The sequence below is a fragment of the Dactylosporangium sp. CA-139066 genome (genome assembly GCF_050936175.1).
GTDB lineage: Bacteria > Actinomycetota > Actinomycetes > Mycobacteriales > Micromonosporaceae > Dactylosporangium.
In genome coordinates this window covers 7430575-7488245 of record NZ_JBNJNH010000001.1, presented here as the reverse complement: position 1 = coordinate 7488245, position 57671 = coordinate 7430575, and the positions used below count along the sequence as shown (strand labels likewise).

The following is a 57671-nucleotide window of genomic DNA, read 5'->3' as shown; positions in this document are numbered from 1 at the left end:
CCACCGGGTTGACCACGCCGTACCGCACCGCAGCCCACTCGTAGAAACACGAGACCGCCATCAGGTTGTCCAACACGCTCGCACCGGCGACCCGCTGTGGATTGGCCGCATCGGTCATCCGCCAGAACTTGAACCCGTCAACCTCGTGCTGTGTCGCCGCCGACCACGAACAACCCACCGCGTCGAGAAAGCCCAACCAGACCCCGAGCCCACGCCCGTACTTGTCCCGCGTCCCGGCAGCGCGGTTGCGCATCCGAGGCGAGCACAGAAACGCGTTCACCGCGGACACCACGACCCCATCGGAGCGGATCAGAAACTCCTGCCCCGGCTCGATCGACACAGGCGTCGCAAGCGCTCGCGCCGCCATCAGCACCGGATCGGCCACCATCGGCGCCGGGACCTCCGCTGCCCACCTGTGCAGCCGCCACACCGGCCGAGCCTGGGTCACCGTCACGGGTCATAGCAGAACACAGGACAAGCCAGTTAGACTGGTACAACACTCGGAAATCGGTACAGAACGGAGCCGATCTCAAGTACCCGGGAACCGGGCCGGATCCGGGCGGTCTCCAGCATGTACGCCTGCAGCCACGGCGCCGAGATCGAGCTGGTGGCTCTGCCGTCGGGGCCGCGTTTGGTGACCACGATGTTGTTGGCGTACGCGGTGGCCAGCTCCGTGCCGACTGGGGCAAACGCCTCTCGCGGGACGGCGCGGAAGGCGCACTCGACCGTGGGGGTGGTGATCGTGCCGTCGGCGAGCAGTATCTCGACGAGGCGGGCGCGTAGATCATCGGCGGCCGTTACAGGCCTCGTCAGCTCGGTCAACAGTGGACTCCTTCTCGATGGGGGCGGACGCCGCGGATTCTCCGCTGCTGTAGGGCTCGGTGTGCCAAGGCGGTGAAGGGGTGCGGCTTGTTCAGCCTGATTTCGCGGGTTGACGGACGGTTGCTGCGGCCGGTGGGTTGCCCCGGCGGGAGCGAGCGTCGAGGTTGTCGCCCGGCAACAAGGGACGATGCCATCGGCGTGTGGGGTATTCCGGAGCGCCGTGATGCGTGGGGCTGCGTTGCCGCCAGCTCGCCCACGGTCGCTCGGGTTCACGAGGTCGCCGGCTGTTGGAGCAGCTTGTCTCGGGCTCGCCCGATGAGCGCTTTTGCGTTCCGACCGAAGACCGCTGTCCGTCGCATTCTCTCGAAGGCGGCGGCGTAGAGCTCGATCTCCTCCGGGCGGGTGATGTCCAAGCCGGTGGTCAGCGTCTCGACTTGAACGAGGGAGTCGTCGAAGATCCAGAATGAGGTCTGGCTGTGCCCGTCGAGGCCGGTTGCTGCCGGGATCAGGCCGAGTGACACTCGCGGGAGGTTGATGACCTCCGCGAGGCGGTCCAGCTGGTCGAGCATGGCCGGCGCAGAAGGGACCCTGCTATAGAGGACCTGCTCCGCGAGCAGGAAGATAAACCGTCGTTGGCCGAGGCGAAGGATGCGTTGGCGGTCCATGCGGATCGCGTTGGCGGCCTCGGTGTCGTCCTCGGGCAGTGACATCACGTTTCGCCAGTGCGCCATCACGGCCATCGAGTACGCTTCGGTCTGGATGAGGCCCGGGACGATCCAGTGCTCGTGTACCCGGAAGAGGATGGTGCGCTCGTAGAGCGCCACCCACGGTTCCTGGAGTTGGCGCAACCCGCGGCGTGCTGCGTGGCGGTAGTCGCGGTACAGCGTGTCCACGGCGCGCATCTGCGCAATGAGGTCCGTGACTTGGGCGTCCGCGTCGCACGCGGCGCACCATGTTCGGATGTCCGCGTCGGACAAGCTCTGCCCGCCGTGCTCGACGCGGGAGATCTTGGTGTAGTGGAAGCCGGTGGCGGCGGCGAGCTGCCGTCCCGAGAGGCCCGCGTCGAGGCGGATCTCCCGGAGACGGTTGCCGAACGCTTCGCGGGCTCGCTGCTGTGTGCTGGACACGAACGTGGGTCAGTTGGGCTTGTACTCGTGATGCGGAATGCCGATGCGCCACACAGCTTCGAAGGCGGCAGTGCACAGTTCGATGTCGTGTGGGTCCGTGCTGGTCGTGAAGTCGATGTTGCGGCCGTTGCCTGCGTAGTGGTGGAAGATGACGAGCCGGTGGTCGAGCATCCAGAAGTCGTTGCCCGGAAACGCGATCGACGACACCAGCCGGCGAGGCACCCAACGATGCTGCTCGCCAGCGTCCTCGCTGGCCCCGAAGACGGTGTATGCCCAGCGCTGGTAATCCGACAGCGGTTCCGAAACCACGTGCACCCGGCGCAGCGACTTGCCGTCGTCGACAAAGCCGCGCACGTCATCACACCAGGGCTGCATAAAGGCAAGATCCGTCGGCTCACCTGCGGCCCAAGCAGCCAGATGCGGCAGCTCGACCTCAGTGCCGTACGCGTCGCGCATCTCCAGATGCACTGACTCCCTGTCGAAGTGTCTGATCGCCTCCTCGAACTCGGCAACGGTTAGACGGGCCATCAGTCTCCTTCCGCAAAGAACGGAACCATCCTGTCTGGGATCTCGACGCAGCTCTCACCTGCGGGGATGCCCATCTCCGCAAGCACCGCGGGGTCGGTGACAACCCATCCCTGCACGATCCAGCTGCCCCTGTCTGTCTTGTACAGGGTCGGCGAGTTGGTCGGCGCAGACTCCGGGTCGGCTGCAATCAACCTAATCCGCACGGCTCCTCCTGTCCCGATGAGTGCGCGATGTTGCGCACAAAGGCCAGTCTCGCGACGGTACGCCACGTGCGTCAATGCTGCGTACTGCCAGCCAGAGCCGATGTGCAGAGTGGGCCGGCCAACGCGCGACGCCGGGCTGCCAGCATCCGAGGACGACGCCAGGGCATGCCCGCGGTGTTCCCATTTCGACGTCGGCTCGGGCGCTACGTTGTCGCGAGGACGGTGGGGTGCGCGGGCCACCTCGCACGAGGGCTGGTCCCTACGGATGATGTTCGAGGGCCTGCATTCGGCTGCCGCCTGCGGTGGCCCCAGCGCGCACGGTTCCCGGCGCGGTGCTGGCCGAGGTTAGCGAGTTGCTGCAACTCTCCGCAACAACGTGGCCCCGGGCCCGCGACTGCTCCTAGCGTTGGCTCAGGCACGCGCGCCTGATCAATGCCAGCCCGCTCACCGAAGTCAATCCGCGTTTCGTGAGGAGGAGGTTCGTGGCATCCGACGTTGTCGCTGGCAACCCGCGTCACACGGCTGACGTCTGCTCCTTCGGAGGCCAGTTGCGCCAGTGGCGGCACCGGCACAATTGGAGCCAACGCGAACTCGGTGCCGCCACGTTCTTCAGCCGTGAGTACGTCGCTCGGATCGAGCGCGGCGAACGCAGACCAACCGCAGACTTCGTCGCCCGCGCCGAGGCCGCGCTGGCGGCCGGTGGACAGCTCCAGCACACCTTCACCCAGGAAGAACAACGCCGGCACGGCGAGACTCGGCCGTGGGCCGCGCCCCGCCCAGTGCCGCGCCGCCGAGGCAAGATCACGATTTCGGCCGGTCGGCTGCGGTCCGCGGCGGGCGACGTTTCCACCGGTGAGCGGTCGTCGAGTTGGTGGACGGCGTTCGACGAGCTGCACCGCGTGCTTCAGGACGAGCTTGAGCCGGTTGATGCCGATGCGGACGTCATGGATCTGGAGCAGCAGTGCGCCGACCTTGCCGCCGGCGCCGGTGACGAGAGCAGTTGGGCCGAGGTGCTCGCTGCGGCCGCGCTTGGAATGGCTGACGCCGGCGCGCTGCTGCAGCGACCGCTGCCCAGCGATCACGCCGCGCGGCTCGTCGCTGTCGTGGCACAGTTCGCGATGCTGACCGGTGACGCGCTGGTGATGCTTGGCCGACATACGCGGGCCGATGAGTGGTACAGCCTGGCGGGCACAGTCCAGCGCCGGGCGGTGATGCCACCGCCCGGCGGGGAGCTGGACGAACCGTCCGTGGGGGAGACCGCTGGGACACCCGACGAAGATGGATCAATCCGGCTGGTATCGCGTGCATCCGCACTAGCGTCGTGGCGTGCGAGTGGGATTGTCCGCCGCCCGTCCGGGGGCGGCGGACATCCGGCGGGCCGGAGAGTGGCCCCGCGGTGGGCCTGTCGTATGGGACGGTGTGGCTGTTGTGGGCGTTCGCCGCCGGTTCAGGGTTGGGGAATGGAGGCGACTTCGAAGCGGGATCCGTCCGGGTCTTCGACGAACGTGGCGTAGTACCCGTCGGCGTATTCGGGGTAGTCGTGTGGTGGGTGCACGATCGTGCCGCCGGCGGCGGCTGCCGCGTGGTGGGCGGCGTCGACGGTGGTGCGGTCGTCGACCTGGAAGGCGAGGTGCTGCAGCCCGGGGGTGCCGTGCCGGTGCCGGGCGGTGTCGTCGCCTTCGACGGCGTAGATGAGGATTTCCGGGCCGTCGCCGAGGTAGATGAGTGGGCTTTCGAGGCCGCCTTCGCGGTGGTAGCCGAGTTCGGCGAGGAACCGGTCGTGGAAGGCGGCGCTGGTGCCGAGGTCGGCGGCGGTGAGTGCGAGGTGATGCAGCTGTGTCATGTGCTGTGCTCCAGGCTGGTGTGGATGTTGGTTGGGTCAGGATGTGGTGTAGCCGTACGGGGCAACGATCGACTGCAGACGGGTGTGAGCGTCGGTGGCGGTGGCTGCGCCGACGCCGATGGACAGCCCGGCGTCCGGGCGGTAGATCTGGTCGTGGAGGTCGGCGGCGTTGAGGTGCCAGCCCAGGACGTCCGGGTGCTGGCGGAGGCGGCGGGCGAGGCCGGCTTGGCTGGCGAGGTCCACGGCGTCTCGGCGGTCGTTGCTGAGGTAGCAGCAGGCGATCGCGGCGGCCGGATGGGTGCCTGTCCGGGCGCGCATGACGGCGGCGGTGAGCGGCTGGCCGATTGATGCGGCGAGGTGGGCGGCGCGTGGGTCGGTGCCGGTGACGGCTTGGACGGCGTGGGCGACGAGTCCGGCGCCGGGGCGGACGCCGACGTCGAGGACGTACCAGGTCTTGTGGTGCAGGCGCAGTTCGGCGTGCAGGGCGCCGTCGCGCAGGTGCAGTGTGGCGGCGATGCCGGCGATGATGGCCGGTATCGGCGGCAGTGCGGCAGCGATTTGCGGCTGGACGGGTGGGGTGCGCATGACCTGGTCGACGAACGGCTCGACCCGGGTGGCGGTGCATTTCTCGTGGACGACGGTGTGGACGATGGTGCCGGCGCAGACGATGGCGTCGACGCTGATCTCGAGCGCATCGGGGCCGCCGAGGTATGGACAGGCGATGGTCGCCACGCTGGTGTCGATGTGGCCGAGCTCGCGCAGCCGCTGGTAGATGGCCAGGTTCTCGGCGATGGTGAGGTGGGGCCGGTAGCGGTAGACGCCGCGGGAGCCGGCGCCGGTAGCGGGTTTGAGGATCGGTGCGGGTCCGAACTGGTCCAGGGCGGTGACGAGCAGGTCGGCGTCGAGGATCCCAGTGATGTGCGGTGGTGCGGGGACGCCGTTGGTGGTGAGGGCGGTGTAGAGGGCGGCTTTGTCGGTGACGAGCCGCCGCGCGGGTTCGAGCGGGAAGCCGGGGTTGAGCAGGGCGAGGGCGGTGGTCCACCAGTCGTCGAACCCGACGGCGCCGGCGAGGGGACGGCCGTTGTGCCGGCCGAGCATGTCGAGGATGGGCTGGGCGAGGTCGGGCAGGCCGGTGTCGAGCGGGATGAGGTGGTCGGGGCCGAGCTGGCGGAGGTGGACGCCACGGGTGAGGAGTTCGGCCATGGTGGCGGCGGCCGGGTCGGGGGTGCCGTAGACGGCGTAGACGGGGATGCCGGCCCCGGGCCGGGGTCCGGTCATGTCGAGGGCGGTTCCGGCCACGTCATAGCTCCAAGAAGAGGTGAGTGCGCTGATGGGCGATAGGTTCGACGGCATGGTGGTCAGCGCAGGGCCCGGGAACGCCACGCCGGCCGGTGCAGGTGAGCCGGGTCTGGCCGCCGCTGCCGCGACGCTGGCGGCGGCGGTACGGGCCGGGGTGCGGCAGCATGCCGATCCGGAGTATGTGGCGGGTACGGTGGCCGCACGGCGGCCGGGTAAGCCGGTGCTCGGGGTGCGGATTCCGCTGCTGCGCGGGGTGGTGCGGGCGGCGCTGCGCGTGGTGACACCCCGGCGCGGCTGCGCGGAGCCGGGGCTGGTGCGGGCGGCGGCGACGCTGCTGTGGCATGGCGACGTCCACGAGGACGAGCTGGCCGCCTGCATGCTGCTGCGCTTGGCTGGGGTCGCGCCGACGCCGGCGATGCTGGCTGGATGGGTGCCTCTGCTGGACAACTGGCTGTCGGTCGACGAGCTCGGCGGCGTGCTCGGCGCCGCTGTGCAATCTGGCCAGCTGGTGGTCGACGACGTGACTGGCCTTGCTGGCGGGTCGGTGTGGCAGCGGCGGCTGTTCCTGGTCGCGTTGATCACGCCGGTGCGGGCCGGGCTCGATCCGCAGGCGGTGCCGCGGCTCGCCGACGTGTTGCCCGATCCGGCGCAGCCGGTCCGCAAGGCCGCGCTGTGGCTGATCACGGCCGTGCTGAAGACACGGCCGGCGGCGGCCGAGCAGTTCGGACGGCTGCTGGCGGGTGAGGATGTGCCGTGCCCGCTGCTGCGGCTGCTCGGCCCGGCCGCGCCTGGGAAGCAGGTCATGCCGGCTCCGCCGTGACGGTGCTCGCCAGTCCGGTCTGCGCGCCAGCCGTTTCGTCGAACGGATGCGGCATGGTGGGTGTGCGGCGGGGCAGGCGGAGCAGGTCGAGCAGCGGCCCGGTGGCCGCGGTGGTCACCACGGCCATCACGACGAACACCGCGAAGGTGCGCGCGTCGATGAGGCCGGCGCTGGAGCCGATGCCCAGCAGCACCAGTTCGGTCACGCCGCGGCAGTTGAGCAGCACGCCCAGGGTGGTGGCGTCGCGCCACGGCAATCCGACGGATCGCCCGGCCAGCAGCCCGGAGGCGAGTTTGCTGGTGATGGCGACGGCGAGGACGAGTCCGGCCAGGGCGATGGCCGGGCCGGTGGTGAGCAGGTCGAGCCGGGTCCGGGCGCCGATCGCGGTGAAGAACAGCGGCAGCAGCAGCCATTCGGTGACGCCTTCGGCCATCGCCATCACCCGGCGGACCGTCAGCGTCTGGGCGGGCAGCGCCAGCCCGGCGAGGAAGGCGCCGAAGATGGCGTGCAGGCCGAGCCGTTCGGTAGCGACCGCGCAGGCCAGTACCGTGCACACCAGCAGCGCCGGCCGCAGCGGGGAGCCCTCGTCGCGGTCCGCGAGGAGCCGGCGCGCGGCGGGTCGCAGCACCCACCACACCGCGGCGGCGAACAGCAGCGCACCGGCGAGCCGCAACCCGGTCGCGGTGAGCGATCCGCGGTGCAGCAGGGACATGGTGACCGCGAGCAGGCACCAGATGGTGGCGTCGGCGACGGCCGCCGCGGCGGTCGCCAGCCCGCCGATCGGGCTGGTCAGCTGTCCCCGCTCGGCGAGGATGTGTGCCAGGACGGGCAGCGCGGTCGCACTCATGGCCAGCCCGACGAACAGCGCGTGCGGCAGCGCATCGATCCCCGCGGGCGGGGCGAGCGCGGTGACCGCGACGGCGACCCCGCCGAGCAGCGGCACGACGACGGTGGTGTGCCCGACCAGCAGCGCCACGCCGCGGGCCGGCTGCGTGCGTGCGGCGGCGAGTTCCTGGCCGATGCGCAGCACGAACAGGATCACGCCGAGCTGGCCGAGCACGTCGACGGTCGCGGCGGCACCGCCGCTGTGCAGCCATTGCAGGCCGTTTGGGGCGAGCTGGCCGAGGACGGACGGGCCGAGCAGCAGCCCGGCGGTGGCCTGGCCGATAACCCGTGGCTGGCGAAGCCGAGCGGCGGCGGCGCCGCCGAGGTGCGCTGCGGCGACGAGCACGGCCACCGTGAGCAGGATGTGCGGAACGTCGAACCCAGCTGCGCCGGTCGGCGACGCCGGGTCCGGGCCGGCCGGTCGTTGATCGTGGTGGGTGTACATGGCGAGGCCGGCCAGGGCTGCGGCGATGATGGCGCCCAGCCCGAGGTAGGTCGTGGTCAGGCGGCGAGTGCTGAGCAGGGTCACAGTTCCGCCACGCGTTTCGTGATGCGGTCGATGACGTCGGGCGGCTGGGCGATGCAGATCCGTACCGTGTCGGCGATGCCGCCGAACACCGTCCCGGGCAGCCCTACCAGACCGGCGCGGCGCAGCCGCTGTGCGGCGTCGCCGCCGGTGTGGGTGTGCAGCAGCAGATGCGTGCCGCCGGTGCCGGCCACGACATCGAGCGCTGGCGTGGTGCGGGCGGCGTCGATGATGCGGTTGCGGTCCTCGGCGAGGCGGTGGCGGCGCTCGGCGAGCTCGGCCGCGGTGTCCGGGTCGGTGAGGACCTTCGCGGCGAGGTGCTGGCCGAGCCGGCTCGTCGACATCGACAGGTGCGTCTTGACCCGCACGGCGGCATCGACGAGGGCAGGGTTGCGGGCGATCAGGCAGCCGATCCGGGCGCCGGGCAGCCGCAGCAGCTTCGACAGCGAGAAGACCACCACGACGCCGGCGCCCTGCAGCGCGCGGTGGACGCTGGCCAGGTCGTCGCCGGACAGGCCGGTGTGTGAGACGTCGCAGATCGTCCACGCCTCGGTGGTGGCCGGTACGCGCGGGGTGACGACCCCGGTCGGGTTGTGCGGCGAGCACAGCAGCATCGTCACGCCGGCCTCGCGTTGCGGCAGCACGCCCGGCACGGCGTACCAGGCCGGGGCCAAGTCAAGGAGGCGGGCCAGCTGCGCGAAGCCGGGGAATCCGGGGGCGGGCAGCAGGATCGGCTCGCCCGGTTCGGTGGTGCAGGCCATCGCCAGGTGCAGCGCTTCGCTGCCGCCGGCGGTGATAACTACTTCGCCCGGTGCGGCGCCGAACAGCTCGGCGATCGCGTGGCGCAGCGCCCAGTCCCCGGCGACGTCGCCGTACCCGGCGGTGAGCGCCGGGTGCAGTGCCAGCCGCTGGAGCGCGGCGACGGTGCTGCGCAGCGGTGGTGACCCGTCCCCACGCAGGTCCAGTTCCCCGGCGCCGACCGGGAAATCGTCGTAGCGGTGCGCGACGATCGCCTCGGCGCGGCGACTGACCCGCGCCCGCATCATGCGGTCACCGCTGCGGTCGCGGCCCGCCAGCCGGCTCTCAGCCCGTCGACGTGCACTGACGGCAGGCGGGCGTGTGCAGTGGCCAGCCACAACGCGGCCAGTTGCACGTCGATGCCGTCTTGGGCGGCGAACCCGCGCAGGGCGTGTTCTTCGACCGGGGTCAGGTTGAGCAGGCCGCACACCATCGGCACCACATCCGGCAGCGGTCGTCCGGCCAGCTGGGCGAGTTGCCTGCGGTGGTGCAGGAACAGCGCCAGCCGGTCGGCGCGCGGCTGGCCGGGGAGGCGGTGGCGGGCGAGGACCAGTTCAGCGATCAGGTTCCCGCCTCCGCGGCCCAGCCCGAGGACGGATACGTCCAGCCAGCGGGCCCCGGCCGCCGCGGCGGCCAGAGCGTTGGCGTAGCCGAAGGTGAGGAAGTCGTGGGCGTGGAACCCGACCGGCGTGTCGGTGACCTCGCGGACGGCGGCGATCAGGGCGGTGGTTCCGGCCGGGTCGAGCGCGCCGCAGGTGTCGGCCACATAGAGCACGTCCGGGTCGGTCACCGCGTCGATGTGGGCGGCGTGCTCGGCGAGCTCCCGGGGCTGGTACCGCGACGCGAGGGCGATGTTGACCGACACCCGCAGCCCGGCCTCGTGTGCCCGCCCGGCCAGCCGGGCGATGGGGTCCAGCCAGTCCGGGTGGTACACGAGCCGGAGCAGGTCCAGGCCCGCGTCGGCGTAGGCGTTGACGGCCAGCGGGGTGCCGTTCAGGGCGGTGGGGTGCACCATCGCGGCGAGCCGGGCCTCGTCGGCGGCGGCCGCGGCCAGATGCTCCGGCCGCAGGTGCGCCCCGACGCCGGCCTCGGCCACGCCGTGCTCGAGCGGCACCCCGCCGAGATAGCCCAGCTCGACCACGTCGACCCCCATCGGGCCGACGGCCACCGGATGGGTCGCGAGGACCTCGACCGGCCAGCGGAAATCGGTCTCGAACCCGCCGTCGCGTAGCGTCACGTCCAGCAGATGCACGCCGGCCAGCCGGTCCGCGCCCGCATCGTCCGCGGCCGGTGGGGGTGCGAAGTGGTCACGCATCGGCGCCTCGCAACGCGGCACGGACCGCGGCGGCCGCGGCGGCCGGGTCGAGGCCGGCTCGGGCGGTGCACAGCCGCACCCGCCCCGCCGCGCCGAACCCGCCACCTGGGGTGAGCCGCGCCGGGACCGTGGTCGGTGCGTCGCGGGGTTGGGTGTCCGGGTCGAGGGCGCTGGCGCACCAGATGTAGAGCGCGCCGTGTGACACCACTGTGACGCCGAGGTCGACCAGCAGCTTGACCGTCTCGTCGCGGGTCTGGTCGACGTCGGCGCGGACCTGGCCCAGCCAGGCTGTCGTGGCCGGAGCGGACAGCAGCTGCACGGCCAGACGCTGATCCACCACGCTGGTGCACGAGGCGTACGTGGCGCGGAACGCGGTCAACCGGCCGGTGATCGACGCATCGGCGAGCAGGAACCCGACCCGCAGCCCGGCCGTGGTCAACCATTTCGACGTCGAGTCGACCACGAGGTGGCGGGCCGGATCGTAGTCTGGGGCGAACATCGCCGAGACCGGCTCGGCCGCGAACCACCGGTACACCTCGTCCGACACCACCGCCAGGTCCAGGTCGGCTGCCACGGCCAGCAGGTCGTCCATGGTCGGCTGGTCGATGCTCACCCCGGTCGGGTTGTGCGGATAGTTCAGCACCAGCACGCTCGGGCGGACCCGGGCGGCAGCCACGACGTCCCGCAGCCGTTGCGGGTCCGCGGCGACCACGGCTGGGTGGTAGCCGAGGACCGGCACGTCGAGGCCGTGCGCCCAGATCTGGTATGGCTCCCACCCGGGCTGGGGCGCGAGGACTCCTTGGCGTCCGAAGCGGTGTAGCAGGTAGCGCATGGCGAGCCAGGCCGCCTCCTTCCCGCCGGCGGTCACCAGCACCCGGTCCGCCAGCTCCGCGGCGTCAGTGCTGTCAGCTGGCGCGCCGTTGGGGCGGATGGGCGCGGCAGCATGCACGTGCCGCAGGTAGGCCGTGCGCAACGCCAGCTCGCCAGCGGGATCGGCGTACCAGATCCGGTCCAGCCGTGCGACCGTGTCCGTGAGCTCGGCCCGTACCGGCGCCGGCAGCGGATACCGCGCCTCACCGACCGCCAGGTCCAGCCCGCCCGCGGTGTCCGTGGCGGGTCGGCGGCGGGCGTAACCGGTGGCGTTGACCCGCTGCAATGTGCGCAACAACTGCAGGTCGCTCATTGCGGCACCACCGCGAGCTGGCGGCGGGTGGCGGCGCCGGGCAGCGCGTTGAACGCGCCGAGGCGCTGCCGGCCGGCCCCATCGGCGATCCAGTCGAGGTTGTCGACATCACCGACCTCTGCGCTCATCCGCGCCACGATCTTGTGGTAGAGCCGCTGCTGGCTGTCGGAGAAGAAATGCGCCATCAGCTCGCTGTAGGTCAGCGTCCCCGGTTTGGTCAGCCGTAGCAGGTGCCCGTCGACGACCGCGAGGCCCTGCTCGACCAGGGTGTCGATCCGCGGCCGGTACACCTCCTCCAGCGATAGGACCGTCAGGTCGCGCAGGTCGAAGGTGAGCCGTTTCGGGAAGAACACCAGGCCCTTCTCGTAGGCGTGGTACGGCATCGCCGCCACCACCGGCAGTCCGCCTGCCTGGGCTCGGCGCACGTACTCGGACTCGGTGGCCTCGTTGTAGTAGGCCAGGCCCCGCAGCACCGAATAGGCGCCCGAGCCGACCCCGACTGCCTCGTCGCGGTACCCGCCGTACAGGGTGCTGAACATGTACCGGGTCGGCGGCGCCGCCGGGTCGCCGAAGCAGTACATGTTCTGCTCACCCATGTGCTCCAGCAGTTCGGCGCGGGCGGCGTGGAACATCGCCGACCGCTCCGCAAGCCCGGCCGGGCGGGGCAGCGCACCGCTGCGGATGCGGTCCATCCAGCCGGGCAGCGTCATCACGTAGTCCACTGGGTAGATCGACACGCTGCCGATCCCCGACGTGCCGGCCAGCCGCGCATCCGCCAGCGCGGCGTCGCGGTCCTGGCCGGGGAACCCGACCATCATGTCCAAGTTCGTGTTCGCGAAGTACCGCGTGGCCCAGCCGATCGCGGCGTGTACCTGCTCCAGGCTGGCGGTGATGTTGACCATGTCCCTGGTGGTCGGGTCGAACGACTGCACGCCGAAGCTGACCCGCGTGATCCCGAGCTCGGCCAGGGCCTGGAACTTGGCCTCGTCCACGCTCTTGGCCTCGAACTCGAACGAGATCTCCGCATCCGCCTTGACGTCGAATACGTCGCGGATCACCGCCAGCAGCGCGGCGATCTGCTCGACGGTCAGTACCGACGGGGTACCGCCACCGAGGTAGACCGCGTCGAGCGCCCACCGGCTGATCCGTTCGGTCGCGGCGAGCGTGCGCAGCTCGGTGTGCAGCGCCGCGAGATACGCGGTGACCCGTTGCGGGCTGGCGTGGCCGCTCTTGACGAACGGGCAGAACGTGCACAGCGTGTCGCAGAACGGGATGTGGACGTACAACGCCTTCATCCCGGCGACCCGGTCATCCGGAAACGCCGAATCCTCGCGGCCGAGGAACGCGTGCACCAGCGCTGCAGGATCGGCGAGGAAACGCTGGTCGAAGAACGGATAGGTGAACGATTCGAACGGCAACATCAGCAACCTCGATCAGGTACGGCGGCGCCAGCCGCACGGCAACCACGGGAACGGGCAGGAGCGGCCCGCCGGTCAGATACGGCTGAGACCGGCAGGCCGCGTACTGGCTAGCACCGTTGGCTAGCCGGCGCTCACGCGCCGCCGACGACCCACTTCTGCATGAAACCCACCTCCCTCGAAACCGTGTGTTCTCCCAACGCGGCGAACGCGTACGGGCGCCGGGACCACTCGCCGAACTCGCCGCGCAGCGATCTGCCCGATGACCGCCGGCCGGCCAGCCGACGTCGTCGGCGGTGGTCTTGGCTCGGCCGGGCCACGAGATGGTGACTCCCCGCGGCGCCCGCAGCGGCCCGTACGTTCGCCGCTGGTTCAGAACCGTAGGCATGCGAGCGCGCTTGGCGCAGGATCCCGCCTGGTACAGGTGGGCCAGCCGGCGCCTGTACCAAATCCGCCTGCGTTCGGCTGGGAGCGCTACCAGAGCCGGTCCGACCCCCGCACCTCACGGTGGAGCAGGTGGCTGGTACCGATCGGGCTCGCGGGTTTGTACCAGCGCTGCGGGTTCCAACGGCCGGGTGACAGAGGTTTGCTGGAACTACGTCGGATGCGTCGATCGCCGCGGACAGCGGCTCGGCGTTTCGTACCCGCGGGGCATGCCGAGAGGAGGACCGAGCGCGATGTACGCCGCGATCGTGAGCCCGCAGGAAGACCTCTTCATGGCCGTCCGGCCCGGACAACGCCGAGGCATGAGCCTGCCAGCGCCGTTCTATACCGAACTGCTCGACGCCAGCGAGGCGGGCTCCCCTGTCCCCGAGTGGTTCGCCCAGGGCGCACTGCGCCAGTGGGGCATCGACCTGACCGGTCGGCGCGTGGATGAGGCGCTCGTCGTGCGCAGACCCGCCGTCGGGCCGGTGACGTACAGCCGGGCCACGTACGAGATCAACAAGGGCTGCAACTTTTCCTGCGAACACTGCTACCTGGAACAACGGCCGTTCGCCGGCCTCCCGCTCGCCGGCAAGCTGCAGATGATCGACCTGCTCGCCGAGATGGGCGTGTTCTGGTTCCAGATCACCGGCGGCGAGCCGCTCATCGATCCGGACTTCCCCGCCACCTACACCCACGCGCACCGGGCCGGGATGATGATCGAAGTCCTCACCAACGGCTCCCGGCTGGCCCGGCCGCAGCTCATCGAGCTGTTCCGCGGCCGGCCACCGCACAAGGTCACGGTGTCGCTGTACGGGGCCAGCCCCGCCACCGCCGACCGGCTGACCCGCACCAAGGGCGCGTTCAAGACCATGCACGCTGGCGTCGTCGCCGCCCGCGCAGCCGGTGTGCCGGTAGAACTGACGATCATCATCACGCGGCACAACGCCGAGGACGTCGACGCGATGCGTGCGCTCGCTGACGACCTCGGTGTGCCCCGCAAGGAATACGCGATGATGTCGCCCACCTACACCGGCACAGCGGGGCCGCTCGACGCCCAGGCGCCCGGCTTCCTCGACGGCGGCTTTCTCGAGTCAGAAGCTCCCGGCGCGCTCGACCGGGGCGGGTCCTTCGACGCGTGCCCCGCCGGGCACACGTTCTTCCACATCGACCCGCACGGCCTCGCCACCATGTGCAAGATCGGCCGGGACAACCCGATCAACCTGCTGACCGAAGGACCGCACGGTCTCCTACGTCTGCCCGCCATCGCAGACGCCCAGATGCTTCGCACCGGTGGATGCACAGGCTGCACACTGGCGAGCACATGCCGGGTGTGCCGGCCGCTGGCCCGCATCTACCAGGAGGCGAAGGCGCCACTGCACACCTACTGCCAGCACGGCGAAAGGACACCGGCATGACCGCCGTACCCGTCACCATCAGCCGCCGGCCCCGAACCTCGGGCCGGCCCATCGCCAGCCGCACCCCCGCCCCGACCACCCTCGTCTTCCTCGACGACGTCGAGGCCGCGGCATCCGCCAACAGCGGCAGGTGCAACGACAGCAACCCGTACAACTAACACCGACACAACCCACCACATGGGGCCTCGGACGGCCGCCGACCCGGCCGGCCGAGGCGCCACACCGACCAGGATTGAGCGCCGCGTGCCGACCACCCGGATCACCTACACCGAATTGCCCGCAGTAGTCTGCGCGGCGATCGAACAGCGGATCGGCCCGCTCATCTCCTCCGAGTCCGCCAGCGCCGGCCGGAACAGCGCAGTCGCGGCCCGGCTGCGCACCGCGGCCGGGACCGTGTTCTGCAAGGCCCTGCCCGCCGACCACCGGTGGGTCTGGACCCAAGCCCGGGAAGCCGCCATCGCACCCCACCTGCACTCCGTCGCGCCGCGCCTCATCGGCAGGATCGAGACCGGCGGCTGGGACGTGCTGCTGTTCGAGGCGATCGAGGGCCGCCACGCCGACTACCGGCCCGGCTCACCCGACCTGCCTGCCGTCGCCACGCTGCTCGACGCCATCGCGGCAACCCCATGCCCGGCCATCCCGCTCCGTGACGCGGCCGAACGGCTCCAAGACTACGTGCGCGACCAGGCCGAGCTACGCTTCTTCACCGGCACGACACTGCTACACACAGACCTCAACAACGCCAACATCATCATCAACGCCGGCCAAGCCCGCATCGTCGACTGGGGCTGGGCCACCCGCGGCGCGGCATGGCTCGACGCCGCCTACTGGACGGTGTGGCTGACCGCCGCTGGCCACACCCCGGCGGATGCAGAGTCCTGGACATCGGTGATCTCGACCTGGTCAGCGGCACCCTCAGAAGGGCTCGATGCCTTCGCCGACGCCCAGGCCCGGCTGTGGTCGCAGATCGCCGGCAACACCGCCGATGACCCTTGGACCACGCAGCTTGCGGCAGGGGCCTGCCGCTGGGCTGAGTACCGCCGCAGCGCCGTGTGACCTCATGCGCCGATTTGTGCCGTCGGCAGCTGGTCTGCCGACTGCAGGTTCGGCGGCTCGCGCAGACCGCGATATTGCTGTCAACGCCGAGCCGCCCGCGACGCCCTCGTCACCGGCGCCGTGCCGTTCGGCCTCGCCGCCGTCGGCTTCGCGCTGCACTTCCTGGAGCGCATGGCCGCTGAACCTGGCCGCCGTCCCGGGCCAGGACGTGGACGGCCGCGGACTGGCGTTGCGGACGTGCTGCTGGTTTGCCCGAGGTGGTAGGCATTGATGTCCCACGCGGGTGTCCGGGGGGTCAACGACGATGGCGAATGGGGCGTGACCCTCGTCGGCGACATCAATGCCGTACGCCGGGGAACCAGGCGTCCGGGAATTCGCGCCGGCCGGCGCAGCGCCATCCCCGATGTCAGGCGGCGTGGATCGGGTCCGGCTCATCTTTGAGGCGGAGGCCGGTGCCCGCACTGCCCCTGCCCCGATCTACCAGCTCAGCCTGTACCTTAAGCCGCCATCAACCTGGAGCCCAGCGCAGCTGGAATAGGGCCGGTGGCGAGTCTGCGTCGTTGTAGCAGCATCGGCCCCGTAGCTTTCCCGATCCCGGCAGTACGGGATGGCACCAGGCGGCCGTCCGCCTCCGAGGCGTTCCCGGCCACGACGGGCAGCCGCCTACGCGCCTTCTGCTCGATCTACGCTCGCACTGGCTACGCCGACCCCGGGTGACTTAGCGGACGCGGGCTAGGCCGACGCTGACCAGGAGCTCGTCCGTGATGCCGAGCGCGTCCAGGCAGGCGCGGATGCCACGGTGGACTGCCAGCCGGCGGCACCAGCGTCGGAACGGTCACGTGCAGCACTGTTCCCGCCCGACCGATGGCCCCCGAACGCACCAATCCACATCTGCGGAGCGGACCCGTAGAGATAGATGCCTACGCGTGGCGGCCCAGGCCGCGGCGCACCGCCTCGACAAGATCTCCGTTGGTGTGGATCGCTCTTGTCGGACTGTTCCGCAGTGCTCAGCTGTATGTGGTCCATTTAGCTGACGTGTCGCCATTTCTAATGCTGTCGAATCGGAAACGCCATTGGTTGCGGATTCTTGGATTGGTGTTCAGGATCGGCAAGACGCTCGTGATGAGTTTCAGTTCCCGTATGCGCCGAAGAACATCGAAACCACTCCACTTCGTGACGTCGAAGCCGTAGTCGGACGCGAGAGTGTCGTGAGTGTCGCCGGGATAGTCAAACCGCAGCTTGCCGACGGCGGCCGGTGTGAGGTCCCACTCGCGGGGGCCGAGGCTCGTGGAGTCGAAGTCGCAGATGACCGGTCCGTCCGGACCCATGAGGACGTTGCCGGTGAATACATCGCCGTGGATCACGCCCGGCGGCAGAGTGAACTGGACAACCTTGAGGTCTTGCTCGAGTGAGGCGGTAATCCGTTCCAGGAAGGCCAGCTCGTCGTGTGACAGGCCGTCAGCGTCGTGGATTCGTTGCCGAATCTCGATGAATGGATTCCACGGCGGCAGGTCGAACGGTGGAACGGGGAGTGACTCGAACATGCGGATGATCGCGGCGAGGTCATGGCCAGTGGGTCTCGCCCCGGTCTCAGGCACCATCTGCCAGGCGGTAACCAGGTGGCCGTGAGCCACGATCGGCTGGTTGGCGGTGGAAATGAGCCTGACTGCCGCTTGATTCTGCTTGGCAAGCCAGTGTGCAACTCGGACGACTTTGGGGACGCGTTGCCGCATCGCTTCCGAACCCGCAATGCGAATCACGATCGACGCGTCGGCGAGCCGGAAGACCGCGTTGTTGGTGAACTTGATCAATGTTGCGTCGCGTACATCTACTTCAAGCTGTTCCCCCACAGCATGGAGGACCACGTCGAGGGTGGCGGGCGTCAGTCGATCGCGCTGCTGAGCGTTCAGGCCGTCAGGTGTCACACCCACGGAGCGTAGCAATCCGTGCTGCGAGGTCCCGCACGTCTGGTGTGCTGGCACGCGCATCAGCCTCGGCCTGCAACGGCGCCAGCCGATCGATGGTCCGCACTGAGCGAACGCGCTCGGCGAGATCGACTGCCTGATGGCCGGCGGCGACGCCTTCCGCGAGATTGCCCAACTGTAGGTGCACGGTGGCAACGGCAGTCAGTTCGAAAGTCTGACTTCGAGTGTCGGCATCGTCACGGAGCTCCAGGCAAGCCGTGAGGCTTGCCGCCGCCGCGTTGAGATGGGCGTCGTCGGCGTCATGCGGGAGTGCCGCATGGACCATGCCGGTCATGGCGGTCAGGTCAGCTTCGCCGAAGAACCGCACCCAGATCGGTGCGGAACTGAGCTGTGCGCGGCCGAACTCATCGCAGGCCCGGCCGATCGACTTCATAGCTTGAGCGGTGTCACCCAGCAGTCCGTACGCCCATGCCTCGTTCGCGCACAAGAGCGCAACGGTTAGTTCGCTGCCGGAGTCCTGCGCAGCTATCTGGCCAAGCTGGAAGAAGCGCAGCGCTTGCGTCAGGAGGCCGCGGTGCAGGTGAAGCCGGCCCATCCGGTAGAGGACGTTTGCGACGAGGGAGGCGTCTTCTGCATAGCGGGCCTGCTCGAGCGCGCGAGCGAAGTGACTGCGTGCAGCCGAGAAGAGCCCGACATCGAACGATGTCCAGCCGGCGAGGTTATGCAGGTCGGCGAGCGCCTGGTGAAGCCGGCGCTCGACCTCGGCACTGCGGTCGGCTGTCAGCAATCGTTGAGCCCAGCGGACCTGGGCGACCACCGCGTCACGACATGCCCCGCCCCCGTATCGGTAGTCGAGCACCCGCATTGTCGCAGTGACCTGCTCAATGTTCTCCACGTCGGCGGCTCCGACGTGGTCGGGCACGGGACTGCGGGCCGACTCAACTGGTTGCCACCATCTGGAGACATCCTGGACCGCAGCACCCATAGTGACGTTCGCGGCATGCGCGAGCAGCTGCCGGACCTCCTCGCGTTCGTCGGCGTCGATCGAGCAGGTCGCGGCGACCGTGTCGAGCACGTCCTCGGCGGTCGTGTCATAGGCCAGCCCCATGTAGCCGCGAGGCACGCCGAGGCCGTCCGCGATACGAACCAGCAACTCGTAAGACGTAATCCGCCGCCCGGTGTGCAGCACCGAGTAGATCTCAGACGGCGCTTGGCTGGTCAGCGAACCGATCGCCCGGTAGGACAGACCTGCATGGTTCAGTCGCTCGTAGACCGTCTTGAGGTCGTGACGTGCTAGCGCTGTGCGCATCGCTGGGTGCTCCAGCACCGCCGGCGGGACATCCGTCCGGGCAACCCAATCAACGGGCATGACTGTTCCCCCAGTGCGATCAAGTGTGTTCGTACGGTAGCGGCTTCTGCTGGGAAATTGAAGCGACTGAGCGCCTCGAATCTCGTTGTCGCAGTCACACAGCTCCTCGCTCCGGCGCTCGTCGCGGTTTCGCAAGCACGGGAGCCGCTGACTAGTTCGACTAGTCAGTCGAGGTAGCTGATTGTGCGACTGGGGCCTCGAACTATCGCCCCAGCTTGTCCGCGTTGCTCGTCCTATCGCAGGCTGTCGATGACTCAGGTTTGCGCTCGGGAATGGCGCGCCGTTGCGAAACCCGCACGCTCGCGTCCCTCAACGCGGTCGGCGCGTGGCGGCCTGAGTGCCGTCAATGCGGGAGGCGAATCGGTGGAGACCGCAACTGGTCCCATCACTGGACACATGCCGAGGCGTGGATCCGAGTGCGAGCGGACGCGGCGGAGCCTCACCGAAGCCGTCGACTCCGCAGTATCCGTTGGCATCGACTCCGCAGTCGAAGCGCCAACATCGGCTGGTCGAGTGGCCTCTGCGCAGGCCCACTTCGTTGGCGAACTGCGGCGTTCCCGACGAGCGGCCGGCGTCCCGCAGCGCGCCTTAGCTGAGACAGCGTTCGTGAGCCGCGAATGGGTAGCAAAGATCGAAACGGCTCATCGGTGGCCCAACCGTCAGTTCGTTCAGGCTGCAGGCCGACTGCTGGGCCGGGAAACCGAGCTGCTTGGGCTCTGGGAAATGGGCGAGGCAGAGCGGATCGCCACGAAGCGCCAACGAGCGATCGCCGACGACATCCGCCGCGTGGGGGATTCGATCACGACACATGGCGACCAGTATCTGCGGCAGGTGCTTAACAGCGCGCTCGACGATGCGTCAGCACCCGCGCCCGAAGTGATCGTCGCCGCAGCCGCGGCGTTGGCACACGTCGTCTCGGCTCGAGTCGATGGCAACGAAACGATGCGTCGAGTTGACGATCTTGAGCAGCGTCTACGCCGGCACGAGCACACTGGCGCCGCCGCCCTGCAAGATGTCGCACTCCTCGCACTTGACGTGGCTGACGCCTCGCAGCTCCTGGAACAGGTGCGCGGAGAGCATCTACAGGCGCAGCTCTCGCGGCTACTTAGCCGATTGATGCGGACGTTGGCGTCACGGATTGCCGCAGTTGACCCACAGTCTGTCGCGTCGACGTGGGCGTTGCTGGTGTCCCGGTTCGGCGAACCCACCGGACCTCATGCACCGATCGCGACCGTCGCCGACGGGGAGGGGCAAAACGCACTTGGCATCGGGACGAGAAGCTCGCAGCGAACGGCTGGGCGCGCGGCAGCCGAGGACCGTCAAGCCCAACACCGATCCACGGTCTGTCAGGGCGGGCGTCGGTCCCAAACTGTGACACTCATCCGTGCGCGCCCTGTGCAATCACGGACAGCCCGAGGCCGTCGACACGACTACTGTCGATGGCGAATCGGGCCTCCAATGCGAGGTCCCTAGCCCTACCTGGTCGCCGTCCTGGCGAGGCACGAATTCGCCACAGCGGCTGCGAGAGTTCGCCACCGCCCGCGCCTACGACCTGCCGATAGACAGCGCTAGGCAATGAGGAACGCGACAATTGTGTCGGTGTCGGTCAGGTCGCTCCACGCTGCGTCCGCTCCGGCTTTACGCAGCTGCTCGATACTTTCGTTTCCGGAGGCGACGCCAACCGCTTTCGCGCCGCCGCATAGACCTGTTCGGACGTCGTGCCGGCTGTCGCCGATCACGACCGTGCTGTTGCTGTTGAAGGGGGTGCCGTACTTGGCGGTGGCGCGCCGTTGGGCGACGGCGACGAGGTTGGGTCGATTGCTGTCGTCATCGCCGTAGGCGCTGACCTCGAGGTCGATGTAGCGGTCCAGGCCGAATACCTCGAGCTTGATTCGAGCGACGTCGCGGAGGTTGCCGGTCAGCACTGCCTGCACGATCTCCGGTCGTTCGGCGAGTGCGGCGAGCGTGGTGGTGGCCCCGGGCAGTATCCGGCCACGCCGAGCCAGGTCATCGCGGCGCCGGTCGTACTCTGCGGGAAGCTCGACCTGGTAGCGGGCAAGGTATGGCTCGTCTTCGTCGATGCCGTGCAACCGCAGCGTCGCGGTCAGTATCGACGGCTCCGTCTGCCCGGTCACCTCGGCCTTCTCGACCATCGCCAGGCCGGTGGCGGCCTGAAACGCGCTCGCATAGAGCTCGCCGCCCACGCCCCGCGTCTCGATGAGGGTGTGGTCGACGTCCCAGAGCACCAGGCGACGGGGCGATCGATGCGGGGTCATACCTCCAGTCTGCCAGGAAACGCGTAGCCTCTCAGATACCAGCGGGGCCGGCGCGGATGGGGGGCGACCGCGTGGAGATTGACCAGTGGGCGATCGGGCAACGCATTGCACAGCACCGGCTGCGCCGCGCGCTCACGCAGGACGAGTTGGCCGGCCTGGTCGGTATCTCGTTGTCGATGATGAAGAAGATCGAGTCCGGCACCCGGACGGTGACCCGGTTGGCGCAGCTGGTGCAGTTCGCGCAGGTGTTGCGAGTGTCCGACTTGCGGGATTTGACCGGTGTGCCGATGACGTTGCTGCCGGACGGCCGGCGCGGGCATCCGTCCGCCGAAGCCGTCCGTACCGCGTTGGTGGAGCGTGGCCATGGCGTCGAACCTGTCGGCCTAAAGGAGCTGCGCAGACTCGTGGCCCGGGCGTGGAACGCGTGGCAGGAACCTTCCATCTTCCGATACGACGCGGTTGGCCAGTACGTGGCCGACTTGGTGCGGCTCGTCCAGGCGGAAGTCAACACATCGGCTGGTCTGCCGCGGAGGCAGGGTCTGGCGTTAGCCAGCGCGGTCTACCAGCTCGCGCGGACTTGGACCAAACGAGTTGGTGAATATGACCTGTCGTGGGTGGTAGCCGATCGAGCGGTCACCTGCGCGCTCGAAGCCGACAATCCTGACCTTGCTGGCGCTGCCTCCTGGAACCTCGCCATGATCCTTTCGGCGCAGGGCAAGACGGAGCAGTCGCGGGCCGTCGTAGCAACTGCGATCGAGCAGCTCGGCTCTCTTGCCGGATCGGCACCCACACCTGCCCGGTTCGCCGTCGTCGGCGGGCTGCACCTGCTTGGCGCCACGGAGGCCGCTCGGGAAGACGATGCCAGCACTGCCCGCGATTTGCTCGACCGGGCCGCGACCATCGCCGGCCGGGTTGGAGAGACCAACCATCACTGGATGGTCTTCGGCCCGACGAACGTTGCCTTGCACCGGATCTCGACCGCGATCGAACTCGGTCGCACCCGCGACGCGCTCGAGCTCGTCGAACGGACTGATGTCCGCGAGGCCGCGTCGGTCGAGCGGCGGTTGACCTTCCACATCGACGCGGCCCGCTGCTACGCCCGCCGCGACAACCCGATCGCAGCGGTCCACATGATGGGCCGTGCGTCGCGCGAATCGTCGGACGAGCTGCGCTACAACCCGATGGCCAGGGAGACGTTGCGGCAGCTCGCTGCCACTGCCACAGCGGCGATCCGCCCGGATCTGGACCCGCTGTTGGAAGCGGCCGGCCTGACACCCTAGACCAATTTGCGGCATTGAGGGACACCCTAGGTGTCCCTCACCGCCAGTGCCTCACAGCATCCATCGCGATACGTACCGTCTCGACGTTCCACTCGCTCCCTTCCACCGGTGGGCGGGCATGCCGAGATCGTGAGGAGGCGCTGTCGTTGGACGCAGCCCACGCCCTCGGTCGGTCGCCCCACCACGGCCGCGAGCGACCGCGAGAAGGCATTCGCCGGTGCACTGCTGCGCTGCCCGCGTGGCAAAGCCGGAGGCAGACACTGGGCGTGCCACAGGCTGGAATTCCGGCCCCGCACCGTGTCTTCGTCGCGGGGTTGACGGGCACGTCCTCTGCGTGGTGGTCCGGCGCACGCATGATGCCGTGGTTCCGAACGTTGGTACACCCTCGCGGCATGACACCTGTACCGGCCGGCGCACTTCACGCCGCGGGCAAGTTCTGCGGGAATGAATAGGCCCCGGCCGGTACGCAGCGGGCACAAGGAGTTCGTCCGGCCACCGTGCGCTCCGGCCGCGTTGGTCGTCAGCTTCAGCCGGGGCCCTTGACGGGTGCGGGGCATGCGGAACGTTTGGCCGGGCAACGCCAACTGCGCGCGACAGGGCAAGCACGCAAGTCCAGGGAAATGGGGAGGCGTAGGGGTGGCTACCACCACCGCGGCAGTCGACGCCGACACGGCGTTGTTGGCGATGGGTGCCGTTCTGCATCGCGTGCATCGGACACTTGAAAGTGGCGGCTGCGCTGCTGGCTGCGAAGGGCCGTCAGCGTTGTGCGCCGGCCGGAGGCTCGGCACACACGCATTGCGGGCGGTCCATCGCCCATGGCACCAGCGGTTCACGGCCAGGGTAGATGTGCTCACCAGCGGACTGCAGCATGCCAACTAAGCGCCGCTCGGCGCCAAACGCCAGTCGATTGAACATGGACTCTGGCCAGGTTCGCACGGGTCGCGTTGTTGCCGCCGATCATCGGGATGGCTGTGCGCGGCCGTTGATTCCGGCCATAGCGGCGTTGCATCGGGTGTCAGCTGTTGAGGTGAACCGTTGATGTCGGCGACACGTGCACGGCCAACTGCGACTTCGGCATCCGGGCAGCTGCGTCGCCGGTGGTGGAGGCCCAGTGACGTCCCCATCCGGGTACAAGCGCTGTGGATTCTTACGGTGCCTGCGCTGGCACTGATGGCGGTCGCCGGGCTCGGGATGTACACGACGGCGAACGCGGCGGTACGTGCGGGCGAGACCCGTAGGATGGCGGAGGTTGGCGCCGGCGCGGCTGAGTTGACCGATGCGTTGCAGGCTGAGCGAGTCGCAGTGGCGACGGTGCTGTCTCCGACTGGCGGCGCGGCGGCGCGGATGGCGTACGAGGAGCAGATAACGCGGACGGCTGCGGCGGCCGACCGATTCGCGCAAGTGCGGGCGCAGCTGCCGCCACTGAAGGGCCGCATCCGCGAGGTCCTGGACCGCGTCGATGGTGGGCTGCGTGACGTGGCCGGGCAGCGGGTGCGGGTGCGGTCTGGGGCACCGGTGGCGCTGTCGACGTCGACCTTCTCCTACCGGATCGCGATCGCGGCGCTGATCGATTACCGGGAGGCGGTGGCGCAGGGTGCGGTGGCGCCGGATCTGGCGGGGCTGATCAGTGCTGGGGCGGCGTTGTCGCGGGCGAAGGAAGCGGTGGGTCTGGAGCAGGTCGCGGTGTTGCAGGCGTTGGCGTCCGGGGTGATGTCGCCGGCGTTGGCGCAGAACGTGGTGGCGGCTCGGGCGTCGTTCACCGGTGAGGTGGAGACGTTCCAGCAGTTGGCCGATCCGGCGTGGGTGCCGCTGCTACAGCGCAGTCTCAGCGGTGGCGAGGTCCTCGACGCGACGGTGCTGGCGGGCGGGGTCGCGCGGACGGGGGCGTCGGCTGCGGTGGTGCTGCCAGGTGGGGCGGCGGCATGGAACCGGGTGATGGGTGGCCGGGTGTCGCGGCTGCGGACGGTGGAGCAGCGCGTCGACGCCGACGTGGTGACCGCGGCTGCGGCGGCGCGTACTGGTCAGCTGCGGCAGGCGGCGGTGCAGGCGGGTCTGGTGCTGGGGGCGTTGCTGCTGGCGCTGGGGGTAACGGCGGTGGTGACCCGGTCGCTTGTGCGGCGGGTCCGGGCCTTGCAGGCCGGGGCGTTGCGGATCGGTCAGCAGCACCTGCCGGCGGTCACGTCGAAGCTGCGGACCGTAACGACCCTTGATGAGGCGCAGGAGGTTGCTGCGCAGGCTGCAGCGACGGCGGTGGTCGGGGTGACCGGCAGGGACGAGATCGGGGAGTTTGCTGCCGCGTTCGACACGCTCGTCGGTGAGGTGCTGCGGCGCAGTTCGGATCTGGCGGTCGAGCGGATCACCGCCGCGGGCCGGGTGCTGTCGTTGTCCCGGCGGGTGCAGGGCCTTATCGAGCGGCTGCTCGGTCATGTCGACGAGCTCGAACGCAAGACCGTCGACGCGGACGAGCTGGCGCGGATCTTCCAGATCGACAACAAGGCGGCGCAGCTACGGCGGCTGGTCGGCAATCTGCTGGTGTTGTCCGGCGGTGGTCACGGCACCGCGCATCGGCGCGCCGAGCCGCTTTTGGATCTCGTCCGGGGCGCCCAGTCGCAGATCGAGGACTACCAGCGCGTCCAGATCGGTGACCTGCCTGACGTGCTGGTAGATCCCCGGGCGGCGCTGGCGGTGGTACACATCCTGGCGGAGCTGATGGACAACGCGGCCCTGTACTCGATGCCCGAGCATGACGTGTTCGTGACCGGGTCCCGGCAGGCGGGGATGCTGTTCGTACAGGTCCAGGACCGGGGTGTGGGGATGTCGCAGGATGCCCTCGCCCGGACGAATGCGCTGCTGGATGAGCCGGCCGGTGACCTCGGCATCCTGCACAAGATGGGTCTTGCTGTAGTCGCACGTCTGGCCGGCCAGCTGGGCATCGAGGTCCGGCTTGAGCCGGCGCCAGCACGGTCGGGGCTGATCGGCTTGGTCCGGGTCCCGGCCATGCTGGTCCGTGACCCGTCGGCGTCCCCGACGGACCGCAGGGCCGCGTCCACGACTCCGCCGGCTCAGCCCGCGCTCCCGGCTGGTCCGGGGACGACGGTTGCGAGTACGTCCGCGTCGACCTGGACACCGGTGCCGACCTCTCGGTCTGGAGGCGGGCGGCACGCGAGGCCGGACAACGATGACGACCTCGTCCGGGCGGGTGCGCTGAGACGAGCGTCCCCGGTCCAGTCTCGCGGCGATGAGACGCCGACTGCGGTCCTGCCGGCGCTGACCGGCGTGCGTGAGCAGGCATCCCCGTGGATGTCCGGTCAGCCGTTGGGCGGCATGGCCGAGCCAGGCCAGGAGCTCGTCTCGATGACGGCGGAGTCCGCCCCCGTGCAATACACCGCGACGGGGTTACCGCGCCGCCCTCGCGACGCCGAGAATCGCGGCCCGGTCGCCGCGGCGGTCCCAGCTCCACGGACCCCCGAACCGCCGTTGCGGCGTGATCCCGCGGTGATCGGGGCGCAGGTCACCGCCACCGTCCGGGCACTGCACGCGCAACGCGTGCTGACGACCATCAACGGAAGATCCGGAGGAACCGCATGAACGTACTGCACGGCTACGACGGTGAGAACCTGCGGGCCGGTATCGACGAGAGCCAGGTCTCGATCCTACTCAACGATCTGCCCCGGCGGATGCCCGGCGTTGTGCACGCGATCGCCATGGCCGCCGACGGGATGAAGGTGGCCTGGACCGACCTGCTCGACGCCACCCACGCCGACAAACTGTCCGCGGCCGTATCGAGCCTGAGCACCCTCGCCACGACCGTGAGCTTCGAACTGGGCACCGGATCACCGTCCTACACCATGATCGTCATGGAGGGCGGGACCCTGCTGATCATGCCGGTCGGGAACCGGCTGTGCCTGGCCGCGCTAGCGCGACCCGATGCCGACATCGGCGGCGTTGCCGGTGAACTCGCCGCCACGGTCCAGCGCGTCGGCGAGCTCATCACCCCCGCCCAGCGCCAACCGGCGGCCGCTAGCCGCTAACACACCCCGGTCCTCTTGGCTGCCGGCTGCTACCGCCGCGCGGCCAGTCCTCCATGCCCATGTCCGGGCGCCGGCGGCAACCCACCGGCACCCCCATGGCAGCACCATGCGCCCCGGTTCGACCCGAAACCCCTCAACCAAAGGACAGACCGATGACTCGACATTCCCTGCGCGGCCTGGCCGCCTCGCTCACCGTGGCGGCCATGCTCGCGGTGGGCGGGTGCAGCAACTCCAGCATGGACTCGCAACCGGCCACCGGCGGTAGCGGCGGTGAGGTGAAGATCGGGCTGATCATCCCAAAGACCGGCGACTACAAGACGGTCGGCGACGACCTGCACGACGGGTGGCAGCTCTACCTCGACCAGCACGGCGGCATGCTCGGCGGGCGGAAGGTCACCATCGTGGAGGCCGACGAAGGTGACGGGGGGGAGACTGCCCGGACCGCGGCGAAGAAGATGCTCGAGCAGGACCGGGTCGTGGCGATCGTCGGCGGCGCGACCGCCCCGACGACGGCGACGCTGCAGCCCCTCGTCACCGCCGCGGGGGTGCCGTTCATCGGCACCGGTGGCCGGCCGTCGACGGTCAGCGACGTCTCGCACGTGTGGCACACGTCGTGGCTGTCGGAGGAGACCGGCGCCGCGGCCGCGGACTACGTCCGCACGACGGTGAACGGGCCGGTGTTCGCGATCGGCCCGAACTACATCGGCGGCAAGGACAACATCAACGGCTTCGTGAAGCCGTTCACCGCCGCGGGAGGGAAGCTCGCCAACGCCGGCGGTGAGCCGGAGTGGACGCCGTGGACCCCGCCGACGACCGAGTTCGCCCCCTACCTGACGAAGATCAAGAACAGCGGCGCGAAAGCGGTCTACGCCTTCTACGGCGGCAAGAGCGCCGCGGAGTTCATCAAGCAGTACAAGGAGTTCGGGCTCACGATCCCGCTGTACGGGCCGGGGTTCCTGACCGAGGGGCTGCTGCCGGTGCTGGGTGATGCCGGGGTCGGGGTGTGGACCTGCCTGAACTACGCCTCCACCTTGGACAACACGGCGAACCGGCAGTTCGTGGCCGCGTTCCAATCGAAGTATCAAGGCAAGGCCCCGAACCTGTACGACGTCACGGCCTGGGACGCCGCGCTCATCCTCGACCGGGCCATCACCGCCGCCACCCAGACCAGCACCGTCAGCCCTTCCGCGACCGCGTCCACCGCGGCGTCGCCGACCGGCACGGCGAGCGCGCCGCCGGCCACGGGTTCACCGGCGGCCGGTACCGCGACGCCGACCGGGTCGCCCCGCACCGCCAGTACGGGCGGGGTGGGCGTGGACCCGGCAGCGCTGAACGCGGCGATCGGCACGCTCGGGCAGATCGACAGCCCGCGCGGGCCGTGGCAGTTCGGGCAGCGCAACCACACGCCGGTGCAGAAGTGGTACCTGCGGCGCGTCCAGGCCGACGGCACCACCTTCAGCAACGTCGTCGTGCAGGAGCTCGCCACCCTCGGCGCCTGAACCTCTCACCCGTCAGCCCGCGGCGGCGGGGTACGCCTCCCTGCCCCGCCGCCGTGCCCCCACCCCTTGAACGGAGACCTGCGATGCCGAAACCGGCGTACATGTTCGACAACACCACCGCCCAGGCCCAGGTGCAGGTGCCGCTGCTGGCCGAGCTCCTCGACGAGCACACGTTCGGCATCCTGGCCGGCGTGGCCAAGCCGGGTGACACCTGGCTGGACCTCGGCGCGGGCGCGTGCACCGTCAGCACTGGGCTCGCCGAATGGGTCGACCCTGACGGGACGGTGACGGCGGTCGACCTCAACCCGATGCCGCCCAGCCCGGTGCGCAACAACCTCACCATCCACGCCGGTGACCTGCACGAGCTGCAGCTGCCGCCGGGCAGTCTGCAAGGCGTTCACGCCCGGCTGGTGTTCATGCATCTGCCGGACCGTCTCGAGCTGCTGCAGCAATTCGTCGAGGCGCTCGCGCCGGGCGGCTGGCTCGTCGTGTCGGACTGGGCGGTCTGGGACCGCATGATCGTGGACAGCCCCTCGGCCGACGCGACGGTGCTGCTGGGTCGGTTCCAGTCGCACCTGTTGCAGCTCGGCGAGGCCGCCGGGATGGATATCGGCTGGGCCGGGGACGCCAACGCCGCGTTCCGCCACGCCGGCCTCGTCGAGGTGCAGACCACGACGTTCGCCCGGACCTGGCACGGCGGAACTGGGATCTGCCGGCTGCACGACTCCAACTCCCGCCAGAAGGAGGCCGAGCTGATCGCCTCCGGGTTCAGCCTCGACGAGCTCGAGGCGCTGCGCGAGGTGCTCGCCGATGAGCGGCTGGTGCTGTCGGACTACCTGCTGCACACCACCGTCGGCCGCAAACCGCAGCCCGGCCAGGCATAACCGGGCTTCTGGCGCTGGCGAAGGGGCGTGAGGGTGGTGGCGTCGTATCTGCTGCTGGCCGTGGACGGGGTCGCGTCCGGGCTGCTGCTGTTCTGCGTGGCGGCGGGCCTGACCGTGCTGTTCGGCGTGTTCGGCGTGTTCAACATGGCGCATGGCACCGGCTGCCTGCTCGGCGCCTACCTCGCCGCCATCACCTTCCCCCACGGTCCGGCCGGCATGGCCGCCGGCGTCGCGGCCGCGGTCGCGGGTGGCCTGGTGTTCGGTGGGCTGCTGCAGGTCGTCCTGGCGCCGCTGCGGGACCGGCCGATGCAGCAGAGCCTGGCCACGCTCGGCATCGCCTTCATCGCCGGGGACCTGCTCACCGAACAGTTCGGGGCGCTGCCGCTGCGGGTCGAGGCCCCGGGCCGCCTCGGCCGGTCGGTCACGGTCGCCGGGCAGGTGTATCCGCTGTGGCGGCTGGTGTTCATCGCCGTCGCCCTGCTGCTGGCCGCCACGCTGTTCTGGGTGCTGGCCCGGACCCGCGCTGGGGCGATCGTACGGGCGGTCGCCGCCGACCCGGCGATGGCCGCCGCGTGCGGGATCAACCCGCGCACCGTGCGGTGGGTCGTGTTCGCGGTCGCCGGGGCGCTGACGGTCGGCATCGGCGCGCTCGGCGCCCCGATCGTCGGCGCCGCCCCAGGCGTGGACGAGCAGCTGCTGCTGCGGTCGCTGGTCGTGGTCGTCGTCGGTGGCCTCGGCTCGATCCGCGGCGCGTTCATCGCCGCGCTCGGCGTCGGCGTGCTCACCCCGTTCGCCGCGATGGTCGCCTCCGGCCTGTCCCCGATCGTGCTCACCGTGACGCTGCTGCTCGCCCTGGCCGTGCGTCGCGCCCAGCCCGGCACCACCACCGCGAACACAGCGGCCTCAACCAGTCCGCCTGTGACGACGTCCATGATCGTGCTGAAGGAGCAATCGAGTGACCCTCACTGAGCCCCCAGCTGAGTCCACGGCCCTGCTGGATGCCACCCGCAACGGTGGATCGGCGAGCCCGGCGCCGCGCTCGCGGCGTCTCGTGCCGCTCCTGGCCGCGCTGGTCGTGCTCGTCCTGGCCGGTGTGGGCGTCGGTGCCGGCGCTGTGGTGCCGCGCGAGCCCGACACCGCGCAAATGCGGTACCCGGCCGTCACGTTCCCATCGGCGGCGGTAGCCGCGCCGTGCACGAGCGGCGGCGGCCCGCCGCCCGAGGTGCCTGCGGTTGGTGGGGACGCGGCGGCGTGGCTGCGCGCGGCGGCCGCCGGGCTCGGCCCCGCCGACGCGGACACCACGACCGGCCGGTACGCCCACATCCGGCGGCATGCCTGGTACGGCGACATGGGCCCGGGCGCGGATGGGCTGGGGCACACCGAGCTGCGGGTGCAGACGGTCGAAGGCTGGTACGCCGAGGACGGCACCGGCGCCACGATCACCACAACCTACCCGCGCGGCAGCACCCAACCGGCCTCGGGCGCGGCCGGCGCCAAGGTCGAGCGGGAGGTCGCCGCCGCCGGGCACGAGCACTACCACCACCTGTACTTCCCCGGCCTGCCGAGCAGCGACCCGCAACAGCTGGCCGGCCAGCTGCACCGGATGCAACCGCCGCAGGTCGGTGAGCAGGCTTTGATCCGGGCTGTCGCCCGCCTCGTCGAGGAGTACACGCTGCCGTGCCCGGTCCGCAGCGCGGTGCTGCAGGTCCTGGCCACCAGCCGGGTGGTGTGGCGGGGGCCGGTGACCGACCGGGCCGGCCGGCCCGCGGTCGCGGTGAGCGTCGACAGCGCGGACGGCGTCGAACGCGACACCCTGCTGCTCGACCCCGGCACCGGCGTGGTCCGCGGCTACGAGGAGCTCGTCCTGCGCAACCCCGGCAAGCTGGCCGGCCCGTTCCCGCTGCTGTTCGAGGCCCTGGTCTACCTGACCACCGACTGGCAGGACGCGATCGGCCCCGCCGCCACCAGCTGACCCGGCCACGATCCCCACCGACGAGAAAGCAGCCCGATGCCGCACACGATCCGCTGGCCGAAGCCGCGATCAGCCGCTATGCCCGGCCCGGCCCGCCGCAGGGCCGCCGTCCTGGCCACAGCCGGCCTGCTCGCCGTGCTCGCCGCGCTGCCGTGGCTGGTCAACGGCTACGTGATCACCGTGGCCGCCGCCGCCCTCACCTTCGGCCTGCTCGCCCTGAGCACGCAGTGGCTGGCCGCGACCGCGGGCCTGCACACGATCGGCCAGGGCGCATACCTGGGCATCGGCGCCTACACCGCCGCCGCCTTCGCCGAGCACGTCACCACATCCGGGCCGGTGCAGCTGGCCGCCGCCGCGGCCGCCGCCGCAACCGTGGGAGCGCTGGTCGGCGGGGTCGCCGTGCGGGCCCGCGCCGTCACCTACCTGATGATCACCCTCGCCGTCGGCGAACTCGCCGGCACGGTCGCGGTCCAGGCCCGGACGGTGACCGGCGGCAGCGACGGCCTGACCGTCCCGCCGGTGGTGCCGCTGCCGGGTCTCGGGCCGGTGGTCCGCGACGGCTGGGCCTACCTATATGTGCTGGCGTGGGCGGCGCTGATTACCGCCGGGGTGGTCGTGGCGCACCGGTCCCGGTTCGGGCTGATCCTGCGCGGTATCGCCGGGCACGAGCTGCGGATGCACGCCAACGGCCATCCCGTCGCCCGGCACCTCATCGCCGCGCAGGCACTCGCGGCCGCCGTGGCCGGGGCCGCGGGCGCGCTCGTCGCCGCCGCCCACCACTTTCTGTCCCCGGCCGATCTGGGCTTCGACGTGTCCGCGCTCGCGCTCGTCGCCGCGATCGTCGGCGGCCGGTCCATCACCGCGACCCTGCTCGCCGCGATCGGCCTGATCGTGGTCCGGGACTGGGCCGCACCGGTCACCGGAGCACACGCGCCGCTGCTGCTCGGCGCGGTGTTCCTGCTCGTCGCGTTCCAACCGCTGCGCCGCGCCCACCGCCGAGCCCGGGCCTCCAGCACCGGTACCGAAGCTGCGGCGCCGCCGGACCCTGCCGATGCCACGGCGGCAGACGATCCGGCGGCGCCGCGCACCGACCCGGTCGGGGAGCCAGCCCGATGACCGGCCTGAATGCGGAAGGGCTGACCGTCCGGTACGGCAGCGTGACCGCCCTGCACGACGTCACCCTCACCGCCGGGCCGGGCTGCAGTGCGGTCATCGGCCCCAACGGCGCTGGGAAAAGCACCCTCCTGGCCCTGCTCGCCGGCACCCGCCGCCCCGACGCCGGCACGATCAGCCTCGACCAGCGGGACATCACCAGGCTGCCCGACCACCGCCGCGCCCGCCTCGGCATCGCCCGCACCTTCCAGCACCCCGCCATCGCGGCCGCGCTCACTGTCGCCGACAACCTCGCCCTCACCCACACGACCGGCCGCACGAGCGGCCGCGGTGCGCAGACGGTCGACGTGACCGGGCTCGCCGACGTGACCGGGCTCCTCGCCGCCGCGCACGTCCCGGCGGGGCTCCTGCCCTACGGCCAGCAACGCCTCCTCGAGCTGCTCATCGCCGTCGCGGCCCGGCCGCGGGTGCTGCTGCTGGACGAACCGACCGCCGGCCTCGACGCCACCGGAACCGCCGCGCTCGCCGCCCTCCTGCGCTCCCTGTCGGCCGACGTCGCGGTCGTGCTCGTCGACCACGACACCCGCTTCGTGTTTGACCTCGCCGACCACGTCACCGTCCTCGCCCACGGCACCGTCATCGCCACCGGTCCACCAGCCGCCGTCCAGGCCGATCCACAGGTCCGCCACGTCTACCTCGGCGACGCAGCAGCCGCCCGCCCGCCCGGCGACGGTGCCGGGCCGACAGCACCGGCCTCCGTCGGCGAACGGCCCGGTGCTGCCGGGGTGCTGCTGGAGGTGCGTGGCCTGTCCGTGCGTCGCGGTGCCGCCACCGTCTTGCACGACATCGACCTGACCGTGCCCGCGGGCGCGGTCACGGCCGTCGTCGGTCGCAACGGCGCCGGGAAGTCCACCCTGCTCGGCGCGATCGCCTCCGGCCAAGACCAAGTGGCTGGAACCATCACCCTGCACAGCTGGCCTGTGCACGGCGGCGACCTCGGCGTCGCCGCCGGCCCGCCGGCCCGGCTTCAGCCGGTCCAGCCCGGGCGGGCGGTCCACGAGCGGCAGCGTGCGGGGATCGGTCTCGTGCCGCAGGACCGGCGGTTGTTCGCCACGCTCACCGTTGCCGAACACCTGGCCGTCGCCGCCCGCGGCCGGCCCCGGCGGGGCTGGCGCGCCAGCATGCCCGACCGGATCGCGGCGCTGTTCCCCGAACTGGCCGGCCGGCTGCGGCACCTGCCGCACCAGCTGTCCGGCGGCGAGCAGCAGATGGTCGCCATCGCCCGGGCCCTCGTCGCAGGTCCTGACGTGCTGCTGCTCGACGAACCCGCTGAAGGGCTCGCCCCCCAGGTCATCAACCGGCTCGCCACGCTCGTGACCGGGCTCGCCGCCGACGGGTTCGGCCTCCTGCTCGCCGAGCAGCACCTCGGATTCGTCACCGCTACCGCCGATCACGTCGTCGCCCTCGACGGCGGCCGGATCGCCGACCGCCTCGACCGGGCGGCGGTGCACACCGACCCGGACCGGCTGCACCGGCTGCTGCTCGCCGCCACCACCACCCCCGGCGAGGCCGGGATGGGGGCGCGGCGATGACCCGGCAAGGACAAGTGCGGTGGCCGCTGTGGCGGCGGGTGCACTGCCTCGACTGCAGCTCCCCCCTCACCCCCGACCTGACGAGCCGAGTCCGTAGCTACACGTGCCGGTGCGAGCTGCGCCGCGACGCCACCGTGCTCGAGAACCAGGTGCTCGCCGCGTGCCGTGCGACCGAAACAGCCCGCACCGGCGGCCGCGTCCGCCCGTACGTCATCGCCGCCGCACGCGACCGGCACACCGCAGCGGACTTCACCGGGATGACGGCGCTCGTGTGGAACACGGTGAGCGCCTCGATCGAGATTGTGCAGCTGCCAGCAGCCGCCGCGCAACGTGCCGGCAGGGTGGAAGGGGATGACATGCCGATCGGCCAGTTGCTGCGTCGTTCCACGCCGGTGGAGGATCGCGTCGCAGCCTGCCGGGCCGGCCGCCGCCGAGCCGACCCGCTGGTCCAGCACACCGGCTGCTGCGGTCGCCGGCACACCATCGTCCCGCGCCCGGGCCGGGACGCAGCATGAGCGGCGAGCAGCGCGGGCCCCGCCGCGTCAGGCGGCAGCTGCGCCCCACCTCCGCCAGCACGGTGCCGGACGCGGCGATGCTGCAACGTATCGCTGACACACTGATGGACCCCAGACGGCCGCGGCCCACCACCGGCAGCGACGCGCACCACGGCGACGGCCCGGACGCGCTCATCGTGGACGGCCGGCAGGTCGGCATGGTCCGGGCGGTGCGCCGCAGCCGGCTGCTGGAAGCCGACCGCGTCGTACTCGCCGACGGCACCACCCTGGTCTGGAAGCGACTGACCGGCCCGCTGCGCGCCGAGACCGCCACTCTCACCGCGCTGCACACCGCCGCGGCGCCCGGCCCTGCCATCGCAGCGGTCGCCGGGCCGCGAACCGGCCGCGGCGCCCTCGCCGTCCCGGCGGTCGTGGCCACCGCACACGAATCCTTGGCTGATGGGCTGCTGCTGCAGGATCTCAGGCCAGCGCCCTTGCCGTTGCCCAGCGATGCCTGGCCCCGCACGGTGCACGCCATCCACACCACCCCGGCACCGGCCTGGCTGCCGGTGCTCGACGCAGCCCATCTCGCGTCGCTGCCGGCCCGGGCCCTGGCGCATCTGGACGCGTTGCGCGCCGACGGGGTGGGCCGCTGGCCGGACAGTGACCGCATCGCCGCCGACTTGGCCTACCTGCGAAGCCTCGGCCAGCACCGCAGTAGCGGCGCCGCCACCGCCCCCTACGGCCTCTGCCACACCCGCCTCGACCCCAGCGCCCTGTTCCCCACCGCGGACGGCACTGTCTATGTCCTCGGCTGGGCGTGGGCCAGCCGAGGCCCCGGCCTGCTCGACCTGCTCGGCTGCCTGCCGCTGGGCGGCGACAGCAACAGCACCGCGTTCGACGCCCACGACGAGGTTCTCGACGCCTACCTCGCCGTCGGCGGCGACCGCGCGGCCGAAGACGACCGTGGGGGGCTGCCCGCGACCCGCTGGGCGGCCGGCTGGCATCGGGTGATCCAGGCCGAACGGCTGCTGCACATCGTCGCCGGGTGGCTCGACGAACCCGACGACGCCGACGCCCAGCACGAGGTCGGCGTCCTGCTGCACGAGGCGGTCCAATGCCTGCGCTGAACCTGCCACCCGACCCGCGACGGCAGGCCACCGGGACCTGCACCCCGTCCACTCGTTCGGGGGCGAACGACTTTGCGGATGACGCCCGGCAGGTGTGTGCGGGCATCCTGCACGCGCTGCGGCAGGTCATCGATCGTACGCGCTGGTCGACGGCCTGCCGCACCGGACGCTGCTGGGCCTTGCCGCGGAGGCGACCCGCCAGCGGCAGGCCCTGCCCGGCCGCGCCGGTTGCACCGCGCAGGCACCCGCTGCAGCCATATGGGGCGGTCACGGCGACCGCGGGGACCCGGCCGCACAGATCGCACTGCTGTGTGTCGACCGCCTCCACAGACCCGCCCCACCGCACCCGCAGGCACGGGTACGCGCACCGCACCGCACCGCATCGCCACGCGGCCGTGGCCACCGCCTCGTCCCCGGCCAGCCGGTCGCTGTTCCGGCAACCCGGCGTGACCGCTCGCCGGGTCCGCACCACCCCTCGCACACACCACCACCTGCACCATGGAAGGAACCGATGAACCTCGCACCACGACGGCTGAGCTTGGCGACGACCGCGCTCGCTGTCGCCGCCACGGTCGGCGCCGTCGCGCCGGCCGTGCCCGCCGCGGCGATGGTCGGCGGCGGTGACGCCGCCGGCCCCTACGACGGGGTGGCTACCGTCCAGATTGTCTTCCCTGGCCTCGGCACCGCGCTGTGCGGCGGGACCCTGATCCGCCCGGACTGGGTCCTGACTGCTGCGCATTGCGTCAGCGACGAGGCTGTCGCGCCGGCCGCGGTCGCGGTCCCGGCCGGCAACGTCACGGTCCGGGTCGGCAGCCTCGACCGCACCAGCGGCGGGGAGGTCGCCATCGGCAAGGCGGTCTACCTGGCGCCGCAATGGGCCTGGGCGGCGAACTGGCCGGCGTCGCCGGTCGCCGACTACGCCCTCGTCGAGCTCACCCGCCCGGTGTCGACACCGCCCATGCTGCTGGACGTGCTACCGGTGCCCGAGGCCGGCGGCGTCCGGCTCGTCGGCTGGGGCCTCACCGCCTACCCGCCCACCGCGGGTCCGCCGGCGCTGCTGCAAGAGCGCGACACGGTGCGCCACCCGGCCGGCGACTGCGCCGGCGGGTTCCTCGGCCTCGGTGAGGTCTGCCTCGGCGGCGGCGCCTGCTACGGCGACTCCGGTTCCCCGAGCCTCCACCAGCTCACCATCGGACCCTCCACCGTGCCGGGCCGGCGTCCCGTATGGGCGGCGGTGGGCATCGCGAGTCGGGAGACCAGCGCGGACGGCCCGTGCACGGCGCCGACCGTCTACACGGACCTGACCTGGATGCCCGTGCGGCTCTGGGTGTGGACCACGGTCCGGGACCGCCAGCAGCAGCCATGCCTGTGCGTGCCGGCCCGGCCGCTCGACACCGCAGCACAGGACCGCATCCGCCGGCTCCGCCCAGCAATCACCCGATGACCGTCTAGCACCACCGCCCGGCCCAACCGGGCCGGGGTCAGGCCGCCCGCCTCAGCGTGCGACTGCCGTTCGTGCCCGACCAGCCGCAGGAGACCATCGATGACGCTGCAACCCGACCAGGGCCCGACTCGGGCGCACTCGCTGTCGAGGCCACACGTCGCGGCCGGACGTGACCAACGCATGGGCACGCCACGTCGATCAGCGGGTACCGCCGGTGCCGGTGGAGACGGGGCAGAGTCGATCGGCGACGGCGGGTGGCGCAGTGCGCAGCTGCAGCAACTGCGGGATCAGGTCCTGGCCGTGCTGCCAGGACCTGATCAGCCGCCCGCCTCGACGACTGACCTCGCCGCGGCGTTGCGTCTCACCCCGTACGAGCAGAGCGTGCGGCTGTGGCCTGTCCTGGACCGGCTCGTCAAGGACGGCGTCGCCGAACGGATCGTCCGCGACGGGTACAACGTCCGGTTCTGGCGCCGCGCCGCCACGACCAGCGAGCCGAACCCCGCAACCGCCGCGGCCGCGTCCGAGGGCCTGCCGGCCTCGTCCACCACGCCGGCCCCCGGCGCGGCAGCACCACACGATCAGGTCACGGCTCCGCTCGAGACCGACGCCCCATGACCCCCACACCGCTTACGCCGCCCGACCAGATCGGCATGTACGACGTCGTTGCCGGCCCCTGCGGCGCGACCCGACGCGCCAGCAGCACCGAGCCAGCATGGAGGAAGGACGCATGTTCACCGCACCGCTGAGCAGCACACTGCGGGTCCTGCCCGGCGTGGGCGAGCACGCGACGGCACTGGTCCTGCCGCTGTTGGAACCGTTCCTCGACCGCTGCCTGACGTCATTGGCCGCGCGAGCGGTCAAGATCGCCCGCCACGGCGGCCGGGATCGCCTGTACCTGGCGGTGTGCGGCTCCTGCACCAGCTGCGGCACCTACGCCAATACGGTCCGCATCGCGGCACGGACGGCCGGCATGGACCTCACGATCTTCCTGCCCACCGGCACCGATCCGGCCAGCGCCGCACCGTCCGGGCTGGCCGATCCGTCGACCAGCCCGGTAGCAGGCACGCCGGAGATGCTGGCGTACCCGGAGTCTGGCGAGACGATCGTGGCCGGCACCTACGCCGACGCCGTCGCGGCCAGCAAACGCCACGCGGCGCGGGCCGGGGGCTCCGACGTCACCCCGCCCGGCCCGCACGGCAACCACGGGCACTTCGCCGTCGCGACCCTGCTCGTCGAAGTCCTCGACACACTGCCGGGCCCGCCGGCGCAGCTGTGGATGCCGCTGGGCGACCTGTGCGTCGGCGTCGACACCGCGCTGGGGCTGCTGGGCTGGCCCACCGCCCTGACCGCCGTCACCGGACCGCCCTCCAGCGGATGGCCGACCAACCACGACCCCGGCCGCGCCGCCGGCCCAGCCGCCAGCGGCGCGCTGCCCGACCCGGCCGCCGTATTCCCGGACCTGGCCCTGCCCGCGAACGCCGTCCTGCCCCGCGGCCACCGCCACGTCGTCCGCGCCGGCACGGCACACATCGATGAGGCCCGCCACCAGCTCGCCGCGCTCGGCGTGACCGTCACGGCCCGCGCTGCGCTCGGCCTCGCCGGTCTCCTGCACCACAACCCCACTCCGGCCAGTCAAGGCGGCGGCCACGTCGTGCTCACCGTGGCATCACCCACATCACCACGAGACCAACCCGCTGACCGGCTCTGAAGACCTGGCCAGCCGACCGCGATACCAGAACCCCGTCAACTGCATCCGCACTCCAGATCTGCGAGGAACAACGATGGCCGTGAAAGTCGCCGAGGTGGTCGACGGCGAATTCCGGGAGACCGCCTGGACGCTCTACAGCGCAGCGTTCGCCGAGCTCAACGCCCTGGCTGTGCAGCGCCACCTCATGTACCGCCACGAGTTCGACGGCGTGATGGACGACCCGCGGGTCAGCAAGTACCTGTACGTGGACGACGACGGCACGATCCGCGGGCTGTCGACGTACACCAACGACCTGGACGCGGTACCGCTGATCTCACCGCCGTACTTCGAGCGGCGCTGGCCGCAGCACTACGCCGAACGGCGCATCTGGTACTGCGGGTTCGTCGCCACCCAGGCCGACGCCCGGGCGGCCACCGCATTCGGTGAGCTCGTCACCGCGATGTACCACACCGCCGCGGCGCAGGGCGCACTCATCGCGCTGGACTTCTGCACCCGCACCGACGAGGTGCGGCGCATGTCCCGCGTGGTCCGGCTCATGCTGCACCGCCTCTCCGGCGACGTGCACGCGCAGCGCATCGACGAACAGCAGTACTGGCTGTACGAGTTCCCGGCCATCGCGGGCTCGACGGCGCGAGACCGCGGCGTGTCGGCGTGCTGACCGGCCGCGCCCGACGGGTGGTGCGGCAGGGCTGGTCTGCCGAGCGGGCCGTGCGCCGGGCCCGGCAGCTGCTCGATGCGGGTCGGGCGGTCGCCGCCGCGCAGCTGCTGACCCGGACCGTCCTGGTCGGCCAGGACCCGGATACGGCCGCGCCCGGTGAGGAGCTGATCCGGGCCGCCGCGCTGTACGTGCAGGCCGGCGGCGCTAACCGGGACGGTGGCGCGCAGGCCGATCCGGTACCGCTGGCGTGGGCCGCCTATGCACACCGGGCGGCCCACCGCCTGCACACCGCCAGTCCCGTGCCGCGCCTGGTGCAGCTGGCAGCTGACACGCTCGCGCAGGCGCTGCACCGCTCGGGCTGGTTCGCCGAGGCGGCCGCAGCCCGGCGCGAGATGCCGGCGGCCGGACTCGGCGACGGTGCCGTGCAGCGGCGGCTGCGGCTGGCTGCCGACCTGTACGCCGCCGGCCGATGCGCGCAAGCGCATCAGCAGGTTGCCCTCGTTGGCAGCTGGCTGGCCGACCCGCAGGCCGTGATCCCGGCCGCGTCCGCGACGATCGCGGCGCTGTTCGCGATGCTGGAGTCCTGTCACCGGCACGACGAAGCGACCGCCGTGGCCGTCCGCCTGCACACGAAACTCCTCGCGTTTGCCGAGCGTTCGGATACGGCGGCGTGGTACCAGTTCGCGAACCTGCCCGACGGGTTCGCCGAGCACACCAGCAGCCACCACGCCGAGCAGGCGTGCGCGCGGCCCGACTGCCCGTCCACGCTCGGCGACACGGCTTTCAGCGCCCGCCTGTACGCGGCACTGCTGTCCGGCCACGACCCGGGGACGGCCAGACCCGACGGCCTGCTCCAAGCTCTGGCCCGGAGGCTCACCGCGCTGCCGGAGTCGGACCGGCAGACGGCCGCCTCCGCGGCCGGATGGGCTGGGTACCTCTGCCGCTGCGCCGTCGCCCGTGCCGCGCAGACCACCGCGACGACACCGCCCACGGCAGGCGCCGACAGCGCTGCGGCCGGCACCGGCCAGCTGAGCACGAGCGCGGGCCAGCAACGCGCGGCCCGGCAGGCGATCGCCGTACTGACCAGCACCGGAGAGGGGACCATGGCCGTGACGATCCGCGTCCGGCTGGCCGAGCACCTGCACCACGACGGCCGCTGCCAGGACGCTCTGGCCGAGGCCCGCACGGCCATGGACGAGTGGCAGGCACTGCAGCCGGGCACCGACGACCGGCACCTGATCCACCGCATCCGGGTGGCCGCGCTCTACGACGCTAGCCACCACCACGACGAAGCCCGCAAAGTTTTCGACCAGCTCGACTCGACCCTGCTACCAGACATGACCCCTATGGCTCGATGGGCCACGGTCGTCGAGGAGGCCCGGACCGCCACAGCCGCCCACGCCCGCACCCATCACCCCGATCACCCGTGCACCGACCAATGGTGCCGCCGGGCCCTGGCCTGCGCAGCCGACCTGCCGCACCAGGTCCTGCTGCGCACGCTGCTTCCGCTGTACCAGCAGGGCCGGTCCCCGCAGGTCCTGCCGGCGCTCGCCGAGCATCTGGCCGACTGGAACCCAGCGGACAGCCCGCCCGGGACCGGCCTGGCCAACCTCGCCGCCCTGTACGCGCTGACCGCGGTGACCGACCCGGCCTCGCAATCGGCAGACACCGTCCTCGGGTGGGCCCGCTACGCCTGCAGGGCAGCCAAGACACTCGAACCCGGCCAATCGCCGCTCTGGGCTACCGCCCAGGCCGCGCTGCTGCACGCGCTCCTCGTCTACGACGCCGACGACCAGCCTGCCGACGCCGTCACCACATGATCTGCCGCCGGGTCCAGCTGGCCGAGCGCCGTCAACCCCATCGTCCCGAAGGAGCCCCACCGCTCATGACCATGTCCCGCACACGCCGGTGGCTCGCCCCGGCTGCGGCTGCCGCCCTCGTCATCGCGCTCCTGACCACTGGGGTCGCCCTGCACCGGCAGGCCGCCCACACCGGCCCCACACCGCAGGCGGCCAACCGGACCCAACCGGCCGGGACACCAGCGTCGAGCCCGCCGACGGACTCCGCCGGCCCGTCAGCGGCGGCGCCGGTCGCGGACCCGCGGAGGTTTTTGACCGGGTGGGCCGATCGGCTCCAGGCTGCGTCCACCGACGGGCAGCACGGCGCCTATGAATACATCGCCGCCCGTTCGGCCGAGCGTGATGGCGAGCTCACCCCGACCGGGCCCGCCGGACCGCTCGTACACCGGCTGCTGACCACGTGGACGAAGCCGAGCCATGGCCGGGCGATGCTGCACATGCTCGCCGGCGCCGAGCCGGCCTGTCCCGCCTTGTCCGACCAGACCTGGGACGAACCCGGCCGCTGGGACGGCGCGCTCGGCACCGACCCGGCGGCGGAACTGCACCGCCTCGCCAGCACGGGCACGGCGCTGGCCACCCGCACCAACCCCTACGGCATCGACCTGTTCGGCCAAATCGGCGAGGAGGCCATCAACCGGATCCTGTCCCGCACGGCGCGCGCCGCGCTCCTGCGGATGCTCGCGGACCAGCCCGACATCGAGGTTCGGAACGCCGTCCAGGACCCGCTCGGCCGGCCCGGCATCGCGGCCAGCACGGTCCTGCTGACCCCGCTCGGCCCGAACCTGCTGCGCCGCACCCTCATCTTCGACCCCGACACCGGCGAACTCCTCGCCACGCAACGGCAGTTCCAGACCACCACCGGCGTCAGCGGCGGGCCGGCGTCGGACCCGACGGCCGCCCCCGATGAGGGACTGCTGTTCCTGGCCCGGGCCTACACCGCCGACACGCACACCCCCGAACCGCCGTGCACCGCCCCGGCCCCACCCGCATCGGCCGCCTGACGGCGCACACCTCGACCTGCGCCGTCCCGTCCGGACCCGGCGATGTCCCGCACCGCGCCAGTCACCACGCGAGAGCTCGAACCCGAAGAGGACGTGATGAGGTTCCACAGCTGGGCGTTGATCAACCAGCTCAGCACCCGCGTTGCTGAGATGCGCCGGCCGGCACACGCGCCGGACGACGACGATGACGACCTGGGCGACGCCGTCGCCGCAGCCATCGCCGCTTGCATCGACGAGGCCATGCACCTGCTGACGCGTGATCCCGCCGTGGCAGGCGACGATCCGCAGGTCGTGCGCCTGGCGGTGCGGCTCGGCCGGGCCTACCTGCTCGGGCAGTACGGCTCCGCGGGCCACCCACCGGCCCTCGCCCCGGTCCTGGCCTGGGCCGGCTGGGCCGTCGCGGCCAGCGAACGGCTGTACGGGCCCGGCAGCACCGCCGCACTCGACGCGGCGTGCATCGTCGTGCAGCTCCTGCGCCGCAGCCGTCGGTTCGCTGAGGCCGCCGCGATGCACCGGGGCATCATGGCAGGCAAGCTCGGCGGCCCCGGCCTGCGCAGCACCGCACGGGATGTGCTTACGTACGCGGATCTGCTTCAGGACGCCGGTCGATGCGCGCAGGCCGCCGACCAGCTGGACGGATTTGCGCGCCGGTGGCAGCTGCAAGCGTGCAGACCCCGCGCCGATCGGCTGCACGTCGCCATGTCACTGGCCGTCCGGCACGCCGTGTGCGGCCGCGCCGACACCGCCCTGCAGCACCTCGCCGCCGCGGCGCCGTACCGGCCCAAAAACCCCGACCGTGACTACGTCGAGGTCCAGGTCTACTACGGCATGCTCGTCGACAACCGCCGCGATGCCCACCGCACCAGCTGCACCTCACCTGGCGCCGACCACAACTTCGACCTCACAGCGGCGATGCGCCGATGAGCCGGCTCCATCGGTCGCAGCCCGTCGTGAACGCCACCAGCACCGGCACCATCGGCCGTGATGTTTGCGGGGGTGATCGTTCGTGCAGAACAGGCCACCCGGCCCGGCCGCACCTAGGCAGCCATGATGTATGCCGCCGACCCGCTCTCCGCGCAGATGCGCCGCCTCGATCCGGCCCCCCATCCGCCGGACCCACAGCCGATCCACGCCGCGGTGCTCTTCGAGCACCTGCTCGCCGCCGCATCTGCGCTTGGCATGCGCGACGGCCGGAACCGGCCGTGCCGCCGCCAGGGCCAGTGTCCGCTACCGGCAGCACGGCCGACGCCGCGCTGGACGATGCCGCGGACCAGGCAGTACACGACATGGCGAAGCTGGCCAACGACGAACCGTATCGTCCCGACCAGGGGACCGGCGATGTGCTGTTCGGCGTCCTGGCACGGGAGCGTGACCAGGATTCGGCACAGGCGAGGCCGCATGACGTTGGTCGCCGCCCAGGTCGCCTGGCTCCGGTACACCGCCCGGGCCAGCCGAACGCTCCACAGGCCGCACCACGACGCCAACGTTGCGGCCGCGGCGATGCTCCTCACAACGCTGGTCCTTCGCTCCTCCCATTGCGCGGAGCTCCCCCTGCGCCAGTACCTGCACTGGGCGCACCAGCAACGCAGCAACCAGGCCGGACACACCGCGACGCTCACCAGTCTCACGCAGCGTCTGGATCGCAGTCATCACTTCGGCACCGGCAGCGACCAGCACAGATAACGCATGCCGCTGCCGGCCGAAACGGTCGCGTTTCGGAGGCTGACGCTGGCCGCCACTCGAAGGAGCCGTCGTCCATGTGCCCCTCTATGGTCAGCGTCCTGAACCTGTCCGCTGCCACAGATCCGCCTCACACGGCCAGACACCGGGTTGCCGGCATGAGCCGACACTGGATCAACTTGGCCCGCGCCGCCGAGTTCCCGCGGGCCGTCGCTCCGCCGTGGCTCGACCGGCCACTACCGCCGTTCGTAGCCGGGCCGTGGGTCACCTACTGCACCGTCCTCCACCATCAGGCACGCCGCCGTCGTCCCGGCGACACCGTCTCGACGCGGGGCCTGGCGTGAGTGACCGTGCACCGGCGGCCGGGATGGGGCCGTGGTTCAGTGACGACCCGATGGTGAGCGTGCCGACCGCCGCCGGAGCCCTCAACGCGATCTACGGCGGGTTCTGCAACACCACCGAGTCGCGGCAGCTGGCGCAGGACCTCGAAGTAATGTGGCCGCCGTTGCGGACGCACGCCTTCGCAGGCCGGGCCGTGCTCTCGCGCATGGTGCGCTATCTGCTTGCTGCCGGGATCGAGCAGTTCATCGACGTCGGTGGTGGTGTGGCCCAGTATGGCGCCACCCACGAGATCATCGCCGACGAGTCCACCGCGCTCCGCTTTCCCAGCCACACCCCGAACCGCGACGACAGGCTGCACCGGCAAGCTCGACTCGTCTATGTCGACATCGACCCGGTCACCACTGACGTGAACCGCCGCCACATCTGCGACCTGCCGTGGGCAACCGCTGTCGTCGGTGACCTGCTGCACCCGTGGACATTCCTGAATCATCCCACGGTCAACGACCTGCTCGACCTCGGCCGGCCGGTCGGTGTGCTCCTGCTCGGTGTGCTGCACCATCTCCCCGGACCCAGCCCGGCGCACGCCATTCGCACCATCGCCGATGCGCTCACGATAGGCAGCCACCTCGCCGTGTCCCACCTCGCCGTCGACCCTGACCCGCGCGGTGCCGCCGCCCAGCGGAACGCCGCAGACCTGTTCGCGCGCACCCCGACCCCCCTGCACCTGCGCCACCCACACGCCATCGCCGAGCTCCTGCACGACCCGCGCCTGCCGGGCATGCATCTCGTCGAACCCGGCCTCGTCCCCGCCCACCACTGGCACCCGGACCCGGACCCCGACGAACCGCCCACGCCCGCACCACACCTGCTCGCCGCTGTCGCCCACCTGTGCCCGGTACCGGCCCAGCCCGGCGGCCGCTGGGGCTGCACCACCGTCCGCCGCACGGCGACGGCTGGCGGGAGCAAGTGAGCGGGACGGCGCCGGGTCACATCTACCGCCCCGGGGCAGCTGGATGCGGGCTATGGCCGAGCGACAGTAACCTGGTATCAACCTTGCTCGATGTCACCGCCGTCCAGGTCCTGACCGTGCCGGATCTGGACTGGACCGTCAGGGCGCACCCTCGGATCACCACCGGCCCGTCCGGCCCCAGCGCCAGCGCGATCGCGGCAGCCTGCGCGGCGGCCGGCACACCGATCCCAGCTCGGGCCATCACCATCACCCGCCCGGCGCCCTGACCCCGGCTCGCTCATGACCGACCGTGTCCGACCGTCCAGCCATCGAAAGGCCGTCATGCCCGCTCACCCGACGCCCACCGCCCCCATCCAGCATCGACCGGTCGCCGACCGCCAGGACCCGGCGGCAGCCACCCTGTGCGGGCCGGAAGGGGTGTGCTGATGGGCCGCGCCCGGCGCCCGGTGCGGTTACGGATGACCGGCCGCCGCGCGCTGGTCCGGGCCGAGCGCCTGCTCGAGGACGGCCACGCCGCCGAGGCCGCCCAGCTGATGGTGAAGACCTATCTGCGGCACCAGCACCCGCAGACCGCGGTAGCGGACGAGGACCTCGTCGACGCGGTCCGCTGGTATGTCCGGGCGGTCGACGGCGACCCTGCCGCGATCCCGGACCCCTTGGCGTGGGCCCGCTGGGCCTACACCGCCGCCTTCCAGTTGCACGCGGCCGGCGCTGGCCTGGACGTGGTGCAAGTTGGTGTGGACACGCTCACCCATGCGCTGCTGCGGGCCGGCCAGGCGGAGGAAGCCCTGGCCGTGCGGCGTGCGGCGATGGAGATCGCCGCTGAGCGCGGCGAAGCCACCGGCACCCGGCAGCGGCACGTCTGTCTGGCCTCGGAGCTGCTTGCTGCCGGCCGGTGCGCCGAAGCCGCCGACGAGGGTCTGGCCGCGGTCGAGCCGATCTTCGAGCTCGGTCTAGCAGCCACGGCGGAGGACATCGCGGCCGTGGTCGGGATCTTCATGGGGCTGGAGTCCTGCCACCGCCACGACGCCGCCGCCGCGCTCGCGGCCCGGCTCGGCTCGCACCCGGCCGGGTTGGCGTACGTGGCGCTGGTGGCGCTCGATGCGGACACCGGCGACCTGCTCAACGTGCTGTCCCCGGCCTTGCAGGCGCACAGCCGGGAGCACCACGCCGATGCACCGTGTGCCCGGCTGGACTGCCCCCTCGTCCACGACGGCGCGGTCGGCGCCAGATTCTTCAGGGCGATCCTGTCCGGCCATGACCCCGGCACGGCACCGGCCGGTATCGGCCTGATCCGGGTCGCGACCCGGTTCGTGCTGTTCCCCGATGCCGACCAGCAGGAGGCCGTAGACGCCGCCGCGTGGGCCGCCTACGCGCACCGCTCGACCCTGGCCACACCGGACGCGAGCGTCGATCAGATCAGGGCCGCGACCAGGCTTGCCCTGCACGTCGCGGACCGGCAGGGCAACCGCCAGGCCGGGATCGACACCTGCCGCGCCACCCTCGCCGCGCTCACCGGACGCGCCGGGGTCGGGGATGTGGTCGCCGCCCGGCTGCAGCTGGCGGAACGGCTGTACCGCGCCGGGTTCTGCGACGACGCGCTCACCGAGGCCGCTGCCGGCATCGTCGCCTACGAGGCGATCAGTACCGGCCGCGATGTCACCGGCGTCACTCATTTCCTGACCGTGGCCTCGATGTTCGACGGCTGCCACCGCCACACCGACATCCACATCCTCGGCCTCAGCTCCCCGTTCGACGGCGCCTACTTCAACGACCAGCACAAGATCCTGGCCGGCTGGCTCGTGGCATTCGAGGAGTCGCGGCTGGCGATGCTCGAGCACACCCGCACGTTCCACCCGACCGCGTCCTGCACCGACGAGGCATGCGCGGCGAACCTGGCCGCCGCGGCCGACATCCCCCACCAGCGCGCCCTGCGCCACATCATGCACCTCTACGAGCAGCACCAGATCGACGACGCGATAGCCGCCGTCCGGCACCACCTCGCCCTGCACGACCCCGCCACCAGCCCGCCGTCCGAGGGCCTCGCCCAAGTCGCCCTCTGTCATCTCACCAACGCCGTCGAACATGTTCCGGACGATCGCGACGAGTCCGTCCTGCCGTGGGGACGCTACGCCCGACGCGCCGCCGACGCCCTCGACCCCGAGCGCGGCACCGGCTGGGCCACGCACAGCGCCATGTTCGTGCGCGCGGCGACGCACTACGGCGCGCACACCGAGGCGATCGAAGCTGCCGCCGAGGTCAGCGCCCACTGCATCGGCTCCGGTGACATCCCCGCCGCGATCAGCGCCCAGTTCGAGCTCGCCGCCGCGCTGCACGCCGCCGGGCACTGCGCCGAAGCCCGCGATCAGGCCACCGCTGCCTGGCACGACGCCCTGGAACACCTCGACCCGGCCGACCCGCAGCAGCGGCTCACCGGGCTGCTCGCGGGCACCGACCTGATGCACCTGCTCGGCGACTGCCACCACCACGAGGAAGCCGTCGCCGTCATGGCACGGGCCGCCACCACCTACGGCACCCGCGACACGACTACCGAAGTCAAAGCCGCCGGCACGGAGGAACGCGAACAGCGGTGGCAGCGCGCCAACCGCGGCTTCATCCACCGCAGCGACCGCCACCGCACCGCCTTCCACGCCACCGACCCCTGCCTCGACGAGCACGAACACGTCGACGCCCCCGTCACGTTGGCCCTGCACGGCATCCCTGCCCACAACGCCGTCACTCCGTTCCTCGCCGCCGTCCTCGCCGGCGGCAACCGATGATCTCACCGGTTTCCGTGACCACCGCCGGCAGCAACAGGATGCTGACCTGCCCGTTTCCCCGGCTGCCCGCCTGCGTGCACGCCGCCAGCCGACCCCATCCCTCGCGTCCAGGAGGACCCACCACATGACGGCCGAGTACGTACAACTGGTCAACCAGCGCCGGGAGGTGCAGACCTCGATCCGGACCTTCAGACACCCGGTCACGGACCGCACGGTCACCGTGATCGGCACCTTCCACCTCGGTGAGCCCCGGTACTTCGTGGGGCTTCGCGAGGCGATCGACAAGCTCGAAGCCAACGGCGCCGTCGTCCACTGCGAAGGCTCCCGCCTGCTGCCCTGCGACGACACCACCGCGACCGACGACGAGCGCCAGCTGCTCGCCCAGTTGCAGACCGCCGACGTCGCGCAGGATCAGCGAGTCGCCGCGCTCGGCTGGGTCGGCCAGGTCGACGGCCTGGAATATCCCCCGACCTGGCAGATCGTCGACCTCGACTACCTGGCGATCATCCGGCGTCTCGGCCCGCCGCTCGCCCGCACGGTCGCGAGCGACAAGCTCCGCCGGTTCGGCGGACCCGCCGACAACCCCAACGGCCTCAACCTCATGCGGCTTGGCATCGCAGTGCTCATGGCGACCATGTCCCAGGACCGCAGCGTCATTCAGGTCGCCGGCCGCCCCGATCCCGAGTTCGATGTTCTGATCAAAGCCCGCAACGACGGTGCGCTGCACGGTGTTGCCAGCACCGATCAGGACACCGTGCTGATCTGGGGCCTGGCGCACCTGCCCGGCATCGACGCCGGACTCGTCGAGCAGGGTTTCCTGCGCCACGGCGAACCCGAATGGCACACCGTCGCCCGGCGGCCCACGATCCCGCACGCCCTCTGGCGGCTCGTCACCCGCCGTGCGGCACCCGCAGCAGCGCACCCGACGACGGCGTCCCGCAACCGACGGGGAACCGGTTCGTGATCACCGTCGTATTGTTCAACTTCGAGGCGGGCGGCTACCGCAACGGTGCGTTCGACATGCAGCCCCTGCGCAACGCGTTCGCGGTCCTCGAGGCCCGCCCGGCAGTCGTCCTGCTCTGTGAGGCCAAGTACTACCGGCGAAACGAGTACGAAGGGCTACGCCTGGCCGAGCAGGCCCTCACCGAGGCCCTCGACGCCCCGTACACGGGGCTGCTCGGCGTCCACCAGCACGGGCCAATCCCGCCGGCCATCTTCTACAACACCGACCTGGTCACGAACCTGGCCTGGCCCGGCGACGACCCGCACGACCCCGACGTCTTCGCCGACCAGCGCAACGTCGGCCGGTTCCGCGCCAACGCCACCGGCGTCGAGTTCGGCGCCTGGGTCGCGCACTTCAACGCCCGCAGCGGCGCCGCTCGGCTGGAAGAGGCGAAACTCCTCGACCGCTACGGCAAAGACCCGCTCCCGTTTGTCGGGGGAGGCGACCTGAACTCGACCGCCAGTGGCGGGCATTTTCCGCAACGCGACTGGCAGGCCGCGAACCACCACATCCGCACCCACAAAGGTAAGTGGGTCGACGACGGCACCCCCGAAGGGAACTGGGAAGCCGACACCGACGCGCTCGACCACCTCATCGGCACATGGGACCCGACCACTCGGCGCCGGCGCGAAGGCTCGGGCTACCACGCCATCGCCGAACTCGCCTGGCGCGACAACCCCGACCTCGTCATCGCGCCCAGCATCATCGACAAACCCGGTGAAGGCGGCCCCGACCTCATCGACTACCTGCTGGTCAACGACGCCATGCGCCCCCGCGTCGTCGCCAGCAGCTACCAGGTCCACATCCCCGCCGGGCCGCCGTTCCCATCCGACCACCACCTCATCACCGCCGAGATCAACATCTAGAGCCCCATGACCAAGGACACCAACGTGACCACGACCACACCCATCCCCGGCCGTCGGCACGGCACCGAGACACGCCACCTGCTCAGACGCAGACCCCCATCCACGCAACACACCACCCGCGGCAACCTCCACGACGACCACGCGTCCGGCGATGCCCCCACCGGGGCGTTCCCGGGCATCAGCGTCGCGGAACGGGAGCCGTAGCCGGCAGCGGCACCGTTGCCGCTGGAGGTGAGCGGTCGGGGCGACGATGGCGCTCCGACTGCCATCAGACTGCCGCATCGTGATGCCTGGGACCTCGCAAGACGAGATAAGCGAGGTAGAACGCATACAGGAGCATGCCGAGCACGACGACGAACGCGGCGGCTGCGGCCACCGTCGAATACCGGTGGAACAGCTGCTCCAGATTGCTGCGGGTCGCCGCCCGGCTCGCAGACGATGGAGTGCCGGCGGCATCCGCAGCCGTGTACCAGGTGAGCTGCAGGGCGAGGAACATCACGGCGAAGCCGGACAGCCTCCGCCAGTGCGTCCGGGCTGCGATGGTGTGCAGCCGATGTGTGAACAGCGTCCAACTGCCGCGGGTGACAACAACGCGCCACGGCCTGGCGGGTGCGGGTGTGCCGGATCCGAGCATGCCGGCGGCGAGACGCCGTTCGTACCATGCGGTGACGGTGCGGTGCGCGGCTGTCCCTGTTGACCAGCCGAGTCCGAGCACCGCGACCACGACCGTCACCGAAGTCAGGTAGTCGACGACGGCAGCGAGCAGGGACCCGTGCTCTGGTTCGGTGTCCGGCAGCAGGAACAGCAGGGCACGTGCGACGATGGCGACGCCGAGGACGATCATGCTGCGCACTCGCAGCCACTGCGACATGGACATCGGCATTCAGGGTAGCTCCTCACACTGGTCGGGCGGCCGCTCGATTACGTGCCAGCAGCGGTCGATCGATACCGGGCAGGTCGGCGGCTCGCGGCATCCTGACATCGCCCAGCGGCCCCGTGCGGGACAAGACGTCGGCACCGCTGTGCGACGGGCCCGCTCGCCCTTGCCGCGATCTGTGGCGGCGTGACACGACGTCGTCGTGCGGCGCCGGTCAGGTGCGGCGTCGCCGGACGCCAACAGCTCCGGCGACACCGGCCAGCATCAGCACCAAGCAGCCACCCGCGGCTACGATCAAGAACCCGGCGGACACGCCGCTGCCGTCGCGACCCGATCCTGAATCCAGAGTTGGCGACGCCGTGGGCAGCAGCGGGTTGGTGCCGGTTGTGGAGACGTCGGCGGTGAGGGCATTGATCAGGTTGAGCCGGCCATAGCCGTAGTCCGGGTCCCGGCCGGGTGGGCCGGCATCCTCGGCGGTGCTGATCAGCCGTTGGATGACGCCCGCGGCCGGCAGGTTCGGGTACCTTGCGCGGATCAGGGCGGCGGCGCCGGACACGACCGCGGCGGCGTTGCTGGTGCCGTTGGAGGTGAGGTAGTAGCCGGGCACCCGGCCGCCGCCCTCGGCGCAGACGGCCGGGATGTCGACACCGGGCGCGGTGAGGACGACTTCGGGGCCGCCGATCGCGCCGTCCCAGACGATGCCGGTGCGGTCGACGGCCGACACGGCGATGACGCCGGGGAACGCTGCCGGTTCGATGACCCCACTGCCCGGCGCGAACTGCGAGACGTTGCCGCTGCCGGCGACGACGACGACGTCGTGGTCGAGGGCGTAGCGGACGGCGGCCTGACCGCCCGGTTCGAGTTTGCCGCCTTCGCTGATGTTGATGACGGTGGCGCCGTGGTCGACGGCCCAGCGGATGCCGTTGGGGATGTTGGTCCGGCCGAGGCTCTTGCCGCCGTTCCCGGTCCGCACGGAGAGGATCTTTGCTCGGGGTGCGATGCCGAGGAGGTGGTCATCGGTGCCGCCGTTGGCGGCGATGATGCCGGCCATGGCGCTGCCGTGTCCGTTGCCGTCGACGCGGCTGTTGTTGTTGCCCGGTACGTAGGAGATGCCGTCGAGGACGCGGCCGTCGAGGTCGGGGTGCGGGCCGACACCGGAGTCGAGGACCCCGACGATCACCCCCTCGCCGGTGGACAGGCGGTGCGCGGCGGCGATGTCGAGTGTCTGCAGGTACCACTGCCGATCGCGCATGGTTGTCTGCGCCGCTGCGGGTGTTCCGGCGACCGGCACCGCGGCAATCAGCGTTGCCGCTAGGAGCAGAGCTTTTCGCGACACGCGCATCCGATCTTCCTCTCGACGTCGATGGCCGGCGTCATCGGTGGCCGCGGTTACAGCGGCGTCAGCGACATGGCCCGTCTGCCCTACTTGGGCAGGCGATTCGACCCTGCCTGTCGGGTGGGCCAGCCGGAACGTGCGACGACGTGTGGGGGCGTGTCACGTGTGGCGACCGCGGCGGAAGGGCTGATCATGGCCCTCGGTCGGCACAACGGCAGATGTCCAGGCTGAAGGCTGGCTCCGGCAAGCGGGGCCAACGGTCGAGGAAGGGGGCCTCCTCCCGACATCGACTTGAGCGAGGTCGATGTCGTTCACCGGCGGCAGGGTGCTACCGGCGCCGGATGGCCTCGAGAACCGAACGGAGGACGCGGCTTTCACCCTAGGTGGCGACGCCGCGGGCGTGGCGCAGGCGTCGGTCGACGGTGGCCGGGTTCAATGTCCAGGTCCCCGGTTGTCCACGCTTTGGCCGGCACCCGACACGTGGTGCATCCTCCGCGGGAACAACTCGGGAGGTGGTGCGGTCAAGCGTAGAGAAGGTAATCAGAACATCGGTTCGCGGCTTTGCTCGGGTTGCCGTTGCTGGGTCTCAGGGCGCAAGGTGATTCCTTTGTACCGGCGTACGCCCTTGGCCCCGCGGCCGGACATGACACCGAGCCGGTGCAGCCGCTGGGTGAACACCTTCGGGGTGACCGGTGCGTCGTCATTCTCGGCGCACCACAGCTCATACGCACTGCGCAGCGTGCCGGTGGCCACCTGCACGGCGGGCTGGTCCACGGCCAGCGCGCAGCAGTCGGCGACGAATCCTGCGACGCTGTCCTGCTCTCTGGCGTAGGCGGCGGTCGCGGCCCGGACCGTGTCCGGCTCGCCGGTCCCGTCACGCAGGTACGCGACCGCGCCTTGCACGACCCACGCCAGGACGGCCGGTGCTTCCTCCTGCAGCCGCTCGGGCAGATGCGGATCTTGCCGGTCCTCTGGCACAGACCGGGAGAACGGCACCAGCCGCAGGCGCCGCCAGAACGCGGGCCCGCCGGCGCTTGCCGCGGGGCGGTGATTGCCAAGCAGAAATAAGGAGTGGGAGGGCCGGAACGAGAACCAGTTTCCGTGCATGAACCGCGCGGGGATGATGTCAGGACTGGTGAGTAGTTTGACCCGGGCTTCGGCGAAGCGCTGTCCCTCGTCGAGTTCGGAGCACACGACGAGCCGTGCACCGGCCAGCTGCGCCAGTTCGGTGGGGTGGTCGGCATGCTGGCGTTGGAGCAGCAGGTCCGAGGATGCCGCGATCGCGTACCCGGTCTTGTCGATGCCGAGGGTGTACATGATTGCGCCGAACAGCGTCGACTTGCCGTCGGCGCCGTCGCCGTGCGCGAACGGCAGGATCTGCTCCAGCACGGTCCCGATCGCAGCGGCACCGACCAGCCGCTGCACATACGTGCGCACGCCGACGTCGTCGCCGAAGGTGTCGTCGAGGAACCGATCGAACACCTCACCGCGGCGGTCGAAGTCGGGACCGACCGTCGTGCTGCGCGTGTGCAGGTGCGTGCGATCCGCCGGGCGGAGAAGGCCGGTGCGCAGGTCGACGATCCCGGCCGGCGTGTTCAGCTCGTACGGGCGCGCATCGAGCTCGTCGAGACCCACCGTGACGGCGGGGGAGGTGCGGGCGAGCCGGGTGACGCCCGCAACACCGGCCGCCGAGAGCGCCTTGCTGTGGAACCGGCGCCAGCGGCCGGACTTCGGCAACTGCCTGGCCAGCTTCAGCACGTACTGCCAGTGCAGGTCCGCCTCGTCCCACACCCACCGATACTGCGCCCATCGCAGCCACCGGCCGGAGGGCGGGCAGTACCGCAGTTCCCTGCCATATTCTGCAAGGAGCGCCTGTGCCAGTCCGTCCTCGGTCGGCCCCCAGCCGGCGGGGGCAACGGCCGTGCTCGTGTCCTCGTCGCCATCAGGCAACGCCGCGCTCCTCCCCGTGGTCCGCAACCACCCAACCGTGTAGCCCTGCCAAGGACTGCGTCACGGCTGACCGGCTGATCCGGGGCCGGCACGAGCGGGCGGGACGTACGTGAACGGCCGGTAACCGACGTGCGAGTCGCCGTTCAGGTCAACACCGTACGAGCACACCAGCACCACCGCGAGAGTCCTGCGGCAGGCCACACCCCATGACACGTCGGCCCCAGGGGAGCTATCTCGGACCTATGAGCCCGTCACATGATGCGAACTAAGCGCCCACCAGGTATTTCAATCAGGGCGTAGGCGGAGGCTCGGCTCGGCAGTGCCGCCGATGCCGAGTCGCTCGGGCGATTCTCATCTCACCGGTGCGCGACGCAACGCTGGTAGGTGTCCAGCCAGCCGGTTGCGATGCTGTCACCTCGACGGGTAAAGATGGCCAGGCCCTGTCCTTGGCCGGAATCCCCGTCCGGGTAGGGCAGCTCTTTCGGATTGCCCGTTGCTCGGTGGGCGCTGGTTGAGGAGCCGGTCCAGGTGACGATCAGGGCGCCCGGCGGTGCGGTGATCTTGACGCCGTCTGGCTGGGGGTCGATGGTGGTGCCGGTGGCGCGGTCGCGGAGCAGGGTGGTGTAGTCGCCTGGATCGAGGCGGCAGCCGGAAGGCCGTGCAGTGTTGGTCCAGTCCGGGCTGGTGATGCCGCGGGCAGTCGCGGTGGTGAACAGCGTCGGGGTGTCGGTCGGGGCGTGCAGTGGGGTGGCCATCTGCTCGCACATCCACAGCAGCCGGCCGGCGCCGCGGGGCGGGGCGGCGGCGCGCCAGCGGATGCGGCGGGACAGGTCGGCAGCGACCACAGCGATCCATGGGTGAACGGCTGCAAGGTAGCCCTGCCCGGCGAGCCAGCCGAGGTAGCGAGGGGCGAGTTCCCAGATCGGGTACATTGCCGCGGTCGGGATCCCGGCTACCGCACGGCCGGGGCGGCGCATGGCGGCTGGGCTGTGGATACAGAGCTTGAGGGCGGCTTTGGCGAGGTCGCCGGGGGCAAACGGTGCCTGGGAGCCGAGGCCGCCGCGGATGTAGGTGCGGGCGGTGCCGAGCTGGTCCAGCCGGCCGCCGGCTTGCAGGGCCCGGGCGACCGCGGGTCGCACTTCCTCGGCGATGGGCGCTTCGGCCAGCTCGGGGATGGTGACGGCCAGCAGGTCCAGCAGCAGATTCTCGGCCTGGTCTGGCCTGGTAGGGACTGGCAGTTCCCCAAGGTCGGCGCGCAGCTCGACGCCGGTGAAGGTGGACACCATCAGCCTGGCGGTCAGGGTCCCCAGCTCGGTCGGGGCGAGGTCGGCGTCGCCGGACGGATGCGGCTGGCTAGTGAGGTAGCCGCCGACGCTGAGGAAGTCGATCGCGTCGGCAACGATCTGGGTATCGCGGTCGCCCTGGTGGTGGGCGAGGGTCTGCTCCCACCACGCTTCGGCCTCCCGCAGGGTGGAGATACGTCCCTGGACGGCTTCAGCAAGCAGGTGGTCGGGCAGGGTGGACAGGATCTGGGAGGTGACGGTGTAGCCGTCGACCAGGCGTTGCTGCCAAAGCGGGCGCTCGGTCTCGTCGCAGATGAGGTAGGCGTAGCCCTCGGTCTCGCCAGCACCGACGCGGCCGGCGCGGCCGAACATCTGTTGCACGGTGGCCACGGAGATGTGGTCCAACCCAACCTGGGTGTCGCGGACGACCACCGCCCTGGCTGGCAGATTGACGCCAGCCGCGACGGTCGTGGTGGCGACCAACACGTCCAACTCGCGGGCGCGGAAGCGGCGTTCGGCGTCGCGCTTGTGCGGCCAGTCTTTGTAGTGCAGCCCGATTCCGACCTCGTCGCAGATGGCATGGACGCGGTCGAGGTCGGCCGGGTCGATCCCGTCAACGCGGGCACCCCGGGCATCGGCGATCGCCAGCGCGGTGGCGCGCACGTTGTGCTTGCTGCCGCAAAAGACCAGCACGCTACCCCCATCGTCGGTCACCTGCGTGGTCAGCACGGCGGCCAGGCGGGCACGGGCCGCGGTGGCGGCCTTCCAGTCCGAGGTCGCTGCGATCATCGGCAGCTGCCAGGTCAGCCGGGTCGGCCGCCACGCCACCCGCACCATCTGCGCGCCCAGCCAGCCGGCGATCTCCTCGGCGTTGGCGACGGTCGCGGACAGCCCGACGATCCGCACCGCGGACGCCTCCCCACGGACCCGGGCCAGCAGCGCCTCCAACACGGGACCCCGCCCGGCGTCCCCCAGCAGGTGGATCTCGTCGACCACGAGGCTGCCGACCTCGGCCAGGGCTTGCCGTACCGAGCCGGCCCGGCACAGCGCCTCGAACTTCTCCGTGGTCGCCACCCACACGTCCGCGTCGCGGACCCGCTGCACATCCACCGCGTACTCGCCGGACAGCCGCTCCACCCGCAACCCCGCATCGCGCCAGCGCTGCAACTCCGCGTCCAGCTCGTCGGTCAGCGACCGCTGCGGCACCAGCCACGCGGCCTTGCGCCGCTGCCCGCGCAGGGTCTGCAGGGCGGCGACCATCCCGATCGTGGTCTTGCCCGCCCCGGTCGGCGCGACCACCAGCACGTGCCGGTCATGACCGAGCAGATGCGGCACCACCTCGACCTGGGCCGGGTTCAACGTGGGATGCGACAGCAACGGCACCCACGCAGCCGGCAGCACCTGCCCGGCAGGCACATACACCGCCGGCTCGGGCGGCAGTGGGGCGGTGGCCTGCCACACGAGATCGAACGCATCCCGCGCCGCCGCCGCCTCCAGTCCGGCGAGACTAGTCGCTGCGGTGCTGAACCGATCGGTCAGGGCACATGGCCGAGCCGCCGCGGACAGCTCCAGCCTCGTGTTCGTGGTGACCGCCTCGTCCTCCACCCAGTACCGCACCGCCCGGAACGGCAGCCCGTCCGCTCGCAGCCGCTCCTGCAGCGTCACCGTCTGCGGCGAGTCCGGCAGGATGACCCGTACATCCGCGCCCGCCGGAGCACCACGCCAGCCGGCGGGATCGGTGACTTTCACCCAATTCAGTGCCTGGTCCACCACGACGGGCAGCGGCGCGGTCGGTGGCGTCGCCAAGTGCGTGGACCAGCCGCCAGCGGCGATCACCCGCACGCCGACACCGGACTCCAAGTCCACCCCGCAGGTGTGCTCCGGCGGCCCGACGATCACCTCCCGGCCTGTCACCGTCATGCTCTGCCCGTGCCGCGGTGACACCACCTGATAGCCACCATCCTGCTTCGAGGCGCCACCCGGCCGAAGCCGGCGACCGACAGCCCGCATCAGCTCTCGCACGTCCGTCGCCATGGACGACCCCTGAGCCCCTCCACCAGCCGCCAGCTCCGGTAGGCGAGCAGATGAGGCAGCCGGCTTCATCACGTCGTCGTACTTCTTTGCCCCGACCTCCGGCAGGGTAAATGTCGCTGGGCAAGCAGGGCAGACCAGCGCAACGTACCGGTACGTCCGGCCGGCACTCTCATACGGCTTGCGCAGGCTGTGCAGCTGGCCGCCGCACCGCGGACAAGCCCGTGTCACCGGCTCCCCGTACGACCAGCCCGGCTCAGCGAATCGTGGGTGTGCCAACACCGGTCGCACCTGCCACCGCGTCCACGTCAACTGCGCGACCGAGCCGGTGCCACCCACCCGTATACCCCTATCTCGAAGCAGCGACGATCCTCACTGTAGGCGATCACAGGGACATCGAAACGGTCGATCATCGCGGGCTGTGGATAACTCAGCGTCTGCCCACAGGGGGTCGGCAGACGCGGAACTGCTCACCGTCCACGCAATTCGTGTTTGCAGCGCGCCGGCCCTGGGGTCCTGGTGGCTGTTGCTGTGTTCGTCTAGCCGTCTGAGACGGTGATTGCATTGAACACCGCTGATGCTTGGAGATACGGCCACCGTCAGCACGACGCTCAGCATCGGCCCGCACTCCGCCACGGCTCCGCCCCCAGGCGC

General features: G+C 71.0%; 49 protein-coding genes and 1 pseudogene (1 of these 50 running past the window's edge). 32 read left to right on the top strand and 18 right to left on the bottom strand.

Going from position 1 to position 57671, the window contains the following annotated elements; translation table 11 throughout:
* From ACQEVU_RS34305 to ACQEVU_RS34290, 4 genes are all read right to left on the bottom strand, one after another.
* Positions 1-454, bottom strand: the 5' end (the start) of a protein-coding gene (locus ACQEVU_RS34305) for a hypothetical protein (protein ID WP_433330966.1). It extends 1046 nt beyond the left edge of the window; only the first 454 of its 1500 coding nucleotides appear in the window; it begins with the start codon at positions 452-454; its stop codon lies off the left edge, out of view.
* A gap of 29 nt (positions 455-483) precedes the next feature.
* A complete protein-coding gene (locus tag ACQEVU_RS34300; protein WP_433330964.1) occupies positions 484-822 on the bottom strand; it encodes a hypothetical protein in 339 nt (112 codons plus the stop codon).
* A gap of 269 nt (positions 823-1091) precedes the next feature.
* Positions 1092-1949: a helix-turn-helix domain-containing protein gene (locus ACQEVU_RS34295; protein WP_433330962.1), complete on the bottom strand. Its 858-nt coding sequence runs from the start codon at positions 1947-1949 to the stop codon at positions 1092-1094.
* A 9-nt stretch (positions 1950-1958) separates the two neighbouring features.
* Positions 1959-2477, bottom strand: a complete 519-nt coding sequence (locus tag ACQEVU_RS34290; protein ID WP_433330960.1) for a DUF6879 family protein — start codon at positions 2475-2477, stop codon at positions 1959-1961.
* 670 nt (positions 2478-3147) lie between these two features.
* Between ACQEVU_RS34290 and ACQEVU_RS34285 the strand changes: the two genes are divergently transcribed.
* On the top strand, positions 3148-4194 hold the full coding sequence (locus ACQEVU_RS34285) for a helix-turn-helix domain-containing protein (RefSeq protein WP_433330958.1): 1047 nt from the start codon (positions 3148-3150) through the stop codon (positions 4192-4194).
* Here the strand turns inward: ACQEVU_RS34285 and ACQEVU_RS34280 are convergent.
* Positions 4128-4523 (bottom strand): VOC family protein, encoded by a 396-nt coding sequence (locus ACQEVU_RS34280; protein ID WP_433330956.1) that lies wholly within the window; start codon positions 4521-4523, stop codon positions 4128-4130. The two genes, ACQEVU_RS34285 and ACQEVU_RS34280, sit on opposite strands and share 67 nt — an antisense overlap.
* 36 nt (positions 4524-4559) lie before the next feature.
* Complete coding sequence (locus ACQEVU_RS34275) at positions 4560-5822, bottom strand: hypothetical protein (RefSeq protein ID WP_433330954.1); 1263 nt, start codon at positions 5820-5822, stop codon at positions 4560-4562.
* 19 nt (positions 5823-5841) lie between these two features.
* Between ACQEVU_RS34275 and ACQEVU_RS34270 the strand changes: the two genes are divergently transcribed.
* Entirely contained in the window at positions 5842-6642 is an 801-nt protein-coding gene (locus tag ACQEVU_RS34270; protein WP_433330952.1) for a DNA alkylation repair protein, read from the top strand.
* Here ACQEVU_RS34270 and ACQEVU_RS34265 read toward each other — a convergent pair.
* From ACQEVU_RS34265 to ACQEVU_RS34245, 5 genes are read right to left on the bottom strand one after another with little or no spacing between them, the layout of a single operon-like run.
* Entirely contained in the window at positions 6623-8056 is a 1434-nt protein-coding gene (locus ACQEVU_RS34265) for a cation:proton antiporter (RefSeq protein ID WP_433330950.1), read from the bottom strand. The genes ACQEVU_RS34270 and ACQEVU_RS34265 overlap by 20 nt on opposite strands.
* Positions 8053-9099, bottom strand: coding sequence for a pyridoxal phosphate-dependent aminotransferase (locus ACQEVU_RS34260; RefSeq protein WP_433330948.1), 1047 nt, complete (start codon positions 9097-9099; stop codon positions 8053-8055). Before ACQEVU_RS34260 ends, ACQEVU_RS34265 begins: the two co-directional genes overlap by 4 nt.
* Complete coding sequence (locus tag ACQEVU_RS34255; RefSeq protein WP_433330946.1) at positions 9096-10166, bottom strand: hypothetical protein; 1071 nt, start codon at positions 10164-10166, stop codon at positions 9096-9098. Before ACQEVU_RS34255 ends, ACQEVU_RS34260 begins: the two co-directional genes overlap by 4 nt.
* Positions 10159-11349, bottom strand: a complete 1191-nt coding sequence (locus tag ACQEVU_RS34250) for an aminotransferase class I/II-fold pyridoxal phosphate-dependent enzyme (protein ID WP_433330944.1) — start codon at positions 11347-11349, stop codon at positions 10159-10161. The genes ACQEVU_RS34255 and ACQEVU_RS34250 overlap by 8 nt, the downstream gene beginning before the upstream one ends.
* Positions 11346-12770 carry a coproporphyrinogen-III oxidase family protein gene (locus tag ACQEVU_RS34245; RefSeq protein WP_433330942.1) on the bottom strand — a complete coding sequence of 475 codons (1425 nt, stop codon included), beginning with the start codon at positions 12768-12770 and terminating at the stop codon, positions 11346-11348. The genes ACQEVU_RS34250 and ACQEVU_RS34245 overlap by 4 nt, the downstream gene beginning before the upstream one ends.
* Before the next feature lie 674 nt (positions 12771-13444).
* Here ACQEVU_RS34245 and ACQEVU_RS34240 point away from each other — a divergent pair.
* The 3 genes from ACQEVU_RS34240 (at position 13445) to ACQEVU_RS34230 (ending at position 15664) form a co-directional block, all read left to right on the top strand.
* Positions 13445-14608 (top strand): radical SAM protein, encoded by a 1164-nt coding sequence (locus ACQEVU_RS34240; RefSeq protein ID WP_433330940.1) that lies wholly within the window; start codon positions 13445-13447, stop codon positions 14606-14608.
* A complete protein-coding gene (locus ACQEVU_RS34235; RefSeq protein WP_433330938.1) occupies positions 14605-14766 on the top strand; it encodes a hypothetical protein in 162 nt (53 codons plus the stop codon). The genes ACQEVU_RS34240 and ACQEVU_RS34235 overlap by 4 nt, the downstream gene beginning before the upstream one ends.
* Positions 14767-14851: 85 nt before the next feature.
* Entirely contained in the window at positions 14852-15664 is an 813-nt protein-coding gene (locus ACQEVU_RS34230) for a hypothetical protein (protein WP_433330936.1), read from the top strand.
* A gap of 1007 nt (positions 15665-16671) precedes the next feature.
* On the opposite strand, the gene ACQEVU_RS34225 is transcribed toward ACQEVU_RS34230, so the two are convergent.
* The gene (locus ACQEVU_RS34225) at positions 16672-17589 is read right to left on the bottom strand and encodes a phosphotransferase family protein (protein ID WP_433330934.1); all 918 of its coding nucleotides are present in this window, start codon (positions 17587-17589) and stop codon (positions 16672-16674) included.
* Positions 17579-18958, bottom strand: a complete 1380-nt coding sequence (locus ACQEVU_RS34220) for a tetratricopeptide repeat protein (protein ID WP_433330932.1) — start codon at positions 18956-18958, stop codon at positions 17579-17581. Before ACQEVU_RS34220 ends, ACQEVU_RS34225 begins: the two co-directional genes overlap by 11 nt.
* 249 nt (positions 18959-19207) lie before the next feature.
* Between ACQEVU_RS34220 and ACQEVU_RS34215 the strand changes: the two are divergent.
* A pseudogene (locus ACQEVU_RS34215) lies at positions 19208-19657 on the top strand (helix-turn-helix domain-containing protein); the annotation flags it as partial.
* Positions 19658-20526: 869 nt separating this feature from the next.
* Here the strand turns inward: ACQEVU_RS34215 and ACQEVU_RS34210 are convergent.
* A complete protein-coding gene (locus ACQEVU_RS34210; protein ID WP_433330930.1) occupies positions 20527-21234 on the bottom strand; it encodes an HAD family hydrolase in 708 nt (235 codons plus the stop codon).
* A gap of 71 nt (positions 21235-21305) precedes the next feature.
* On the opposite strand from ACQEVU_RS34210, the gene ACQEVU_RS34205 reads away from it, so the two are divergent.
* The 26 genes from ACQEVU_RS34205 to ACQEVU_RS34080 all read left to right on the top strand — a co-directional run bounded on the left by ACQEVU_RS34205 (position 21306) and on the right by ACQEVU_RS34080 (position 49744).
* Positions 21306-22514 (top strand): helix-turn-helix domain-containing protein, encoded by a 1209-nt coding sequence (locus tag ACQEVU_RS34205; RefSeq protein ID WP_433330928.1) that lies wholly within the window; start codon positions 21306-21308, stop codon positions 22512-22514.
* Between the two features lie 1152 nt (positions 22515-23666).
* On the top strand, positions 23667-26102 hold the full coding sequence (locus ACQEVU_RS34200; protein WP_433330926.1) for a nitrate- and nitrite sensing domain-containing protein: 2436 nt from the start codon (positions 23667-23669) through the stop codon (positions 26100-26102).
* Positions 26099-26545: a roadblock/LC7 domain-containing protein gene (locus ACQEVU_RS34195; protein WP_433330924.1), complete on the top strand. Its 447-nt coding sequence runs from the start codon at positions 26099-26101 to the stop codon at positions 26543-26545. The genes ACQEVU_RS34200 and ACQEVU_RS34195 overlap by 4 nt, the downstream gene beginning before the upstream one ends.
* Before the next feature lie 152 nt (positions 26546-26697).
* Positions 26698-28044, top strand: coding sequence for an ABC transporter substrate-binding protein (locus ACQEVU_RS34190; RefSeq protein ID WP_433330922.1), 1347 nt, complete (start codon positions 26698-26700; stop codon positions 28042-28044).
* Between the two features lie 83 nt (positions 28045-28127).
* The gene (locus ACQEVU_RS34185) at positions 28128-28928 is read left to right on the top strand and encodes a class I SAM-dependent methyltransferase (RefSeq protein ID WP_433330920.1); all 801 of its coding nucleotides are present in this window, start codon (positions 28128-28130) and stop codon (positions 28926-28928) included.
* Between the two features lie 33 nt (positions 28929-28961).
* Positions 28962-29897: an ABC transporter permease subunit gene (locus ACQEVU_RS34180; protein WP_433330918.1), complete on the top strand. Its 936-nt coding sequence runs from the start codon at positions 28962-28964 to the stop codon at positions 29895-29897.
* Entirely contained in the window at positions 29884-30900 is a 1017-nt protein-coding gene (locus ACQEVU_RS34175) for a hypothetical protein (protein ID WP_433330916.1), read from the top strand. The genes ACQEVU_RS34180 and ACQEVU_RS34175 overlap by 14 nt, the downstream gene beginning before the upstream one ends.
* Positions 30901-30936: 36 nt before the next feature.
* The gene (locus ACQEVU_RS34170) at positions 30937-32016 is read left to right on the top strand and encodes a branched-chain amino acid ABC transporter permease (RefSeq protein WP_433330914.1); all 1080 of its coding nucleotides are present in this window, start codon (positions 30937-30939) and stop codon (positions 32014-32016) included.
* Complete coding sequence (locus ACQEVU_RS34165; RefSeq protein ID WP_433330912.1) at positions 32013-33605, top strand: ATP-binding cassette domain-containing protein; 1593 nt, start codon at positions 32013-32015, stop codon at positions 33603-33605. The genes ACQEVU_RS34170 and ACQEVU_RS34165 overlap by 4 nt, the downstream gene beginning before the upstream one ends.
* A gap of 134 nt (positions 33606-33739) precedes the next feature.
* Positions 33740-34120: a hypothetical protein gene (locus ACQEVU_RS34160; protein WP_433330910.1), complete on the top strand. Its 381-nt coding sequence runs from the start codon at positions 33740-33742 to the stop codon at positions 34118-34120.
* Positions 34117-35229, top strand: a complete 1113-nt coding sequence (locus ACQEVU_RS34155; protein WP_433330908.1) for a hypothetical protein — start codon at positions 34117-34119, stop codon at positions 35227-35229. Before ACQEVU_RS34160 ends, ACQEVU_RS34155 begins: the two co-directional genes overlap by 4 nt.
* Positions 35230-35740: 511 nt before the next feature.
* Positions 35741-36673, top strand: a complete 933-nt coding sequence (locus tag ACQEVU_RS34150) for a S1 family peptidase (protein ID WP_433330906.1) — start codon at positions 35741-35743, stop codon at positions 36671-36673.
* A gap of 180 nt (positions 36674-36853) precedes the next feature.
* The gene (locus ACQEVU_RS34145; protein WP_433330904.1) at positions 36854-37288 is read left to right on the top strand and encodes a hypothetical protein; all 435 of its coding nucleotides are present in this window, start codon (positions 36854-36856) and stop codon (positions 37286-37288) included.
* A 112-nt stretch (positions 37289-37400) separates the two neighbouring features.
* Positions 37401-38381, top strand: coding sequence for a hypothetical protein (locus ACQEVU_RS34140; RefSeq protein WP_433330902.1), 981 nt, complete (start codon positions 37401-37403; stop codon positions 38379-38381).
* Positions 38382-38454: 73 nt separating this feature from the next.
* On the top strand, positions 38455-39039 hold the full coding sequence (locus tag ACQEVU_RS34135; protein ID WP_433330900.1) for a hypothetical protein: 585 nt from the start codon (positions 38455-38457) through the stop codon (positions 39037-39039).
* Entirely contained in the window at positions 39033-40859 is a 1827-nt protein-coding gene (locus tag ACQEVU_RS34130; protein ID WP_433330898.1) for a tetratricopeptide repeat protein, read from the top strand. The genes ACQEVU_RS34135 and ACQEVU_RS34130 overlap by 7 nt, the downstream gene beginning before the upstream one ends.
* Positions 40860-40924: 65 nt before the next feature.
* Positions 40925-41899: a hypothetical protein gene (locus ACQEVU_RS34125; protein WP_433330896.1), complete on the top strand. Its 975-nt coding sequence runs from the start codon at positions 40925-40927 to the stop codon at positions 41897-41899.
* 96 nt (positions 41900-41995) lie between these two features.
* The gene (locus tag ACQEVU_RS34120; protein WP_433330894.1) at positions 41996-42823 is read left to right on the top strand and encodes a hypothetical protein; all 828 of its coding nucleotides are present in this window, start codon (positions 41996-41998) and stop codon (positions 42821-42823) included.
* Positions 42824-43297: 474 nt separating this feature from the next.
* Positions 43298-43582 (top strand): hypothetical protein, encoded by a 285-nt coding sequence (locus tag ACQEVU_RS34115; protein WP_433330892.1) that lies wholly within the window; start codon positions 43298-43300, stop codon positions 43580-43582.
* Positions 43583-43737: 155 nt separating this feature from the next.
* Positions 43738-43923, top strand: a complete 186-nt coding sequence (locus tag ACQEVU_RS34110) for a hypothetical protein (RefSeq protein ID WP_433330890.1) — start codon at positions 43738-43740, stop codon at positions 43921-43923.
* Positions 43920-44891, top strand: a complete 972-nt coding sequence (locus ACQEVU_RS34105; RefSeq protein WP_433330888.1) for an SAM-dependent methyltransferase — start codon at positions 43920-43922, stop codon at positions 44889-44891. The genes ACQEVU_RS34110 and ACQEVU_RS34105 overlap by 4 nt, the downstream gene beginning before the upstream one ends.
* A gap of 83 nt (positions 44892-44974) precedes the next feature.
* The gene (locus tag ACQEVU_RS34100; RefSeq protein WP_433330886.1) at positions 44975-45157 is read left to right on the top strand and encodes a hypothetical protein; all 183 of its coding nucleotides are present in this window, start codon (positions 44975-44977) and stop codon (positions 45155-45157) included.
* A 159-nt stretch (positions 45158-45316) separates the two neighbouring features.
* The gene (locus ACQEVU_RS34095) at positions 45317-47671 is read left to right on the top strand and encodes a hypothetical protein (protein WP_433330884.1); all 2355 of its coding nucleotides are present in this window, start codon (positions 45317-45319) and stop codon (positions 47669-47671) included.
* 124 nt (positions 47672-47795) lie between these two features.
* Complete coding sequence (locus tag ACQEVU_RS34090) at positions 47796-48635, top strand: hypothetical protein (RefSeq protein WP_433330882.1); 840 nt, start codon at positions 47796-47798, stop codon at positions 48633-48635.
* The gene (locus ACQEVU_RS34085; protein ID WP_433330880.1) at positions 48632-49540 is read left to right on the top strand and encodes an endonuclease/exonuclease/phosphatase family protein; all 909 of its coding nucleotides are present in this window, start codon (positions 48632-48634) and stop codon (positions 49538-49540) included. Before ACQEVU_RS34090 ends, ACQEVU_RS34085 begins: the two co-directional genes overlap by 4 nt.
* Before the next feature lie 6 nt (positions 49541-49546).
* Positions 49547-49744: a hypothetical protein gene (locus ACQEVU_RS34080; RefSeq protein WP_433330878.1), complete on the top strand. Its 198-nt coding sequence runs from the start codon at positions 49547-49549 to the stop codon at positions 49742-49744.
* Between the two features lie 64 nt (positions 49745-49808).
* On the opposite strand, the gene ACQEVU_RS34075 is transcribed toward ACQEVU_RS34080, so the two are convergent.
* The 4 genes from ACQEVU_RS34075 to ACQEVU_RS34060 form a co-directional block, all read right to left on the bottom strand.
* Positions 49809-50417, bottom strand: a complete 609-nt coding sequence (locus ACQEVU_RS34075) for a hypothetical protein (RefSeq protein WP_433330876.1) — start codon at positions 50415-50417, stop codon at positions 49809-49811.
* A 214-nt stretch (positions 50418-50631) separates the two neighbouring features.
* Positions 50632-51669: a S8 family serine peptidase gene (locus tag ACQEVU_RS34070; RefSeq protein WP_433330874.1), complete on the bottom strand. Its 1038-nt coding sequence runs from the start codon at positions 51667-51669 to the stop codon at positions 50632-50634.
* 624 nt (positions 51670-52293) lie between these two features.
* On the bottom strand, positions 52294-53703 hold the full coding sequence (locus tag ACQEVU_RS34065) for a DNA primase family protein (protein ID WP_433335188.1): 1410 nt from the start codon (positions 53701-53703) through the stop codon (positions 52294-52296).
* Positions 53704-54059: 356 nt separating this feature from the next.
* A complete protein-coding gene (locus tag ACQEVU_RS34060) occupies positions 54060-57356 on the bottom strand; it encodes a DEAD/DEAH box helicase (protein ID WP_433330872.1) in 3297 nt (1098 codons plus the stop codon).
* Positions 57357-57671: the final 315 nt, after the last annotated feature.

What these genes read in the sequence shown, in the direction of transcription:
- ACQEVU_RS34290 (WP_433330960.1), bottom strand. Translation starts at nt 2,477, where the DNA reads ATGGCCCGTCTAACCGTTGCCGAGTTCGAGGAGGCGATCAGACACTTC.
- ACQEVU_RS34280 (WP_433330956.1), bottom strand. Translation starts at nt 4,523, where the DNA reads ATGACACAGCTGCATCACCTCGCACTCACCGCCGCCGACCTCGGCACC.
- ACQEVU_RS34260 (WP_433330948.1), bottom strand. Translation starts at nt 9,099, where the DNA reads ATGATGCGGGCGCGGGTCAGTCGCCGCGCCGAGGCGATCGTCGCGCAC.
- ACQEVU_RS34255 (WP_433330946.1), bottom strand. Translation starts at nt 10,166, where the DNA reads ATGCGTGACCACTTCGCACCCCCACCGGCCGCGGACGATGCGGGCGCG.
- ACQEVU_RS34250 (WP_433330944.1), bottom strand. Translation starts at nt 11,349, where the DNA reads ATGAGCGACCTGCAGTTGTTGCGCACATTGCAGCGGGTCAACGCCACC.
- ACQEVU_RS34245 (WP_433330942.1), bottom strand. Translation starts at nt 12,770, where the DNA reads ATGTTGCCGTTCGAATCGTTCACCTATCCGTTCTTCGACCAGCGTTTC.
- ACQEVU_RS34240 (WP_433330940.1), top strand. Translation starts at nt 13,445, where the DNA reads ATGTACGCCGCGATCGTGAGCCCGCAGGAAGACCTCTTCATGGCCGTC.
- ACQEVU_RS34235 (WP_433330938.1), top strand. Translation starts at nt 14,605, where the DNA reads ATGACCGCCGTACCCGTCACCATCAGCCGCCGGCCCCGAACCTCGGGC.
- ACQEVU_RS34220 (WP_433330932.1), bottom strand. Translation starts at nt 18,958, where the DNA reads ATGCCCGTTGATTGGGTTGCCCGGACGGATGTCCCGCCGGCGGTGCTG.
- ACQEVU_RS34210 (WP_433330930.1), bottom strand. Translation starts at nt 21,234, where the DNA reads ATGACCCCGCATCGATCGCCCCGTCGCCTGGTGCTCTGGGACGTCGAC.
- ACQEVU_RS34195 (WP_433330924.1), top strand. Translation starts at nt 26,099, where the DNA reads ATGAACGTACTGCACGGCTACGACGGTGAGAACCTGCGGGCCGGTATC.
- ACQEVU_RS34190 (WP_433330922.1), top strand. Translation starts at nt 26,698, where the DNA reads ATGACTCGACATTCCCTGCGCGGCCTGGCCGCCTCGCTCACCGTGGCG.
- ACQEVU_RS34185 (WP_433330920.1), top strand. Translation starts at nt 28,128, where the DNA reads ATGCCGAAACCGGCGTACATGTTCGACAACACCACCGCCCAGGCCCAG.
- ACQEVU_RS34170 (WP_433330914.1), top strand. Translation starts at nt 30,937, where the DNA reads ATGCCGCACACGATCCGCTGGCCGAAGCCGCGATCAGCCGCTATGCCC.
- ACQEVU_RS34165 (WP_433330912.1), top strand. Translation starts at nt 32,013, where the DNA reads ATGACCGGCCTGAATGCGGAAGGGCTGACCGTCCGGTACGGCAGCGTG.
- ACQEVU_RS34155 (WP_433330908.1), top strand. Translation starts at nt 34,117, where the DNA reads ATGAGCGGCGAGCAGCGCGGGCCCCGCCGCGTCAGGCGGCAGCTGCGC.
- ACQEVU_RS34150 (WP_433330906.1), top strand. Translation starts at nt 35,741, where the DNA reads ATGAACCTCGCACCACGACGGCTGAGCTTGGCGACGACCGCGCTCGCT.
- ACQEVU_RS34145 (WP_433330904.1), top strand. Translation starts at nt 36,854, where the DNA reads ATGGGCACGCCACGTCGATCAGCGGGTACCGCCGGTGCCGGTGGAGAC.
- ACQEVU_RS34140 (WP_433330902.1), top strand. Translation starts at nt 37,401, where the DNA reads ATGTTCACCGCACCGCTGAGCAGCACACTGCGGGTCCTGCCCGGCGTG.
- ACQEVU_RS34135 (WP_433330900.1), top strand. Translation starts at nt 38,455, where the DNA reads ATGGCCGTGAAAGTCGCCGAGGTGGTCGACGGCGAATTCCGGGAGACC.
- ACQEVU_RS34125 (WP_433330896.1), top strand. Translation starts at nt 40,925, where the DNA reads ATGACCATGTCCCGCACACGCCGGTGGCTCGCCCCGGCTGCGGCTGCC.
- ACQEVU_RS34120 (WP_433330894.1), top strand. Translation starts at nt 41,996, where the DNA reads ATGAGGTTCCACAGCTGGGCGTTGATCAACCAGCTCAGCACCCGCGTT.
- ACQEVU_RS34115 (WP_433330892.1), top strand. Translation starts at nt 43,298, where the DNA reads ATGACGTTGGTCGCCGCCCAGGTCGCCTGGCTCCGGTACACCGCCCGG.
- ACQEVU_RS34110 (WP_433330890.1), top strand. Translation starts at nt 43,738, where the DNA reads ATGAGCCGACACTGGATCAACTTGGCCCGCGCCGCCGAGTTCCCGCGG.
- ACQEVU_RS34095 (WP_433330884.1), top strand. Translation starts at nt 45,317, where the DNA reads ATGGGCCGCGCCCGGCGCCCGGTGCGGTTACGGATGACCGGCCGCCGC.
- ACQEVU_RS34090 (WP_433330882.1), top strand. Translation starts at nt 47,796, where the DNA reads ATGACGGCCGAGTACGTACAACTGGTCAACCAGCGCCGGGAGGTGCAG.
- ACQEVU_RS34080 (WP_433330878.1), top strand. Translation starts at nt 49,547, where the DNA reads ATGACCAAGGACACCAACGTGACCACGACCACACCCATCCCCGGCCGT.
- ACQEVU_RS34075 (WP_433330876.1), bottom strand. Translation starts at nt 50,417, where the DNA reads ATGTCCATGTCGCAGTGGCTGCGAGTGCGCAGCATGATCGTCCTCGGC.
- ACQEVU_RS34070 (WP_433330874.1), bottom strand. Translation starts at nt 51,669, where the DNA reads ATGCGCGATCGGCAGTGGTACCTGCAGACACTCGACATCGCCGCCGCG.